Source organism: Melioribacter sulfuriphilus, from assembly GCF_052656625.1.
In genome coordinates this window covers 241845-299515 of record NZ_JBQXXK010000004.1, presented here as the reverse complement: position 1 = coordinate 299515, position 57671 = coordinate 241845, and the positions used below count along the sequence as shown (strand labels likewise).

At 37.2% G+C, this 57671-nt stretch carries 46 protein-coding genes (2 of these 46 cut by a window edge); 36 read left to right on the top strand and 10 right to left on the bottom strand.

Features of this window, described 5'->3' with window-relative positions; all coding sequences use genetic code 11:
• The 13 genes from ACUN8G_RS06900 to miaB form a co-directional block, all read left to right on the top strand.
• On the top strand, nt 1-559 hold the 3' end of the coding sequence (locus tag ACUN8G_RS06900) for a DNA methyltransferase (RefSeq protein ID WP_437347599.1). The gene continues 734 nt to the left of window position 1, outside the view; 559 of the gene's 1293 nt are visible here — the last part of the coding sequence; its start codon lies off the left edge, out of view; it ends in the stop codon at nt 557-559.
• Nucleotides 556-1140 (top strand): MjaI family restriction endonuclease, encoded by a 585-nt coding sequence (locus ACUN8G_RS06895; RefSeq protein WP_437347600.1) that lies wholly within the window; start codon nt 556-558, stop codon nt 1138-1140. Before ACUN8G_RS06900 ends, ACUN8G_RS06895 begins: the two co-directional genes overlap by 4 nt.
• Nucleotides 1141-1289: 149 nt before the next feature.
• A complete protein-coding gene (htpX, locus tag ACUN8G_RS06890) occupies nt 1290-2141 on the top strand; it encodes a zinc metalloprotease HtpX (protein WP_437347601.1) in 852 nt (283 codons plus the stop codon).
• Nucleotides 2141-2719: a hypothetical protein gene (locus ACUN8G_RS06885; RefSeq protein WP_437347602.1), complete on the top strand. Its 579-nt coding sequence runs from the start codon at nt 2141-2143 to the stop codon at nt 2717-2719. The genes htpX and ACUN8G_RS06885 overlap by 1 nt, the downstream gene beginning before the upstream one ends.
• A 58-nt stretch (nt 2720-2777) precedes the next feature.
• Nucleotides 2778-3533, top strand: a complete 756-nt coding sequence (locus ACUN8G_RS06880; RefSeq protein ID WP_437347603.1) for an outer membrane protein assembly factor BamD — start codon at nt 2778-2780, stop codon at nt 3531-3533.
• The gene (locus ACUN8G_RS06875) at nt 3508-3984 is read left to right on the top strand and encodes an acyl-CoA thioesterase (RefSeq protein ID WP_437347604.1); all 477 of its coding nucleotides are present in this window, start codon (nt 3508-3510) and stop codon (nt 3982-3984) included. Before ACUN8G_RS06880 ends, ACUN8G_RS06875 begins: the two co-directional genes overlap by 26 nt.
• On the top strand, nt 3923-6058 hold the full coding sequence (locus tag ACUN8G_RS06870; RefSeq protein ID WP_437347605.1) for an FG-GAP repeat domain-containing protein: 2136 nt from the start codon (nt 3923-3925) through the stop codon (nt 6056-6058). The genes ACUN8G_RS06875 and ACUN8G_RS06870 overlap by 62 nt, the downstream gene beginning before the upstream one ends.
• Nucleotides 6055-7668: an MXAN_6640 family putative metalloprotease gene (locus tag ACUN8G_RS06865; RefSeq protein WP_437347606.1), complete on the top strand. Its 1614-nt coding sequence runs from the start codon at nt 6055-6057 to the stop codon at nt 7666-7668. Before ACUN8G_RS06870 ends, ACUN8G_RS06865 begins: the two co-directional genes overlap by 4 nt.
• A complete protein-coding gene (locus tag ACUN8G_RS06860; RefSeq protein WP_437347607.1) occupies nt 7661-8302 on the top strand; it encodes an ABC transporter ATP-binding protein in 642 nt (213 codons plus the stop codon). Before ACUN8G_RS06865 ends, ACUN8G_RS06860 begins: the two co-directional genes overlap by 8 nt.
• A 1-nt stretch (nt 8303) precedes the next feature.
• Nucleotides 8304-8963 carry a heme exporter protein CcmB gene (locus ACUN8G_RS06855; RefSeq protein WP_437347608.1) on the top strand — a complete coding sequence of 220 codons (660 nt, stop codon included), beginning with the start codon at nt 8304-8306 and terminating at the stop codon, nt 8961-8963.
• A gap of 66 nt (nt 8964-9029) precedes the next feature.
• Nucleotides 9030-10229, top strand: a complete 1200-nt coding sequence (locus tag ACUN8G_RS06850) for a pyridoxal phosphate-dependent aminotransferase (protein ID WP_437347609.1) — start codon at nt 9030-9032, stop codon at nt 10227-10229.
• 88 nt (nt 10230-10317) lie between these two features.
• The gene (gene mfd / locus ACUN8G_RS06845) at nt 10318-13695 is read left to right on the top strand and encodes a transcription-repair coupling factor (RefSeq protein WP_437347610.1); all 3378 of its coding nucleotides are present in this window, start codon (nt 10318-10320) and stop codon (nt 13693-13695) included.
• Nucleotides 13696-13765: 70 nt separating this feature from the next.
• Nucleotides 13766-15091: a tRNA (N6-isopentenyl adenosine(37)-C2)-methylthiotransferase MiaB gene (gene miaB, locus ACUN8G_RS06840; protein WP_437347611.1), complete on the top strand. Its 1326-nt coding sequence runs from the start codon at nt 13766-13768 to the stop codon at nt 15089-15091.
• On the opposite strand, the gene ACUN8G_RS06835 is transcribed toward miaB, so the two are convergent.
• Nucleotides 15065-15751 carry an SPOR domain-containing protein gene (locus tag ACUN8G_RS06835; RefSeq protein WP_437347612.1) on the bottom strand — a complete coding sequence of 229 codons (687 nt, stop codon included), beginning with the start codon at nt 15749-15751 and terminating at the stop codon, nt 15065-15067. The two genes, miaB and ACUN8G_RS06835, sit on opposite strands and share 27 nt — an antisense overlap.
• 56 nt (nt 15752-15807) lie before the next feature.
• Here ACUN8G_RS06835 and ACUN8G_RS06830 point away from each other — a divergent pair, with 56 nt between their 5' ends.
• The 3 genes from ACUN8G_RS06830 to ACUN8G_RS06820 are packed head-to-tail and all read left to right on the top strand — an operon-like array spanning nt 15808 to nt 17928.
• Complete coding sequence (locus ACUN8G_RS06830) at nt 15808-16761, top strand: CPBP family glutamic-type intramembrane protease (RefSeq protein ID WP_437347613.1); 954 nt, start codon at nt 15808-15810, stop codon at nt 16759-16761.
• Nucleotides 16758-17114 (top strand): putative signal transducing protein, encoded by a 357-nt coding sequence (locus tag ACUN8G_RS06825; protein ID WP_437347614.1) that lies wholly within the window; start codon nt 16758-16760, stop codon nt 17112-17114. Before ACUN8G_RS06830 ends, ACUN8G_RS06825 begins: the two co-directional genes overlap by 4 nt.
• Nucleotides 17104-17928, top strand: a complete 825-nt coding sequence (locus tag ACUN8G_RS06820) for a phosphatidate cytidylyltransferase (RefSeq protein ID WP_437347615.1) — start codon at nt 17104-17106, stop codon at nt 17926-17928. Before ACUN8G_RS06825 ends, ACUN8G_RS06820 begins: the two co-directional genes overlap by 11 nt.
• A 24-nt stretch (nt 17929-17952) precedes the next feature.
• Here ACUN8G_RS06820 and ACUN8G_RS06815 read toward each other — a convergent pair whose 3' ends face one another.
• The gene (locus tag ACUN8G_RS06815) at nt 17953-20088 is read right to left on the bottom strand and encodes a DUF5916 domain-containing protein (protein WP_437347616.1); all 2136 of its coding nucleotides are present in this window, start codon (nt 20086-20088) and stop codon (nt 17953-17955) included.
• Nucleotides 20089-20189: 101 nt separating this feature from the next.
• Between ACUN8G_RS06815 and ACUN8G_RS06810 the strand changes: the two genes are divergently transcribed.
• The 14 genes from ACUN8G_RS06810 to ACUN8G_RS06745 all read left to right on the top strand — a co-directional run bounded on the left by ACUN8G_RS06810 (nt 20190) and on the right by ACUN8G_RS06745 (nt 39403).
• Entirely contained in the window at nt 20190-22214 is a 2025-nt protein-coding gene (locus tag ACUN8G_RS06810; protein ID WP_445480918.1) for a GWxTD domain-containing protein, read from the top strand.
• Between the two features lie 90 nt (nt 22215-22304).
• Nucleotides 22305-24530 (top strand): phosphoribosylformylglycinamidine synthase subunit PurL, encoded by a 2226-nt coding sequence (purL, locus tag ACUN8G_RS06805; RefSeq protein ID WP_437347618.1) that lies wholly within the window; start codon nt 22305-22307, stop codon nt 24528-24530.
• 9 nt (nt 24531-24539) lie between these two features.
• Complete coding sequence (locus ACUN8G_RS06800; RefSeq protein WP_437347619.1) at nt 24540-25424, top strand: YihY/virulence factor BrkB family protein; 885 nt, start codon at nt 24540-24542, stop codon at nt 25422-25424.
• The gene (locus ACUN8G_RS06795; protein WP_437347620.1) at nt 25408-25848 is read left to right on the top strand and encodes a hemerythrin domain-containing protein; all 441 of its coding nucleotides are present in this window, start codon (nt 25408-25410) and stop codon (nt 25846-25848) included. Before ACUN8G_RS06800 ends, ACUN8G_RS06795 begins: the two co-directional genes overlap by 17 nt.
• 4 nt (nt 25849-25852) lie before the next feature.
• Entirely contained in the window at nt 25853-26833 is a 981-nt protein-coding gene (locus ACUN8G_RS06790) for an RHS repeat domain-containing protein (RefSeq protein WP_437347621.1), read from the top strand.
• On the top strand, nt 26833-28200 hold the full coding sequence (locus ACUN8G_RS06785) for an MBL fold metallo-hydrolase (protein ID WP_437347622.1): 1368 nt from the start codon (nt 26833-26835) through the stop codon (nt 28198-28200). Before ACUN8G_RS06790 ends, ACUN8G_RS06785 begins: the two co-directional genes overlap by 1 nt.
• 60 nt (nt 28201-28260) lie before the next feature.
• Nucleotides 28261-28656 (top strand): Ser-Thr-rich GPI-anchored membrane family protein, encoded by a 396-nt coding sequence (locus ACUN8G_RS06780; protein ID WP_437347623.1) that lies wholly within the window; start codon nt 28261-28263, stop codon nt 28654-28656.
• A gap of 60 nt (nt 28657-28716) precedes the next feature.
• On the top strand, nt 28717-30531 hold the full coding sequence (locus tag ACUN8G_RS06775; protein WP_437347624.1) for a carbamoyltransferase family protein: 1815 nt from the start codon (nt 28717-28719) through the stop codon (nt 30529-30531).
• A complete protein-coding gene (locus tag ACUN8G_RS06770; protein ID WP_437347625.1) occupies nt 30518-30943 on the top strand; it encodes an SxtJ family membrane protein in 426 nt (141 codons plus the stop codon). The genes ACUN8G_RS06775 and ACUN8G_RS06770 overlap by 14 nt, the downstream gene beginning before the upstream one ends.
• 10 nt (nt 30944-30953) lie before the next feature.
• Entirely contained in the window at nt 30954-31112 is a 159-nt protein-coding gene (locus ACUN8G_RS06765) for a DUF5989 family protein (RefSeq protein ID WP_437347626.1), read from the top strand.
• Nucleotides 31113-31279: 167 nt separating this feature from the next.
• The gene (locus ACUN8G_RS06760) at nt 31280-34099 is read left to right on the top strand and encodes a TIM-barrel domain-containing protein (RefSeq protein ID WP_437347627.1); all 2820 of its coding nucleotides are present in this window, start codon (nt 31280-31282) and stop codon (nt 34097-34099) included.
• 12 nt (nt 34100-34111) lie between these two features.
• Nucleotides 34112-36532: a beta-galactosidase GalB gene (gene galB / locus ACUN8G_RS06755; RefSeq protein ID WP_437347628.1), complete on the top strand. Its 2421-nt coding sequence runs from the start codon at nt 34112-34114 to the stop codon at nt 36530-36532.
• Between the two features lie 12 nt (nt 36533-36544).
• Nucleotides 36545-38482: a T9SS type A sorting domain-containing protein gene (locus tag ACUN8G_RS06750; RefSeq protein ID WP_437347629.1), complete on the top strand. Its 1938-nt coding sequence runs from the start codon at nt 36545-36547 to the stop codon at nt 38480-38482.
• Nucleotides 38483-39109: 627 nt separating this feature from the next.
• Nucleotides 39110-39403, top strand: coding sequence for a hypothetical protein (locus ACUN8G_RS06745; protein WP_437347630.1), 294 nt, complete (start codon nt 39110-39112; stop codon nt 39401-39403).
• Between the two features lie 455 nt (nt 39404-39858).
• Here ACUN8G_RS06745 and ACUN8G_RS06740 read toward each other — a convergent pair whose 3' ends face one another.
• From ACUN8G_RS06740 to ACUN8G_RS06725, 4 genes are all read right to left on the bottom strand, one after another.
• Nucleotides 39859-42987 (bottom strand): T9SS type A sorting domain-containing protein, encoded by a 3129-nt coding sequence (locus ACUN8G_RS06740; protein ID WP_437347631.1) that lies wholly within the window; start codon nt 42985-42987, stop codon nt 39859-39861.
• A 230-nt stretch (nt 42988-43217) separates the two neighbouring features.
• Entirely contained in the window at nt 43218-44786 is a 1569-nt protein-coding gene (locus tag ACUN8G_RS06735) for a 4Fe-4S dicluster domain-containing protein (protein ID WP_437347632.1), read from the bottom strand.
• A 1-nt stretch (nt 44787) separates the two neighbouring features.
• A complete protein-coding gene (locus tag ACUN8G_RS06730) occupies nt 44788-45702 on the bottom strand; it encodes a DUF362 domain-containing protein (protein WP_437347633.1) in 915 nt (304 codons plus the stop codon).
• 67 nt (nt 45703-45769) lie between these two features.
• Nucleotides 45770-46408: a glycosyltransferase family 2 protein gene (locus tag ACUN8G_RS06725; RefSeq protein ID WP_437347634.1), complete on the bottom strand. Its 639-nt coding sequence runs from the start codon at nt 46406-46408 to the stop codon at nt 45770-45772.
• 91 nt (nt 46409-46499) lie between these two features.
• On the opposite strand from ACUN8G_RS06725, the gene ACUN8G_RS06720 reads away from it, so the two are divergent.
• The 3 genes from ACUN8G_RS06720 to ACUN8G_RS06710 all read left to right on the top strand — a co-directional run bounded on the left by ACUN8G_RS06720 (nt 46500) and on the right by ACUN8G_RS06710 (nt 50792).
• Entirely contained in the window at nt 46500-46736 is a 237-nt protein-coding gene (locus ACUN8G_RS06720; protein ID WP_437347635.1) for a hypothetical protein, read from the top strand.
• A gap of 27 nt (nt 46737-46763) precedes the next feature.
• The gene (locus tag ACUN8G_RS06715; protein ID WP_437347636.1) at nt 46764-49646 is read left to right on the top strand and encodes a protein O-mannosyl-transferase family; all 2883 of its coding nucleotides are present in this window, start codon (nt 46764-46766) and stop codon (nt 49644-49646) included.
• A 78-nt stretch (nt 49647-49724) separates the two neighbouring features.
• Nucleotides 49725-50792, top strand: a complete 1068-nt coding sequence (locus ACUN8G_RS06710) for a glycosyltransferase family 9 protein (RefSeq protein WP_437347637.1) — start codon at nt 49725-49727, stop codon at nt 50790-50792.
• Here ACUN8G_RS06710 and ACUN8G_RS06705 read toward each other — a convergent pair.
• The 3 genes from ACUN8G_RS06705 to ACUN8G_RS06695 are packed head-to-tail and all read right to left on the bottom strand — an operon-like array spanning nt 50781 to nt 52559.
• Nucleotides 50781-51311 (bottom strand): LOG family protein, encoded by a 531-nt coding sequence (locus ACUN8G_RS06705; RefSeq protein WP_437347638.1) that lies wholly within the window; start codon nt 51309-51311, stop codon nt 50781-50783. The genes ACUN8G_RS06710 and ACUN8G_RS06705 overlap by 12 nt on opposite strands.
• Nucleotides 51308-52138, bottom strand: a complete 831-nt coding sequence (locus tag ACUN8G_RS06700; RefSeq protein ID WP_437347639.1) for a phospholipase C/P1 nuclease family protein — start codon at nt 52136-52138, stop codon at nt 51308-51310. The genes ACUN8G_RS06705 and ACUN8G_RS06700 overlap by 4 nt, the downstream gene beginning before the upstream one ends.
• Before the next feature lies 1 nt (nt 52139).
• Nucleotides 52140-52559: a secondary thiamine-phosphate synthase enzyme YjbQ gene (locus ACUN8G_RS06695; RefSeq protein ID WP_437347640.1), complete on the bottom strand. Its 420-nt coding sequence runs from the start codon at nt 52557-52559 to the stop codon at nt 52140-52142.
• Nucleotides 52560-52679: 120 nt separating this feature from the next.
• Between ACUN8G_RS06695 and rocD the strand changes: the two genes are divergently transcribed.
• A complete protein-coding gene (rocD, locus tag ACUN8G_RS06690) occupies nt 52680-53882 on the top strand; it encodes an ornithine--oxo-acid transaminase (RefSeq protein ID WP_437347641.1) in 1203 nt (400 codons plus the stop codon).
• Between the two features lie 38 nt (nt 53883-53920).
• Here rocD and ACUN8G_RS06685 read toward each other — a convergent pair whose 3' ends face one another.
• On the bottom strand, nt 53921-56161 hold the full coding sequence (locus ACUN8G_RS06685) for a PAS domain-containing hybrid sensor histidine kinase/response regulator (protein WP_437347642.1): 2241 nt from the start codon (nt 56159-56161) through the stop codon (nt 53921-53923).
• A 149-nt stretch (nt 56162-56310) separates the two neighbouring features.
• Here ACUN8G_RS06685 and ACUN8G_RS06680 point away from each other — a divergent pair, with 149 nt between their 5' ends.
• A complete protein-coding gene (locus tag ACUN8G_RS06680) occupies nt 56311-56874 on the top strand; it encodes a phosphatase PAP2 family protein (protein WP_437347643.1) in 564 nt (187 codons plus the stop codon).
• Between the two features lie 8 nt (nt 56875-56882).
• Nucleotides 56883-57671 carry the 5' portion of an AMP nucleosidase gene (locus tag ACUN8G_RS06675; RefSeq protein ID WP_437347644.1) on the top strand. It continues 3 nt past the right edge of the window, so only the first 789 of its 792 coding nucleotides appear in the window; the start codon lies at nt 56883-56885; its stop codon lies beyond the right edge, outside the window.

The following is a 57671-nucleotide window of genomic DNA, read 5'->3' as shown; positions in this document are numbered from 1 at the left end:
TGAGGATTTTTTACCAATCATAAAAGAAAAAGTTGGATTTCAACAAAGCTCAATTTTTCAAGATGCGGCATTTGAGATTATTAAACAGGAGGAGCTTCAAACTAGCTTTGAAGAAGAAATAAAAAAATTACCCTATATTTTTAAAGACCCAATTAGATTTGATAAGAAAATTGATCCTAAGAAATTAAGATTTGGTTCAAAAATAGATAATTCTCATTCTGAAAGAGAAACTTACTATACCGTTAAGGAAGTAATATCACCAGAATTACTGAGCTTAAGTAATGGATTAAAAATCAGGTTATTGGGTATCAAAGAGAAACCCCAAAAAAATGACGAAGCTGTCAAATTTTTAATAGAAAAAACAAACGGGCAAAAGGTATTTCTAAGATTCGATAACATTAAATACGACGAGAAAAACAATCTGCTCTGTTATCTTTATTTGTGGAATAAAACATTTTTAAATGCTCATTTAATTAAAAATGGTTTGGTTTCTGTTGATACCACTATTGATTATAAATATAAGGCAAAGTTTTTAGGCTTACAAAATGGGGAAAAGTGAAAGTAAGAATCACAGTTGAAGAAATCAGAAAATATCTGGACATAGAGACTCCAGATTTTGAAAAGTATGTAGCACCACTGATCAATTTAGCGAATCAATATGCCCAGGGAACGCGACCCAAAGTAGTGGGTCAGATGAGTGAACTAATTCAGGAATTTGAAGGGAAAACACTTTCTGAATGGGAAAAATGGTACCTGGAGAAAAAACCCGATGCGATCGAGATTGCAACGGAAAAAATATTGCATAAATTAGAAGAACTTAAAAGTACTCTTAATAAAATTGACCGGAATATGGTTGAACAATGGGTAAGGGATTTAGTAATAGTGAAAACTTTTGCTGGGCTCAGGTTTCAGGAGGCAATACTTAAGAAAGGAGCTGAAATGAAAAATGCGGATTACCGTTTAGCCGGGCCTGATGAAGAATCGAGAGGAATCGATGGCTACATTGGAGACATTCCAGTCTCTATAAAACCCAATACCTATGAGGTGAAAACAGCATTACCGGAGCACATAGATGTCAAAATTATCATCTATAGAAAAATTGATGGTGGAATTGAAGTGGATTATGGAGAAATATTGTAATTATCATTTATTTTGTTGCTTAAAACTACAGGCACCCGCTGCGTTTAAAATCAGGAGAAAGACTGTTAGGTTCAACCAAATTTTACTTTCATCGGAACATCTTTTATTTAGAAAATGTTAGATTCAAAAACAAATTGGAAGGTAATAATATGAACGGATTTAAAACTGCTGCTTTAATGGCGGTTATGATGATACTCTTTCTACTCGTTGGCAATCTTCTGGGTGGGCAAACCGGAATGACAATTGCCTTTATTTTTTCGTTGATGCTAAATTTCGGCTCGTATTGGTTTTCGGATAAAATAGTATTGTCGATGTATCATGCAAAAGAAGTTACGCGTGCTGAATTTCCAGTTCTCTACAGGATAGTTGAAAATCTTGCATCGAAAGCAAATTTACCTATGCCCAAGGTCTATGTAATTGACTCGCAGACCCCGAATGCATTTGCTACTGGAAGAAATCCCGAGCACAGTGCAGTGGCAGTTACAACCGGCATAATGAATCTATTGTCAGAAGACGAACTTGAAGGAGTAATTGCTCACGAACTGACGCATATTAAAAACAGGGATATTCTTGTCGGTACAATTGCAGCTACGTTAGTAGGCACAATTACATTGATTGCAAGAATGGCAGGGTGGGCTGCAATGTTTGGAGGAAGCAGAGATGAAGAAAGAGACGGAAATATTTTTTATGAACTTGCTCTGATTATTATTGCCCCTATCGCTGCTATGCTTATTCAGCTGGCAATCTCTCGTTCCCGTGAATTCATGGCTGACGAAGGTGGCGCTTTGATGTCGGGAAACCCAATGGGACTTGCCTCAGCGCTGGATAAATTATCGAGAGCTAATGAAATTATCCCCATGAGGACCGCAAATGAGTCGACAGCACATATGTTTATTGTAAATCCTCTTTCAGGAAAATCGTTTGCTAAATTATTTTCAACGCATCCGCCAATTGAAGAAAGAATTAAACGACTCAGAGAAATTGCCGACGGCAGAAGATAATGTCACACTTTTTCAAAAAAATATTGTTTCTTCTTCTTTTTTGTGGAACTTTCAACATTAGCTTATCGCAGGAAAAAATAATTACTGAATTAATCGATAATTCGTTAAATGAGTATACTCAGCTATTTTCGGTGTCATCTGATTACAATTTAATTATCTCTCTTCCGCGTAAACTTGAAGGATTGAAACCATATTTCATAGATTATTTCAGGAATAAATTTCATTATAAAAACAACAACAGCGAAAATAAAATTATTCTGGTTGTTAATGATGCTTCGGCTTCATATACATTAATCGACGGCGGATTTTTTGGAGACGATTTTATAGAACGCAATTTGATAATGAGTGGGATGCTAATATATCCCGAAAAATCGGGTTTTGTGGATGCCTCATTTTCAGGGACAGTAAAAGACACAATTTTGTACGACGATTATGCCGTTAATCACTTGCTGCAATTGCCAGTAGAACAGGGCGAACTCCCATATAAAACTAAATTTAAGGATTTTTTGCAACCGGTTATAATTGTTGCAACGTTGATTACTTCTGTTATTTTGCTCTTCACCGTAAGAAGTAATTAAATTTCATTAAGTGGTAATCTTTGCATATTTTTGTCATTTAAAAATGGAAATTCATTTTATGTCTTATAAGAGATTATTAGTAATAGCTTTGATTGTTACAGCCTGTTCTGGAACAGTAGATACGTCTAAATTCAACGCCGAGGAATATTTTGCTTACGCAATGAAATTGTATGAAAGTGAAGATTACGAGCAGGCTATTCTTGAATTTAACAGTATTCTGCTCCAATTTCCTGGCAGTGCCGTAAGCGACGACGCTCAATATTATTTGGCTACGACTTATTATAAAAGAGAACAATTTCTTCTGGCAGCATACGAATTTAGCAAGTTGATTCAAAACTATGCCACCAGCCCACTTGTCCCCGACGCACAATTTTTGCTGGCCGATTCATACTATAATCTTTCACCGCCTTTTCAGTTAGACCAATCGTATACTAAAAAAGCAATCGAAGAATTCCAGGCATTCATCGATATTTTCCCGGCAAATCCAAAAGTAGAGGAAGCCGAAAAAAAGATTATTGAGTTGAACAACAAGCTCGCAAGAAAAGAATACGAAAGTGGGGTAATTTATGAGAAGATGGAATACGAAAGAGCTGCAATGAAGTATTACGATTTTGTTGTCGAAACATATCACGATACCAGATACGCCCCACTGGCTCTCTATCGTAAAATTCAAATTGAAGTAAAACGTGGAATGAATAACGATGCATTGAACGATATAGCCATTTTTCTTGAGCGTTACCCCGAGGACGAAAGAGCTGCTGAAATCGAAAAATTACAGGCGGAATTAAATGGACTTACGGCAAAGGCAAACTAAAAAAGTTAAAGACTCTGTTGTAACAATGACTGAATTAGTGCTACCGAACCATGCAAATCAGCTGGGATATTTACTCGGAGGACAGTTGATGCACTGGATTGATATCTGTGCTGCACTTTCCGCCGCTAAACACTCCAACAGAGTTTGCGTTACAGCTTCTGTCGACAGGATTGATTTTCATCACCCTATTAAAATTGGGGAAGTTGTAACTTTGATTGCATCTGTTAACAGGGCTTTTAAAACTTCGATGGAAGTAGGCGTCGAAGTCTACGCAGAATCCTTTATCGAAAAGAAAAAAATACATACAAACTCGGCTTTTTTAACTTTTGTAAGTGTGGACGAAAATGGTAAGCCTGTTGAAACTTGTGAAATACTACCGGAAACCCCCGATGAACAAAAACGCTACGAGGAAGCTCTTCAGCGACGCAAACAAAGACTCGGTTCTGCTTAAACTTCTGCTCGTTTTTCATTTATCCGTCTCCTCCCTTTCTGCTCAAATTCCCATAAACGGATTTTGTAAAGCAGACATCCTCTTTGAGGGTTTTAAAGAAAATTCAGCATTTATTCCCGATATGATTATACCGGCCGACCTCGACCGAAATGGCTCCAATGAATTTATGCTCTTAAAGAATAACAATAATTTATTTGCAATTGTATCGAACAATAAACATCGCTTCTCTAATACTGTTGTAGGTCCACTTAATAATCTCGATATCTATAACTTAACTAAAAATGCAAACATCTATTGCTGGCTTTCCAGAAAAAACAGGGAAGTTGGATTAGTAACTATTTCAAAAAACGGTATTCTTTCAAGAAAGAAAATTAAGAAGTTTGACGATATCCCATCGAACATAACTTGCGTCGACCTCAATAATGATGGGAAAAAGGAAATGGTTGTAAGCGGTTATTCCTTCGAAGGCTTAACTTTGATTAAGAACAAGGCAAACCGTTACACATTTTCTCAAATTACCGACAATAGAGTTTTTCCTCAGATTGCTCATGCAGACTTTGACTACGATGGATTTACTGACATCGTTGCCTACGATATTTTTTCAAATCAACTTGTATTCTTTTATAACAAGCAGGAACTTATTTTTTCCGAATCGAGAAAAATTGCTCTGCCCGATTACCCGCAGATACTGGTAGCTTCGGACGTTAATTCTGACGGATTTACAGATTTATTAATTTCATACAGAAACAAATTCCATATTTTTATCGGCGATACGGTTTCGTCTTTTCATAATACAATTGATTTAGAGCTTAAAGAAAAAGCGGACGATTTGAGTATAGCTGATTTTAATGAAGACGGCATCAACGATATTCTGTTTGCGAATTACTCCGAAGGTAAATTGTATCTGATGTTTAGCAAGTCTGGTTTCGATTTTTATGAACCGTTGCTGATTTATAAGGACAAAGATTTAATAGATGTTGCAGCTTATAAGGAAAATGGCTTTAACAAAATTGCGCTTCTCTTAAGAAATGGTAAAATCGTCGTTTTGTCGACTGTAAAAAAATTTGAGGACTATAATTTAATAAACTTTGGTTCCGGGGTAAGTTCACTGGGAATACTATCTGAAGACAAAATAAATCCAGAAGCGTATTTTTTTATTGATAAAAACACAAATCACCTGATTTTGTTGACTCTTAACAAAAGATCAATTCCCAATACACTTTATCGTTTCCCTCTTCAGAATAGTTACAGCGTAATTAAAAGCATCAAACGGAAAAATAAAATCGATTTTTATTTTTACAATCCCAACACATCATTAATTGAAATTTTGAGACTCGATTCGTTCAAGCCAACACGAAGAATTCTCTATACGAAAGGAAAAATCAAAGACCTCCTTTTATTTAACGACCGATTGAAAGATAGGCAAAGAATTTATACTCTGACGGAAAGTAAATCAAAATTGCTGCTTGAAACTTATGATTACAGGGATTTCAGATTTGTGCATGCTGGGTCGGACAGTGCGGGAAGTAATGTGCTGGCTACTGCGCTTGTGTATGAAACGTATCCTTCTGTCTATTCATTAATTAATAAGAACGATAACCTTTTATTAGTAAAAAAAGAAATAAAAAGATTGGCTGCAAAAGAGGACAGCGTCGAGCTGGGCACTTATAATCTATCCGATTTTAGTAAAATTAGTCTTAAGTGTTATAACGACAGAGAATCAAACGAATTGATTAAGGTTATTATACTTACTGAAAGAAAGAACACTAAATTAATCATTCTCAAGGATGAAAAAATATTCAAGTATGAATTAAAAGAGATACAACCTGAGGAATCCACTTTTCAATTCGTGAAAACCAGAAATCGATTTGAGATAATTTTCATCGATGCATTGACAAAAAAATTGAAAAAAATTGTCTTGAAAGAAAATTACAAATCAGGTAGAACAGATACTGTTTTGGATTCTGAAACAGTTAATAATTATATTTCAAAGCCTTTTAAAAATAATACTGACCTGATACTTTATGCGCCCGGGTCCGACAATAACATAATTAAATTGAGAATTATTAGATGAAGAAGTTATTTATTCTTGCAGTCATTTTTGTAGCATTCGATTCTTATGCACAAAATCTTGATTCTCTGTACAATTTTTTTCTTTATACGCGGGGAGATCGCTCAACTGAATTGAAAACTATTACTTCATTGTCGGGTGACTATGTTAAGTGTGGAACGGGTATTTACAATCAAGTTAAACAGAACTTTTCAAAATTCAGCAAAAAACAGCAGCAGGTATTGTCTTCGTATATGAGTAGACCACAGACGGACTCAAGCATAGTAACAAAATCAGGTTTATTTCGGATCCATTTCAATAAATCGGGTTTACACAAACCTGCCTACGATTTAAGTTTATTATCGGATGCGCTCGATTCTGCATACAATTATGAAGTAAATATTTTGGGTTATCCGCCACCGCCTAAAGACAACGGAGGAGGAGACGACAAATATGACATTTACATTCAGAATATGAGTGGAGGTCTCTATGGAGAAACTCGCACTGAAGATTTAATAGGAGAAGAAACATACACAAGTTACATTCTTATCGATAATGACTTCGATGGTTATTACACCGAGGGAATCGACGGTGCCCGTGTTTCGGTAGCTCACGAATTTCATCATGCTATTCAAGTAGGCAATTATATCTACAGGTCGACTGACCAGTATTATCATGAACTTTCTTCTACTGCGATGGAAGAGTTTGTCTTTGATGATATCAACGACTACTATGCCTACATTTATTCGTATTTTGTCAATACCAATCGTTCGTTTTCTCAAAACAGCGGCTATAACCTTGCTCTCTGGAACATATTTTTAAAAGACAGGTTTGGATTCGACATTCTCAAAAGAACATGGGAATTGATGAAAGAAGAACGGGCTCTTTATGCAATAGCCGATGCAATTAAGGAATACGGTTCCGATTTCAAAAAGGAATTCGCCGAGTTCTCAAACTGGATTTATTTTACGGGATACAGAGCAACGCCTGGTAAATATTTCGAAGAAGCGGAAAACTATCCTGTGATAAAAGCTTTGATGAGTATCGATTTCGACAAACCAATCGTATCGGTAGATGTCAATACCAGACCCGCATCGGTAAATTATATCTCTTTTGTTTCGCTTGTCGACACTCTAACAACAATCCTCACAAACAGTGACGTTACAAATGGGGTGCAAAATCCTTCGTCCGATTTACCGCTGACATATTTTCTTGCAGACCACGACGACGGCGGCTACAGATGGATTACCAATAATTATTATTCCAAGTTGGTTTGCCAGTCTTCCTTCCTGATTACAGAAAATTCTGTGTTGAATAATCGATTGATCGACTCTACAGCTATACTAACTGAAGAAGAATTTCCGTTCCCACAACCGTTTAATTATACTTCGGATGATTTTATTTATTTGCCGGCTCCGCGTTCTATAAGTGGAATGGCAGACCTTTATATTTTTTCAATCGATATGGATCTAATATATTCGGGCGAACACCAGGTGCTGGTATCGGATAAAAATCTCGTTAAGTGGAATGGTCTCGATAAGGGCGGCGGTAGAATTCCTTCGGGTGTCTACTATTACGTTATCAAGACGGACGACGATACAAAAAAAGGTAAATTCGTGGTGATTAATGAATAATTACAGCGTAATTCTCAACAACCTGGTAAAATACTTCGGCAGACGACTTGTTTTTAACAACATCAATCACCGTTTCGAATCGGCCAATATTTACGGTATCGCCGGTCCAAACGGCTCAGGAAAATCGACGATCGTAAAAATTATAGCTAATTTGATCTCTCCAACAAAAGGAAAAGTTGTTCATCTCAATGGTGAAAAAGAAATTAGCTATGAACAACTTCATAATTACATTGGATTCGTCTCACCATATTTATTTCTTTATGATGAATTTACTGCGTATGAAAACCTAATTTGTTTTTCAAAAATTAGAGGAGTTGAATTTAACGAAGAATATGCAAACTTTCTTTTGAGCGAATTTAATTTATACAAGCGCAAAGACGACGTGATAAGAGGTTATTCCTCGGGTATGAAGCAGCGATTGAAATTTATCTTTGCTTTAATTCACAACCCTCAACTGGTGATTCTCGACGAGCCCACTTCCAATCTCGATACTCCGGGAAAAGACAAGGTCTATGAAATTATTGATAAAAACAGAAATGAAAAACTCTTTATTATTGCATCGAATGAAGAGTCCGACCTGGCATTATGCGGTGAAATAATCAATCTGGAAAACTATAAAAATAGCGGCAGTTAGAATGAAAGCTTACCATCTCTTTAAAAAAGACTGGGAATCGGAACTTAGAACTCGTTATGCCCTAAATGCATTGTCGATGTTTATTCTTGTTACGATTAGTGTGATAATGTTTTCGGTAGGGAGCGAAAAGATAAGTGAATATTTGACGGGAGGATTACTCTGGGTGGTCATTTTCTTTTCGGCAATGTCGGGTCTTTCAAGAGCTTTTGTTTCGGAAGAAGAGCGGGGAACAACTCTTACGCTTCATTTAATTGCCTCTCCATCCACAATTTTTTCGGGCAAGTTGCTTTACAATCTCATTCTTGTATTCCTTATGAACTTTGCTATAACTTTTCTCTTTACGGTACTATTCGAATCTTTTATTATTAAAAACATGTTATTGTTTTTAATTGCTTTTCTGCTGGGGAATGTGGGAATTGCCGTTTCTTCTACAATAATTGCGGCAATAATTTCAAAAGCCTCGTCAAAGGGAACACTCTATCCGGTGCTTTCGTTTCCAATTCTTTTACCGCTCATTTTAATTCTTCTCGAACTTACAAAATTTGCAATGGATGGGAATAGCATAGTCGAGTCGATGACCGAGATACTAGTACTTGTATCGTACGACGTAATTATGACAACAGCTTCATACTTGCTTTTTGATTTTATCTGGAAAGAATAAATTACAAATGCAGTAAGACTTTATTTATTATCTTTGTCAACTGAAAAAATTATTTAATTACATATTATGGAATTCAAATTTTCCGACAGAATAAATCGAACCGCTACATCACTCACGATGCAGATTGCTCAAAGAGCAATAGAATTGCGAGCCGAAGGGGAGGATGTTGTTGACTTCAGTGTGGGCGAGCCCGATTTCCCGACACCGGAAAATATAAAGAATGCGGCAATAAAAGCATTAGAACGAAATTTAACCAAGTATACAATTAATACGGGCATTGTTGAGCTGCGTAAAGCAATTGCGGATAAACTCGAAAGAGATAACGGACTTCTGTATTCAACTGATGAAATAATAGTGTCGAATGGAGCAAAGCAATGTGTTTATAACGCAATTCAGGCTCTTGTGGGCGAAGGCGACGAGGTACTGATTCCTGCGCCTTTTTATGTATCTTATCCCGAAATGGTAAAGCTTGCAGGAGGCACTCCAGTTATCATCAATACTTCTTTCGAATCGGGTTTTAAATTAACTCCCGAACTATTGGAATCGTATGTAACACCGTCAACTAAAATGTTGATTTTATGCAATCCGTCGAATCCTACAGGAAGTGTATTTCACGAAAACGAATTGAACGCATTGAAAGATGTGCTTAAAATGGGAAGTTATTTCATTTTAACCGACGAAATTTATGAGAAGATAATATTTGATAACATTCGTTTTGAAAGCGTGGCATCCCTCGGCGATGAAATCAAAAAGAGGACAATTGTAGTAAACGGGCATTCAAAAGCATATTCGATGACGGGCTGGCGTATTGGATATGCGGCAGCTGACCGCAGTATTGTAAAAGCTATGGCTAAAGTACAAAGTCATTCTACTTCCAATGCTTCTACTGTTTCTCAATATGCAGCCCTTGAAGCTTTGACAGGTCCTCAGGATTCCGTAGAAATTATGCGCAGGGAATTTGAAAGAAGGCGAGATTTTCTTTACAAAGAATTAAACTCAATCGAAGGCATAAAAACTACAAAACCCGAAGGTGCGTTTTATATTTTTCCCGATGTATCGAATTATATCGGCAAAAAATTTAACGGCAAAGCAATTAACGACATATTCGAATTTTCTTTCTTTCTTTTGAACGTGGCCCGTGTTGTAGTTGTTCCAGGTATTGCTTTTGGAAATAAAAATTGTATCAGAATTTCATTCTCGACGTCGATGGACCGATTAGAAGAAGGAATTAAAAGAATTAAGAATGCTCTTGAAATGTTAGTTTAAGTTGCTTACGATCTGAAAAATAATATTTGAAAAATCGCTTTCCTTTCAGGAATGAAGGGAAAGGTATGCTTTTTAAAGAAAAATTATTATGCATAAACAAATTATTGAAAAATTAACTCCATTTAAAAAACTATCCGATTTACTCGAACAAAGGCAGAGGAAAGTTTTTGTATCACCTTTGGAAGGTTCGTTTAAAAGCCTTTTCGTTCAATCGTTTTTTAGAAAAGGTAAGCAGATATTATTATTAACATCCTCGCTGACCGAATTAAAGGAATTGAGTGTTGAACTTGCTCTGCTTGGATTGTCCGATGATTTAATTGTACTTGAGGACTTCGAAGGCGACGTCGTCCAGGAAAAATTAACCGATATTTCGAACCGCAAATCGTTTATTCTTGTATCGACTTACGAATTGCTTAAAGAAAAATTTCCTTCCAGAGATGCACTCGGAAAAAGCACAACAAAAGTTGAGATTGGCGGGGAACTTCCTTACGATCAACTCATCGAATATCTCAACCTGATCAATTACGACCAGGATAAATATGTCGATCAACCGGGCGAATATGCGCTGCGAGGTTCGATAATCGATTTCTGGTCCTACAGTGAAAAACTACCTTGCAGGGTTGAATTCGACGGCGATTTTATTGAATCGATCCGATATTTTGACCCGGAATCTCAACGTTCCACACAAAAAGTCGATTCTGTTACACTTGCCTCCTCGTGCGCAAATGGCGAAATGACTGCGGATATTTTCGATTATCTCGAATCGCCGTTTGTTATTGCTTCGGATTATTATTTAGCAAATCTCACGAACATCAACGATTCCAATAAAAATTTGACCGATAAAATGGATGACCTCGACGAGGATTTGAAATACGAACTTTACGAATACGAGTTAGAAAATTACACTTATAAAAAAGATGAAGTGAAAAGAAAAAATGAATTACGGGTAGAATCGTTATTTGATAAAGATGCATTCTGGGTTCTGGAAGACCACATTGGAATTCATGAAGAGAGGATTAACCTTGGTTTGAGCGAAGCTCCATATATCAATTCCAATTATGAACTTTTGTTTTCCTCGTTAAAAAATTATGCTGCGAAAGAATTTGAAATAGTTGTGGCCGTTGAAAACCAGCTCCAGATAAAGCGGTTAAGTGATTTATTTACCGAATACGATGAAGAAATTCAAAAATATTACGAACAGGGATTAATCAAAATAATCGAATTGCCTATCAAGTCGGGCTTTGCAGTTAAAGAAGACCGATTCCTGTTGATGACGGATTATCAAATATTCAATAAACCTTACAGGACGCGCCTATCAGAAGTTCAGAAAAAAGTTAAAAGAGTAACGAAGAAATCCAAGACTCGCGACCTTGCAAATCTAAAAATTGGCGACTATGTAGTGCACGAAAATTTCGGAATCGGTCAGTATGCCGGTTTGCAGACGATTAAAATCGGGAACGTCGAGCAAGAATCGATAAAAATTTTATATGCTGAAGGCGGCGTTGTTTATGTTAACTTGAATTATTTGTCGCTGGTAAAAAAATATTCTTCCAGTGATAATGTCAAACCAAATTTATCCGTGCTCGGCTCTGGCGAATGGAAATCGACAAAGAAAAAGGTAAAGAGTAAAATCAAAGAAGCTGCACGGCAGCTCATTACTCTTTATGCCAAAAGAAAAATGTCAAAAGGTTTTGCATTCAGTCCCGATACAATCTGGCAAAAAGAACTCGAGGCATCTTTTATCTACGAAGACACACCCGATCAGGCTCGTGTTACCGAAGAAATTAAAAATGATATGGAAAATGAAACTCCCATGGACAGGCTTGTTTGTGGCGATGTGGGATTTGGAAAAACCGAAATTGCTGTAAGAGCAGCATTTAAAGCCGTAAACGACAATAAGCAGGTGGCTCTGCTTGTGCCTACCACAATATTAGCAGAACAGCATTACAATACATTCAGGGATCGATTGGTTCAGTTTCCTGTAAGAATTGAAGTCCTTTCGAGGTTTCGCTCTCCGAAAGAACAGAAAGAAATTGTCGAAAAACTTGCGCGCGGAGAAGTCGATATTATCATTGGCACACACAGATTGTTGTCGAAAGACATCAGTTTTCGCGATCTCGGACTTTTAATTATTGACGAGGAGCACCGTTTCGGCGTTATGGCAAAGGAAAAGTTGCGAGCTCTTAAAGCCAATGTAGATACGCTTACACTTACTGCTACACCGATACCGAGAACATTGAATCTTTCTTTACTCGGTGCACGTGACCTCTCGATTATTGCAACTCCTCCCCCAAACAGGCAACCTATCTTCACAAAAGTAGATTCGTTCGACATCCAAAAAATAAGAGAATGGGTGCTGAGTGAAATTAAAAGAGGCGGACAGATTTATTTTATACACGACAGGGTACAATCGATCGAAAAAATTGCTGCTTACATAAAAAAACATATTCCCGAAATAAAAGTAGGCATAGCTCACGGAAAATTGAAGCCAGCGCAACTTGAAAAAGTGATTCACGATTTCGTCGAAAAAAAATACGACATGCTTATTTCTACAAAAATAATCGAGTCTGGAATTGACATTCCAAGTGTAAATACAATCATAGTGAACAGGGCTGATAGATTTGGTCTGGCGGAATTACACCAGCTACGCGGCAGGGTAGGTAGAAGCAATCGTCAAGCTTACGCTTATTTCCTTGTGCCATCTGTCAATACAATTACAAAAAAGGCTTTTCGTCGTCTGCAGGCAATCGAAGAATATACAGAGCTGGGTGAAGGATTTAGCCTGTCGATGAGAGACCTCGAAATCAGAGGAGCCGGCAATTTGCTGGGAACCGAACAGAGTGGATTTATCGATTCGGTGGGCTTCGACCTCTATCTGAAACTTGTAGACGAAGCGGTTGAAGAATTGAAAGAAAGCGAGTTTAAAGAAATTTTCAGGGATTTACCCAAACAGATTGAACGCTCTGAACCAGCTATCGATACATACTTTGAAATTGGTATTCCTGCGGATTACATGCCCGATCAATCCGACCGCCTTGGCTTTTATACCTCTTTGTTCTCTATGGTTAAAATCGACGAGACAGAAGAAATAATTGAAGAACTGGAGGACCGCTTCGGTAAAATTCCCCCCGTAGTTAAGAACTTAATTGACGTCGCACGACTCCGTTTCTATGCTTCGCTTGCTCTGTGGGAAAGAATAATCATTCAACAGGACAAAGTAATTGTGGTTTTACCTAAAGGGAACAGAGAAGAATATTATAAAAATAAGTTTGTTCCAATTCTTGAGTACATTAATTCTAATTTCGGCAAAAGAGTCCGCTTTGTTCAGCAAAAGGAACTTCTTAAACTGGAAATAACAAATGATTTTAAAAATCCCGAAGACATCCTTAAATTCATGATTACATTTACACAGAGGATTTCGGAATTGACAGGAGAATATCATCCGAAAGCCGAAGTGGTTAATTAATACCTCTCATCTTGTTAATCAGTTCGAATCTGTTTAATTTAGTAACTCAAATTCAGACATACAGGTAAATATGAATAAAAACAGTGTATATATCGAAACGTACGGCTGCCAGATGAATTTTGCAGATTCTGAATTGGTAATGGGAATCTTAAAAAACAAAGGATTTGAAATTACGCGTAATATTGACGATGCTAATGTAATACTTCTCAATACCTGCAGTGTAAGAGACAATGCCGAGCAAAAGATATTTAACCGACTCGACCACTTGAAACGTGTAAAAAGAGAAAATCCGCAGGCAATTATTGGAATATTGGGCTGTATGGCCGAACGTCTAAGAAAAAGACTTATTGAGGAAAAAAAGATTGTCGACGTTGTAGTAGGGCCGGATGAATACAGACGCTTACCTGAATATATCGACCATGCCTTTGGAGGTGAGAAAGGAATCGGCGTTAAACTATCGCGTACAGAAACTTACGACGATATAATACCTTACAGAGAAGATGGGATAAGTGCGTGGATATCGGTTATGAGAGGTTGCGACAAGTTTTGCAGTTTCTGTGTTGTACCTTTTACAAGGGGCAGGGAAAGAAGCCGCTCACTCGAATCGATTGTAAACGAAGTTAAATCGTTATCCGAAAGAAATTTCAAAGAAGTCACACTGCTCGGGCAGAATGTAAATTCTTACAACGATAACGGAAGGGACTTTGCAGATTTGCTGGCTGCATGCTCAAATGCGGCCCCGGAAATGAGAATCCGATTTACCACATCGCATCCTCAGGATTTATCCGATAAGCTTCTCTATACAATTGCCGAACACGACAATATCTGCAATTATATTCATCTGCCTGTACAATCGGGTTCGAATAGAATACTGGAACTAATGAATCGCACCTACACTATCGAACACTATCTAAATCTTATCGATAAAGCACGCAGAATTATTCCAGGCGTCAGTTTTTCAACAGACATTATTGCAGGTTTTCCCACCGAAACCGAAGAAGACCATTTAATGACGCTCGAAGTTATGAAAGAAGTTAGATACGATGGTGCTTATATGTTTAAATATTCTCCTCGAGAAGGTACGAAAGCTTACAGTATGAACGACGACGTCCCCGAAGAAACCAAAATCAGAAGATTAAATGAAATAATCGATCTTCAGCAGCAGATTTCTTATGAAATCAATCAATCTTTGATTGGTAAAGAAGAAATAATATTGGTCGAAGGATTTAGTAAAAAATCCGATGAATTCTTGTCGGGCAGAACAGATACGAATAAAGTTGCAGTCTTTCCGAAGCGCGATGATATAAAAGTGGGAGATTATGTGAGAATTGAAATAACACGCGCAACTTCAGCCACTTTGTTTGGTAACTCACCTGTATTGGTCGAGGTCAACTAAACGTCCTTTTATACTGAATTTATTTTCGAGAAGCTCTAGTAAAGGCTTGCTTTCAATCTCATTCTCGAATTTTCCTGCCAGAACAATACTGAATAAGCTTCCTCCAATTTCTCTGCTGATTATTTCACATTCGTATCCTTCCATCTTTAACTGGCTTACAAGGCGCTCTGCATTTTCCTTTTTTAAAAATGCACCAGCCTGTACTGTATATTTGTATTCTTTAAGTTCCTCTACCTCATCTGTTGTATCTGGCAAATTTCTGTCGGTATATTTCAAATAAGGTGACGAAGGATAATTTTTTTTCAGTGTATTGAGATATGATTCAGCTTTTTTATAAGCTCCGATTGAGTAATAATATGTATAAATTCGGTAAAGAGCAGCGTCGGCATAACGGCTTTCCGGAAATTTTTCAAATATGTTTATGTATTTATTCAATGCACTTTTTCCGTCGCTGGTAAGTACGGCATCAAGGAACAATATCGATGGATCCGACTCGGTATAATTTTTTTTAAGAAATTCTACAGCTTTATCGATCTCCCCTTTTTCTATATTAATTAGTGCGTCTTTTATGTCAATTTCCTGAGAAAATGTTGTTATATGTCCACAAAAGAAAATTGAAAGGAATAAAACTTTTATAAAATATTTGGTAATGCAGGTCATTATTTTTCGTATTCTTATTATATTATCATTAGATTATAACAAAAATAGCAAAAAATATGGACGAAGAAAGGAATTCACTTCACAAAGAAAACGACGATAAAGAACAGAAGATTAAAATAAGTATAACGCCGGTTGGAGCTGCTTTGCTGGGACTGGCGTTGGTCTTTGTGCTTTATCAATTCGGCGGTGCTCTTCTTACATTATTGATATTTGGATTTGATGTAGACAAAGCTGACGTCAATGCAGTCAGATTGCTAACGGCAGGTGGACAAATTTTATTAATTCTTTTACCGTCACTTTTATTGGCAAAATTTATTTACACCGACGTCACTTCAATTCTTAAATTCAAATTTCCTGAAAAAAAGGAAGTATTTCTTTTTATAATCGGGATGATAATTATTACTCCTTTGTTGCAAAATTATCTTTATATACAGAATTATTTTATTACGAAAGCAGCCGAAAACTATGGAGCAATTAAATCAATCAAACAAATTGTAGACCAGCTCGACAAATTACTCGAAAGTGCATACGGAAGTTTGCTCGTTTCAAATTCATTTTTCGAGTCATCGTTAATAGTGTTCATCATTGCGGTAATACCGGCTATTTGCGAAGAGGTCTTTTTTAGAGGCTACGTTATATCGAGCTTCCAGCTCAAATATTCACCATTTCTCAGCGCCCTAATAACGGGATTATTTTTCGGAATTTATCATTTCAATCCTTATGGCTTGATTCCACTAATAGTGCTCGGAACATATTTTGGATTTGCTGCATACAAAAGCGAGTCCATTTTTGTGCCGATGGCTCTTCATTTTCTGAATAATTTTTTTGCAGTTACAGCTTACTTAATCCTGGGCGAGCAGGAACTAATAAGTTCAAACGTCGTTCCAGAAAAAGATATTTCAATATATCTTATCAGTTTTGTTGTTTTGGTTATTCTATTTGCAGCATTTGTATTTTACGTAAATAGAATGTATAAATTAAAAGAAGAACAAAAAGAAGGTGAATTATGATTTGTCCGAAATGTGAATACGAATATGTTGAAGGAATAAATGTATGTCCTGATTGCGGTGTTCAATTAGTTAGCAAAGAAGAATTTGAGGGACATCTGGTACACCCTGAAGATTGGGTAGTGGTTTATACCTGCTCTGACAATATTGAAGCCGAGATGTATAAAGCGAATCTGGAAAGCGCAGATGTTGAAACACTGGTATTATCTCAGAAGGACAGGAACTATCCGACTGTTGGCGACCTGGCAATAATTAAAATCCTGGTAAAAAAAGTTGATGCAGAATCCGCTCTTGAAATAATTAAAGATATCAATAGCCGCTCAATAAATTCGGAGGATCAGGGAGATGAAGAGTAATCTTACCAAACGTGTAATTGTTGCTCTCTTCGGTATTCCCATAATCTTATTTCTTGCAATGGCAGGGAAAGGACCGTTTTTATTCCTGGCTTTGTTTATAGGCATCTTATCTTTTATTGAATTTGCAGGTATGTTGAAAAAAAAGAAATTTTATCCGAATGTTATTGCCGGTACAGTTGCGATAATTGCATTGATATTGAATGCATACTTTCATTTCATCGAATTTGAAATCCTATCATTTTTGATCGTTGCAGTAACATTATTCTGGGAAATGTTTAGAAATAAAGAATCTGCAGTAGCCAACATAGGGGCAACACTCACGGGCATATTTTATATTGGACTGTTTACTTCGGCGATGGTTGCTATCAGGGAGTTTTATAGTGATTCATTCTTCCTTTATGATAATGGAGGTTATTTAATAATTGGAGTACTGGTTTCGATATGGGTATGCGACTCTGCAGCATATTTTATTGGAACTGCATTTGGTAAGCATAAAATTTTTCCAAGAATAAGTCCTAATAAAAGTTGGGAAGGCACAATTGCAGGTTTGGTATTTGCAGTAGCCACAATGATTGTATTCGTAACTTTGTTGATTGATGTACTCACAGTGAAAGACGGAATAATTATTGGATTAATTATTGGTGTCTTCGGTCAAGTTGGTGACTTCATAGAAAGTATGCTGAAAAGGGATTGTAATGTGAAGGATTCTTCGTCAATCATACCAGGTCACGGTGGAATTTTCGACCGTTTCGATTCATTGATTTACAGCGCCCCGCTCGTCTATCTTTATCTCTATTACTGGACGACATTTTAGCTTTATCCATAAGCTTATGAAAAATCAGAAATAGTATAGATATTGTATCTTGAAAACACTGACTGTTTCGATTGACGCCATAGTGCGCATGTCGTTTCGTTCATGTAAATCGTTGATTGCCAGATAAATCCAGCTTTTTGGAAGAAATTGATACGAGAAAAGTGCACCTAAAAAAATTCTTTCCAATTTGTCTGAAGATCTGAGAAAAAGATTATCGATGTAGACGTAGAAATTCAAGTCGTTAAGCGGAGTAAACGAAATCCACGGGCGCGTGTTGATAGTGATTTCTTCAATATGATTATCCGGATTGCCTTCAATCCAGAGATTAGCCGACGCACCAATATTTATGAAGTTGGAAATATTCCAGCCGAAGCTCGAGCCTGCCCAGCTGTAGAATGCAAGATATTCTCGTGAAAAATTGTAAGTTCTTGAAAACCCGCCCCAAACATTACCCCACCATGATGGGTCGGGACTAAACCAGCTACTGAGATTGACAGAATAATAATCATATTTAACCGTGTCGTCTTTGACTTTACCGAAATCGGTATTAATTTCATACCCCCAATTGCTTCTGAATTGCATATTAAATCCTATGACCCATGCTCTGTCGGTATAGTCATCTATTTTTTCGTAGTTAACAGCAGGTCCTGTATAAATTAAAATTTGGGATATAGCGCCTTTATCTATGAACCAGACTGGTCCAGCAAGACCGACAGCTTCAAAAGTTCCACGCCAGGGTACATAGCCCACCTGATCGATATCGAAATCGTTTCCCACATAACGAGAACGAAACATTAAAATCCAGTCGTTCGTCATATTTGTATATCCCATTGAAGCGGCATAATCGCCTTTTGAGTTCTGAATTGAACGTGCAACTTGATAAGCCAGCTGCCAGTTCGAATTTCTGAATGCGCCGTCGATATCGAATACACCTTCGGTTCCAGCTGCAGTTTGCTTTCCGACGAATAAAATGCCTACTTCAGAATTTTCCATGATCTGGCGCTTCAGTCTGCCCGACAAAAAAAATGATGAAGGCTCAATTTTCGTTGAGTCGTCTTCGGTATATTCTACTTCGGGCGTTCTTGCAACAAAACCGCCGTATTGCCACATTCCTATCCTTCCAAATGCTTTGGCTCCAAAATTAATTGGCACTTCTTTGCCATCGGGTAGCAACTTGCCGATTCTTCTTGAATAGAAAAGTTCCATCGGTCTGTAAAATCCCCAGTTACGCTGTCTGCCGGCGGGCATGAAAATTTCATTACCTTGAATAAAGAACGGTCTTCTCTCTGAAAAATATGATTCGTATCGAGTGATATTGAAATTGTATGGATCAGCCTCTATTTGAGCAAAATCAGGATTTGCCGTTGCTTGAAAGGTCAGCTGGGACGATGGGTTATAAAAAATGTCGAGTCCGAAATTTGGTTTCATTTTATCGTTCAAAGTTGTGTATTTGCCATAGGTCGTTGGGTAAATTTCAAGGTTTAATCCTTTTACTGAAGGTTTAGATTTGTCGAAGACTAATTTACCAAATTTGGAAATGCGCTGTCCTTCATTTTGCTCGTAGACACACCAGTATAAATCTTCTTTCAAGGTCGGTATCCAGCGGTCGAAATCCAATCCCCAGTAATCGAGATTTTCGTCATACTGGAGAGATTTATATGGAATTTCTATTTCAACGACATAACCCCAATCGTAAATCTGTGCGGCCGAGAACCAGATTCCATCCCAATTATAATCGCGATTGCGTGCGTCATCGAGCAATCTGCAATCGGATCGTACGTTCGCAGCCGAAACGGCGAACTTATATGCCGTCTTTCTATCGCCGAATGTATCGAGCATTATCGAAACAACATCTCCATTTGCATTGTCGTGTTTGCCAGTGTAATGTTGAATGTTTTTTTTATCGTCGTAAGAAATTATTAAACAGAATAAAGAATTGTCCGTACTCAAAATTTTAGCAACTGTTCTTTTACTCGGCGCTTTTGAATAATATGGTGACAATTGAAAAAAGTCGTCTGTCGAATCGGCTCTGCTCCATATATCGTCTATAATTCCATCGATTTTAATGTCTGCATCAACTTTCTTTAATTTCATTACTTTTTCTTCGTTGGCAGCGAAAATTTTTACAAGGATTAACAAAAATAACATCGATTTTTTCATGACTTCTCCGGGTGACGTTTTAAACAACTTTCTTTATGTTTGTTTTGCTTGGTCTTTTAGACGTGACTTCTTGGAAAATGGTTGCATCTGGAAAATTCATATTGAAAATTACGGCGATATTTCTCACTGCTGCTGCAGTTAGCCTCGCTCAGCAGGTAGACAGTAGTATGTATTATGTTAATCTTGCAAGGCAATATCTTTCTACAGGAGATAGTCTAACGGCTGAAAAATTGCTGGAGAAGTTAATTCAAAAATTTGAGATGCCCGAGTTTATCTATTTACTAGGAAAACTGAAAGCTATTAGAACAGATTACGGCGAGAGGAACAAAGCCTACCAATTGCTCAAAAAAGCCGCCCTTTTGGAGCCACGGAATATTAAATACAGACTTGCTTATGCAACAATATTGAAAGACTTCGCGCGTGTTTCTGCTTACAAGGAATTTAAAGAAATTCTTAAGCTCGATTCGACTTCAATTGAAGCTTACCTGAATCTTGCCGAAATAAAAGACGAGGACTTTACGAATTATAATAATTCTTATCGAAAACTTGGCGATGAGTTTTTAGCAAGTTTACAGGAGTATGCGAATGAAGATTTTAAAGAAGCAGAGAAGTACTATCGAGCTGTTTTATCTATAGACTCGATAAATTATGAAGCTAATTATAAGTTAGCTCTGCTCTATATGAAAGCAGGTAATTTTGAAAAAGCTGCCGGCCTTTTGCACCGTCTTTATCAGATAGAAAAGAAAGATACTAAAATAAATCTCGCTCTTGGATTCTGTTATTATAAATTGCGGAATTTTACAGAAAGCAACCGCTTTTATAAACTCGCTTTCAGATACATGACTTACGAAGAAAGAAAAGAATACGATTATGAATCGGCGGTTAAAATGCTACAGCCCGCCTACGATGAGATAATGGGCGACAATGAATATAAAAGAAGTCATTTCATCAAATTTTACTGGCAGGTAAACGACCCTTTGTATTTAACTGATTACAACGAAAGATTGCTCGAACATTATTCCAGGTTGACATTTGCAAATCTTTTTTTGAGTAACAACCAAAAGAAAGGATGGCAAACAGACAGGGGAGAAGTGATTCTACGGTACGGTGAACCATTGAATATAATGAGAATTAGACCATCGATGGGCGAAGCAGGGTACGAAATGAAGACGGACGTATGGAATTACGAAGAAATGAATTTTGGATTCACGGATATGGCGTTGAACAATAATTTTATTTTCAGTGCCCCGCCTGTCGAAAAAGAAAAGGTTGTTTCTCAATATCCACTAAACTCTCACGAGCTTATACAATATTTAAGAAAATCATATCATTCAAAGTACGTGCCCGTCTACGAGGGCAGTCAATTCTCGGTATCTTCTAAGGAGTACTATTTTAAATCGGCTCTTTATCCGTCGAAAACTGAGATGCATATTGTTTTTCATATTCCTGACAGTATAAAAACAGATGGAGACAGTTTGAATATCAATACGGGCTTTTTCTTGTTCGATAGATACCATAATCAGCTTGAAAAGATTGTTGAGAATAAATATTTCGAAACAAACTCGGGATTAAACGAATTTGTTGCAGTGTTAGAGCCCGACAGCGGTTTTTATTCTTTTGAACTGATAGAAAAATCGAGCAGAAAGACTTCTGTAAAAAGAGGAACATTGAACATTCCGGACTACAGAAAGTTATTATCACTCAGTTCACTCATTTTGGCCGATACTGTGTATTCAGCCAGTAAAGGAATTTTGCAGCGCAGACAGTATTCTTTTAATCCATATATTAAAGATACTGTTATCGGTAAGGTTTATCTTTATTATGAAGTTTACAATCTTAATAAAAATGGGAAAGGTTTTGCCGAATTTAGACAAAATATTAAAATAAAACGTAACGAAGGCAAAGAAGGCTTCTTATCCGCTATTAAAAATCTTTTTTCAAAAAGAAAAGCACTTACTTTGACAAACAAGTACAGAGCCGATAGAAGTGACGTGCCGCTTTTTATACGGTTGGATTTAAGTGGCTTGAAAGCGGGGGATTATGATATCGAAGTCGAAATTGAGGATTTAAATTCTAAAATGAATGTAAAATCAAAATTGCAGTTGTACTTAATACCGGTAAATTGAAATAGATAAAATTTCTTTCCGAAAAATCAAGGGAGTGAAAAAGTTGAAATGTTGTTATATTCGTAATTATAAATTCTAAAGAGAATGAAAATGAAAGAACCGGAAGTAAATTTAGAATTAGCACTTGAACACGGATTGACAGAAGAAGAATATAATATAATTTGCGAGCGTCTTGGCAGGACGCCCACGTTTACGGAACTCGGAATTTTCAGTGTAATGTGGAGTGAACATTGCAGTTATAAAAATTCGATTGCTCTACTAAAAACGCTTCCGAGGTCGGGTGGTCGACTGCTTGTAGGAGCCGGCGAAGAAAATGCGGGACTGGTTGATATTGGCGACGGTCTTGCAATTGCATTTAAAATTGAAAGTCACAATCATCCCTCAGCTGTGGAACCGTATCAGGGCGCAGCTACTGGGGTCGGGGGTATTTTAAGAGATATTTTTACAATGGGTGCTCGACCGATAGCCTGTTTGAATTCGCTCCGTTTCGGGACACTCGACGATCCGCGAACCCGCTACCTTTTCGAAGGAGTAGTAAAAGGAATTGCCGATTACGGGAATTGTTTTGGAGTTCCAACTGTCGGTGGCGAAGTCTATTTCGACGATTCGTATAAATACAATCCTCTTGTAAATGCAATGGCAATTGGTATAGTCGATACAAACCGTACTGCTTCGGCAATTGCCAGAGGGGAAGGCAATCCAGTTATGATTGTTGGCTCGTCGACTGGTAGAGATGGCATTCACGGTGCTACATTCGCTTCCGAAGAAATATCCGAAAAGTCTGAGTCGAAAAGACCATCAGTACAGGTAGGCGATCCGTTTACCGAAAAGCTCCTGCTTGAAGCTACTCTCGAAATTATTAAAGAAGACCTGATCGTGGGTATTCAGGACATGGGTGCTGCTGGAATTTCGTGCTCGACATCCGAAATGAGCGCCAAAGGTAAATCGGGAATGGATATTAATCTCGATATGGTTCCGCTACGCGAAGAAAAAATGACGGCCTACGAAATTATGCTCTCAGAAAGTCAGGAGCGTATGCTGGTGGTTGTAAAAAAGGGGAAAGAAGATCGTGTAAAAGAAATTTTCGACAAGTGGGATTTGAATTGTGAAATTATCGGATATGTCACCGACGAACCACTTCTGAAAATCAGGCATCACAACGAGCTGAAAGCAGTAATTCCTCCTTACGATCTTGTCCTCGGCGGAGGAGCTCCTGTTTATTATCGAGATGCTAAAGAACCGGAATATTTGAAAGAAATTACCAAACTCGATCATAACGAAATACCGGAACCAGAATGTATTTCCGAAGTGTTTGAAAAGATTTTTTCATCTCCTAATATTGCATCGAAAAGTTGGGTTTATGAACAGTACGATTCAATGGTTAGAACAAATACTGTCGTTGGTCCCGGTTCTGATGCAGCAGTGATAAGAATTAAAGGCACTCAAAAAGCAATCGCAGCAACAACTGATTGCAATGGTAGATATGTTTATCTGAATCCTAAGGAAGGAACAAAGATTGCAGTTGCTGAATCAGCACGCAATGTTGTCTGTTCGGGTGCAATTCCTCTGGCTATTACGAATTGTCTGAATTTTGGAAATCCATACAAACCTGAAATGTACTGGACTTTCAAAAAAGCGATTGAAGGAATGGGAGAGGCTTGCCGTTTCTTTAATACACCTGTTACAGGTGGCAATGTCAGCTTTTATAATGAAAGTCCGGACAGAGCTGTTTACCCCACTCCGGTAATTGGAATGGTAGGTATTATCGAAAACATTGATAATGTAACAACTGCAGAATTCAAGGATGCCGGAGATCTCATTTATCTGCTCGGCGAGGACTACGAAGAAATCGGCGGCAGCGAATATTTAAAAATTCAACATAACCTGGTTAAAGGCAAAATTCCTAAAATTGACTTGCAAACCGAAAAGGACCTTCATAATCTATTACTCGAATTGATCAAACGGAAAATTATTAAATCGGCACACGACATTTCCGAAGGGGGAATTTTAATTGCACTGGCGGAATGTTGCATTATAAACAAAGAAAAACCAATCGGAGCAAAAGTTCATATACCCGTTAAATCCAGAGAAGATTTTTCATTCTTTTCAGAAAGTCAATCAAGAGTGATTGTTTCCGTAAGTCGCGAAAATAAAGATTCTTTTGAACAAATTGCCTCCAGGAGTTTTACTCCATACACTTATCTTGGCGAAACGATTGACGATATTCTATCGGTTAACGATCAATACCAGTTTAAGCTGGAGCGTTTGATTAAGCTCTATTATTCTTCTATTTCAGAAAAAATGAATATTGTCTGAACTGAAATAATGAAAAAATCTATTCAAAGAGCCTATAACGTTCTGAAAATATTGAAATATTACCTGTTGGGATTATACCAGAGGATTGAAGAACACAACCTTTTCCTTTCAGGAGCTGGTATTGCTTATTCGTTGTTGCTGAGCATGATACCTCTTATTCTATTGATATTTTCTTTGCTAGGCAATGTATTCGAAGCAGCACGTCTCGAAAGAATAATCAATCAGATTATCGAATTGCTTCTTCCATACAAGCAATATGCAGATTATGCTAAAGAAGTAATCAGCAGAAGACTTCCACAGGTTATCGAGTACAAAACACTTGCCGGGTATCTTGGATTGTTTGGCTTAATAGTTACATCAACCTGGATATTCAGTAGTCTACGAACAATTCTTAATCAGATTTTTCATACAAAAATTGAGAAACACGCACTGATTGGATTTTTACGCGATATCGGGATGGTGTTACTCGTTGTAATCTTTATTTCACTTTCAACACTTATATTTCCCATACTAAATATTATTGTGGAGAATGCGCAAAGTTCGCCTGTTATTTCATATGTGGAAATTGCTAATGTATGGAATATTGCTGTCTGGATTATATCTCTGATAGTAATGCTTATATTATTTTTTCTGCTCTACTATCTTATACCTTATGAACGTCTTCCAAAGAAAGTAGCACTAACAAGCGCTATATCAACTACTTTATTATGGGAAACTGCCAGGAGCCTGTTCGGATATTACATCAGACATTTTCTCAACACTAATCCATTCTATGGCGCCTTTGTCCTTTTTGTTGTTATATTATTATGGATCTTTTATTCGTCATGTATTTTTATTGCTGGCGCAGAGATAGGACAACTGTATCGAGAGAGGTTAAATGAAAAGACATCCTAGTTTGATCGATTTATCCAAAGAGCATCATAACGGATTGATACTTGCTCAGATATTAAAAAAGGACACTCCTGCTTATCGCGATTTGCCTGCTGACGTAGAAGGGAAAAGAAATTATGCTCTACGGTTTTATAGTGCAGAATTGATAAAACATTTTCGTAAAGAGGAAGATATTTTGCTGCCTTTTTGTTCGGGTATTACGCCTGAGCTCGATAACCTGTTTCAAAGAATGCTCAATGAACATGATAAATTAGAGGAACTGTTCAATAAACTAAAAATCGAAAAAGATTATGAAAATACAATGCACGAAATTGGAATGATGCTGGACGAGCATATTAGAATGGAAGAACGAGAATTATTTGAATTGATACAAAACCAACTGGACGAAGAAAAATTATCCTTGTTGTACTCAAAGTTAAAGGGATGAATGTATGAAAAAATTATTCAAAGCGTTGATTATGATTGTTTTTATCCTGATGCCGTTAATAACCATGTCATTGGTAGTACAGTGCGGCAATACTCAGGAGAATAATAACGAAAAAGTAAAAGGTGTCAATGCAAAAACAGAAAACAAACCGGAAAAAAGTAGAGAAATTAAGGATCAACCTGCTAAAGAACTTGAAAAAGCAGTAAAATTAAAGGTTAAAGTGCGCAGAAAAAAAGCGGGCTTCTTTTTGCGGAACGGTCAAAAGCCCGATAGACTTACTTTAATTGAAGAACTTTTTTTTAATGAGAAGGGGCAGAGAACTAAACTGATCAGATATACAGCTCTTGGGGGCATCGACCTTGTTTATCAATTTGCCTATGATAATAAAGGCAAGCTAATCGCTACCGAGATTTATGACAGCTTCGGAAATCTTACTACCCGCAAAGAATCCGAGTATGACGATAAAGGAAATGAAATTAACAGAAGAATACTCACGAGCAGAAATGTACAGGAAGAGAGGATCACGTTTCAGTATGATTCATTGAACCATCTCATAAGCGAGCGCGAATACTATGGAGAAAATTTAAATGCAGAGAAAAAATATTACTATGACGGTAATCTACTCACTAAAGTAAGTGGATATAATGCTAAAGGTCAATTAGTAGCCGAGATAGAATATGTTTATGACGACAAAGGATTCCTGATAAAAGAAATTCAAAAGTCGGGTTCTACTACAAATGAAGTTGTCTATAACTACGACGAACGAGGTAACCTGATAACTACGAAGAACAAACAAACTTTTCGTCAAATGAATTATGACGAAAATAATAATCTCATCGAGGATAAACTTTTCCTTTCAGATGGTTCGCGTCAGTATAGAGTGACTTTTTCATATTACAAAAACGGACTTCAACACGAGGAAATTCGTTATGCAAATAACGAACGCCCTGCATATCTCGCAGTCTACGAATACGAATTCTATTGATGATTAAATTTCTACCTATAGGAGGCGCGCGTGAAATAGGCGCTAATTCTTTTTTCCTTCAAATCGATGGAACGGGAATACTACTTGACTGCGGCATTCATCCGCGAAAGAAAGGAATTGAGTCTTTACCTTTATTTCAATTACTGGAAAACTACCCTCTTGATTTTGTAATAATTTCACATGCTCATCAAGACCATATTGGCGCTCTGCCGTTCTTGATAAAAAAGTATCCGCATGTAATAATTTATACAACTCCCTATACAAAAGAATTAATGTCCATAACGCTTCATAATGCGGTGAACATTCTAAAGAAAGAAACAACTGAAGAGGAAAACATACCGTTTTACACGCATGAAGAAATCGATCTTCTCGTAAGGAGTATACGCGACTACGATTACAACGAAGAATTTGACCTGACTGGCTTGAACTCAGCATTCGGAAAAGTAAAAGGATGCTTTTACGATGCAGGGCATATACTCGGTTCGGCAATGGTAATGATTAAAACGGAAGACGTAAAAATTCTTTACACGGGTGATTTGAACTTATCCGAACAATCTATTGAAATACGTGCAGACGTAAACTCAGTGGACAAAGTCGATCTTTTGATTATGGAATCGACTTACGGCGATACCGACACGAAGTTGATCGGGAGTTGGGAAACGGAATTAAATAGATTCGTAACTGAATTGAATAAAATTATTGTGAAAGGAGGATCGGTTCTGATTCCAGTATTTGCACTCGGAAAAATGCAGGAAATGCTGATGTTGATTGATGAAGCTATTAGAAGCGGCAGATTAACCGAAGCAGAAATATATACAGGAGGGATCGGCAGGGAAATATCGAACATCTATGACCGATACAGGTATGTTGTCAGAAGAAAAGGTCCTGATAATGAATTAAAGCAAATTCGCCAATCCAACTTGAATGAAATTAGCGACAATAATTATTACAAAAAAAATCCGGGTTACGTATTAGCATCCAGCGGAATGATGCTCGAAGGAACTTCTTCATATCAACTTGCTCAATTCTGGTTGCGACAGAAAGATTTCGGAATATTTGGAGTCGGTTACATGGATCCTTCCACGCCGGGCTATAAAATTATTAATGCAAAAAAGAATGACACACTGATATTTAACGGCGACAGGCAAATTAATGTCGAATGCGATATAAAACGCTTCTATTTTTCGGCACACGCTAATCGTGACAGCCTCATTAACTTTGCACAAAAACTTGATCCTGAAACTGTAATACTTGTTCACGGAGAAGAATCTGCTCAGAATTGGTTAGGATATAACTTACTTACTTCTATCCCTGATGTTAAACTTTACTCAGCCGAACTGGGAAAGGAAATTATTCTCGGGGATTAAGTTTATCATTTCAATTTTATCCAAATTAATATAACTTATAGATGTAATTGAAGAATTGATATGAAAACAATTCTTCATATACTATCTTTAGTTTTAATTTTGTATGCTTGCCGAGAGGAACTCCCCGTCGAAGAAGAAGAGGTTTACCCTTCCGTATTTATCAAATCAAAAATCTTTTCACCTGCCGAAGGAGATCTTTACTACACAGGAAGCATAATGAAAATTAAATGGGAAATGCCCGCCAATATAAAAAAGGTCTACATTCGTTTACTCAGAAAGTCCGTAGTCAAAGAGATAATATCTGCCGAGACGGAGAACGATGGCGAATTCGAGTGGAATATTGATGTAAATATAAAACCTTCAATTCATTACAGAATTGAAATAACTAATCACGACTCTCATTTCCCCTCAATACTTAGCGATTATTTTATTATAAAATCGAGCCTTGTGCCGTAATAATCAGATTGTAAAATTTAACAAAAAGTCCTAAGTTCAAATTCACAAAAAAATCGGTTCATGTATATACTTGGAATTTCGGCATATTATCACGATAGCGCAGCGGCATTAATTAAAGACGGTAGAATTGTAGCAGCGGCGCAGGAAGAGAGGTTTACTCGTAAGAAGCACGACTATCGATTCCCCGGCCACGCCGTTAATTTTTGTCTCGAATATGAAGGAATTAAAATTTCCGACGTCGATTTAGTTGCTTTTTACGACAAGCCTTTTTTGAAATTTGAACGCCTCCTCGAAACATATCTTACTTTTGCTCCCAAAGGTATTACTTCTTTTCTAAGTGCCATGCCCGTCTGGATAAAAGAAAAATTGTGGATCAAAGAACAGATAAAAGAGCGACTGAATTACGACGGAAAAATTCTTTTTCCTGAACATCATCAGTCCCATGCAGCCTCGGCTTTTTTCCCCTCACCATTTAAAGAAGCTGCTTTTTTAACCATCGACGGTGTTGGCGAATGGACTACCACAAGCTACGGTATCGGAAAGGAGAATAAAATTACTATTCTTGCCGACATAAAATTCCCCCATTCAATCGGAATGCTCTATTCGGCATTCACTTATTATACAGGTTTTAAAGTTAATTCTGGTGAGTACAAAGTAATGGGTCTTGCACCCTACGGTACGCCCAAATATGTAGATTTGATTTATGACAATCTTATTGATTTGAAAGATGACGGTTCATTTCGTCTCAATATGGATTATTTTAACTACTGTACCGGCTTGACGATGACGAATTCAAAGTTCGACAAATTATTTGGCGGAAAACCCAGAAAGCCGGAATCTAAATTGACGCAGAGGGAAATGGACTTAGCCGCTTCGGTACAGGTGGTAATAGAAGAAGTCATCTTAAGAATGGCAAGACACATTAAAAACGAAACGAATATGAAAAATTTGTGTCTGGCAGGCGGAGTTGCTTTGAATTGTGTGGCGAATGGTAAATTGCTGAGAGAAAATATTTTTGATGATATCTGGATTCAGCCCGCTGCAGGAGATGCCGGAGGAGCACTCGGTGCCGCTCTCTTTGGCTGGTATCAGTACCTGAACAACGACCGAAACGTCGACGAAGTTAACGATTCTCAAAACGGGTCGTTGCTCGGACCTCGATTCGATAACGAATATATTGAAGATTATCTTAAAAAAAATAATATCCCTTTCCAGAAATTATCCGACGAGGAAATTATTGATAAAACGGCTGAATTGATTTCTCAGGGCAATGTTGTTGGTTGGTTCAGAGGGAGAATGGAATACGGACCCAGAGCGCTCGGTGCGAGGTCGATTCTGGGCGACGCACGAGATCCTTCAATGCAGAAAAATATGAATCTTAAAATTAAATTCAGGGAAAGCTTCAGACCTTTTGCACCTTCTGTACTGGAAGAAAAAGCAACCGAGTTTTTTAATATCGACCGCCCCAGTCCTTATATGTTACTTGTTGCTGACGTAAAAGAGGAAAAAAGAGTGAATCACACAGCCGACGGGAATCTTTTCGGAATCGATAAGTTAAATGTGATTCGTTCGGTTATTCCTGCAGTTACACATGTCGATTATTCAGCTCGGATACAAACCGTCGACAAAAAACGAAATCCAGATTATTACAAATTAATCTCCAAATTTGAAGAGTTGACCGGATGCCCGGTAATAGTAAATACTTCTTTCAACGTCAGAGGCGAGCCAATAGTCAGAACTCCTGAAGAAGCATACAGATGTTTCATGCGTACAAATATCGACTTCTTGGTGCTGGAAAATTTTTTGCTCGACAAGAAAGATCAACCCGAATTCAAAGAGCAAAACGACTGGAGAAAAGAATTTGAACTGGATTAAAAATATTACTGAAGAAATTTCTAATCTGAAACCGAATAAAAATGCAATTAAAAAATTTCCACTTATCATTGGAAGCATTTTTTTATTGATATACATCTATTTTTATTTCTTTACCGATGTCAGTTATTATTTATTTTTATTTGCAGGTATACTTGCCAGTTTGGGATATTTTTTGCCGGTAAAAGTCATTTATCCTTTTTACAAAGGATGGATGTCAATTGCCGTTTTCCTCAGTTATTTTATGTCGCGACTTACTCTCATCATTTTATTTTATTTGATTATAACTCCACTCGGTTTAATATTAAGATTGTCTGGAAAAAATTTTCTTGAGCTGGAAATCGAAAAAGAAAGAAGATCGTACTGGAATAAAAAAGAAAAGGAAAATATTAGCGATCCTGAGAAACAATTTTAGGAGAAAATTTATGAGTAAAATATCGATAATGAAAGAATTATGGCAATTCATGAAAGAACGCAAAAAATGGTGGTTAATGCCAATAGTTGTTTTCCTGGTGCTTTTAGGAGCTCTAATTATTGCAACGCAAGGTTCAGCGCTGGCGCCTTTTATTTATGCGCTGTTTTGATGACTCATTTAATTATTCGGAATTCCCTGTTTTCCCGATAAATTAGTAATCGTGGGCAATTATTTTTTTTATTACCTTTGTAGTTATTAAAGCAACTTTAGAATTCATAATCGAAATTGTTCTTGTTCGATTAACAAAAAACAAACAGTTTAATTTAGAGGGGTAATATGAAATTTAACATTATTACGGTATTTATTTTTTTCTTTGTCGTTTTTAGTGCAACTCAAACTCAGAGTGATAATTCATTCCAGATGAAAACTGGCAGTGGTTCCAATACAAAGCTTTTGAAGGTCGAATTCATCAATGATAAGATTGTCCACGTAATTGCTTCACCCTCTGACGAATTTTCATTCAAAAAAAGTTTGATTATCGACGAAAGCGTGAAGCCATCAGGCAATTTTAGAACTGAAGACAAGGGTGACTATATTTTGCTTTCTTCAGAGACATTAATAGTAAGAATTGATAAATCGACAGAGAGGATTTCTTTTTATGACAGGGAAGGGAATATTATTTTGCAAGAGCCCGAAAACGTTTGCAGAATTTTCGTAGATACCAATATCATGGGCGAGAATGTCTATAATATTCGTCAGATCTTCAAAGCTTCGCCAGACGAAGCTATCTACGGACTGGGCGCTCACCAGAATGGAATTATGAACTACAAAAACGAAGACGTCGATTTATTACAATATAATATCGTCGACATTATCCCTTTCATGGTTTCTTCCAAAAACTATGGCATTTTATGGGATAACTATTCTCATACAAAATTCGGTGATTACAGGGATTATGTCTCCCTCGATAAAACATTTAAATTGTTTTCCAGGGACGGTAAACAAGAAGGTTTGTCTGCAGAATATTTTGTTGATGAAAAATTTGATCAAAAGGCTATCGAAAGGTTAGAAAATAAAATTGAACACGAATACATCGACAAAAACGACCTTTTCCCGGATGGTTTTGAAAAAATTAAATCCATAAGATGGGAAGGCTATATAGAAAGTAATAAGGAGGGACTTCATAAACTGAGACTTTATTGCTCCGGTTATACAAAAATGTGGATTGATGACTCACTTGTGGTCGATTCGTGGAGGCAAAACTGGCTCCCCTGGGCTCACATTATAAAATTGAATTTGAAAAAAGGAGATAGAAAAAAAATCAAAATCGAATGGGTTCATTCGGGAGGATATATCGGATTGAAATCGCTTCCTCCGTCGGACGAAAATTATGACGGATTAATCTCTTTCTATTCGGAAGTTGCCGACCAGATCGACTATTATTTTGTTTACGGCAATAACATTGATGAGGTTATTAAAGGTTATAGATATTTAACGGGAAGAGCTCCTGTTATGCCCAGATGGGCACTGGGTTTCTGGCAATGTAGAGAAAGATACAAAACTCAAGATGAATTACTTAATGTGGTCAGAGAATACAGGAAAAGAAATATTCCACTCGACAATATTGTGCAGGATTGGTTTTATTGGAAAGAAGACGATTGGGGAAGTCACGACTTTGATCCGTTACGCTTTCCTGATCCTGATGGGATGATTAAAAAATTGCACGATAGTCTTAATACTCACATCATGATTTCCGTATGGCCTAAATTTTATGTGGGTACGGATCATTACGAAGAGTTTAAAAAGAATGGTTGGCTCTATATGAGAAATGTTGATGTCGGCGAAAAAGACTGGGTAGGTAGAGGATATGTATCAACATTTTATGACCCGTACAGCGAGGGCGCACGTAAATTGTACTGGAAACAAATTGAAAATAAATTATTCTCAAAAGGCGTCGACGCATGGTGGCTCGATGCAACCGAACCTGATATCCATTCAAATCTTTCGCCCGAAGAAACCACGAGACGAATGGGACCGACAGCTTTAGGCACGTCGGCTCGTTACAGAAACACTTATTCTCTTCTGAACTCGAAAGCCGTTTATGAAGGACAACGATTTTCAGATCCCGACAGGAGAGTGTTTATACTTACCAGATCTGCTTTTGCAGGTCAACAAAAATATAGCGCAGCTACCTGGAGTGGCGATGTTGCAGCCAGATGGTACGACTTGAAGGTTCAAATTCCCGCTGGTCTCAATTTTAGTTTGTCGGGCATTCCATACTGGACTACCGATATAGGCGGTTTCGCTGTTGAACCGAGATATGAAAATCCATCAGAAAAAGATCTTGACGAATGGCGGGAATTAAATACTCGTTGGTTCCAGTTCGGTGCATTTTGCCCCCTCTTTCGTTCTCACGGTCAATTTCCTTACAGGGAAATATTCAATGTTTCTCCCGAAGGTCACCCGGCTTACGAGTCGATGGTCTATTACGACAAATTGCGTTACCGATTAATGCCTTATATCTATTCTCTTGCAGGGATGGTAACTTTTGAAGATTATACGATCATGCGCTCGTTAATCTTCGATTTCCCAAACGATAAAAATGTGCTGAATATCTCTGACCAGTATATGTTCGGACCTGCATTCATGGTTAATCCTGTTACTGAATACAAAGCACGTACCAGGAATGTTTATCTACCAGCCGGTTCTGATTGGTACGATTTCTATACAGGTAAAAAATATTCCGGTGGGAATACAATCTCCACTTCTGCACCTTATGAACGCATCCCTCTATTTGTAATGGCGGGTTCCATTGTACCTTTTGGACCCGACATTCAATACTCAGGTCAAAAACAAGCCGACACTCTTACTCTTTTTGTTTATTCAGGAAAAGACGGCTCCTTCAAGCTATATGAAGACGAAGGTACGAATTACAATTATGAAAAAGGACTTTATTCAACAATAGAATTCAAATACAATGATAGCAACAAGGAATTAACCATTGGCGAAAGAAAAGGCAAATTCCCCGGTATGCTTTCAGAGAGAATAATCAATATCATCTATGTAAGTCCCGATTCTCCCAGGCCTTTTGAATTTGATCCCGAACCTGATCACAGTATTAAATATTACGGCAAAGAAGTTAAAATCAGATTTTAAACGAGGGAAAAAATGAAAGTAAAAATTGCCAACTTAATTATGATTCTCTGTCTTATTGCGGAAATGGCTTTATCGCAGACGCTGGAAATAAGAAGAGTAGAAAATTTTAATGAAGATTGGAAATTTCATTTAGGTGACATTACTAACGGAAACGACCCCGCGTTAAACGATTCTCAATGGCGACAATTAAATCTCCCGCATGATTGGAGTATTGAAGGTAAGTTCGATGAGAACAATCCAGCTACAGTTGGTGGTGGCGCTTTACCAGGAGGCATCGGTTGGTACAGAAAAGAATTCTTAGTTCCTGATTCGTATGCTGGTAAACGAATCTTCATCGAATTTGATGGAGTTTATATGAACAGCCAGGTGTGGATTAACGGTGCTTATTTGGGCAACAGACCAAATGGATATATTTCTTTCAGATATGAACTTACCGACTACATTAAATACGGCGATAAAAATCTTATTGCGATAAAAGTTGATAATTCAAAACAACCAAATTCAAGATGGTACAGCGGGTCGGGTATTTATCGCAATGTACGTCTGGTAGTTACTAATCCAATCTATGTCGATCAATGGGGCACATTCGTAACCACGCCATTTGTTTCCGATTCATTATCCAAAGTAAATATCGAAATTACAATCAGGAACGATAACGATAAACCTGCTTCAGTTAATATTAAAACCGTAATTTATGACGCTGAGATGCGACAAATTGCAGTAGCTGAATCAGAAACAAAGACAATTGCTTCCGGCGTAACAAAATTTGCACAAAATTTCCATCTGCATAATCCTCAACTCTGGTCTCTTAGAAATCCCTATTTATACATGGCACATACAACAATTTACGAAAACGGTAGAACAGTGGACGATTACATAACTCCATTTGGAATAAGAACAATTAGTTTTGATGCAGCGAGAGGATTTTATCTGAATGGTGAAAAAATTAAAATAAAAGGTGTATGCAATCATCACGATTTAGGAGCTCTTGGTGCGGCGGTTAATAAGAGTGCAATCGAAAGACAGCTCGAAATACTAAAAAGAATGGGTGTTAACGCAATTAGAACATCTCATAATCCACCTGCTCAAGAATTACTCGATTTATGCGATAGCATGGGATTCTTGGTAATGGACGAAGCTTTTGATATTTGGAAAAAAAAGAAAACTGAATACGATTATGCTCTCTACTGGGATGAATGGCATAAAAAAGACATCGAAGATATGATAATGAGGGACAGAAATCATCCGAGCATAATTTTGTGGAGTATTGGCAACGAAGTTATCGAACAATGGGATAAAGATGATTCACTTGGCGTTAAAATAACAAAAGAACTTACCTCGATTGTAAAAAGTATTGATTCCACACGTCCGGTTACAGCAGCGTGCAATAACACTTCTCCCGATAATCCATTATTTGAGAGTGGTGCTCTCGATTTAATTGGATTTAATTATCATCACGAAGAATATCCTGACTTTCCGAAAAAATTTCCTGGTAAAAAATTTATTGCCACCGAAACTAATTCTGCGCTTGCTACACGCGGGCATTACGATATGCCTTCGGACAGCATCAGAATATGGCCCGAAAGGTGGGATAAACCTTTTTACGATGGCAACCCTGACAATACATGTTCTTCGTACGACAATTGTAGAGCCCCGTGGGGTTCAACGCATCTCGATACATGGAAAACCGTCAAGAAATATGATTTCATTTCGGGAATGTTTATATGGACTGGTTTCGATTATCTTGGAGAACCGACGCCTTATGGCTGGCCGTCGAGAAGTTCCTATTTCGGTTTAATCGACCTGGCGGGCTTTCCTAAAGATTCATATTACTTTTACCAGAGTCAGTGGACTGAAAATAAAATGCTGCATCTCTTTCCTCACTGGAATTGGAAAGAAGGTGACAACGTGGATGTACTGTCATATACGAACCTGTCTGAAGTCGAACTCTTTTTGAATGGACATTCAATCGGGAAAAAGTTTATTTCTGATGAAAACTTGAGATTAATCTGGTCGATAAAATTTAAGCAAGGTACGTTAAAAGCTATCGGAGCATCTGAGGGAACTGTAGTAGTGAAAAAAAATTACACTGCCGATAAACCTTATAAATTGAGATTGGAAGCAGACCGGAATGTAATTCGAGCTGATGGCACGGATCTCTCTTTTATAACTGTGAAAGTTTTGAATATAAATGGAAATTTAGTGCCGAACGCCGATTGTCTTATTCAATTTGAAATTGATGGGCCAGGTAGAATAGTAGGAGTGGACAACGGCCTGCAAACGAGTCACGAACCATTTAAAGCAAACTACAGAAAAACATTTAATGGTCTTTGTCTGGTTATAATTCAATCTGATAAAAACTACGGCGAAATTAAACTAAAGGCGGAAGCGGAAAATTTAATTCCTTCAGAAATTATTATTTATACAAAATAAGTGGAGGAGTAGATGAAAAAATTTTTAGTATTAATGGCAGTGATTAATTTTACTGCTCCACACTTATTATCACAAACGGGTACGAACTGTTTTTTGATCGACTTTGAGCCAAAGGAAGCAACTATTCCCGACTTTGTTGATGTAGTTAAAACCGACAAGCCCGCAGATGTAATTGTTACAATAGCAACGACAGATATAATCGGGAAAATATCGAAATATATCTTCGGTAATGCATTGGCTGCCTGGATTGGTAACGATCCTATTTACGATACTATTTTCGTAAAGCAGGTAAAACAATTGGCTCCCGCTTTAATACGTTATCCTGGCGGAAGCTGGTCGGATATTTTTTTCTGGAATGGCAATGCAAAGAATGTCCCTCCAACTGTATGGGATGGTACTAAAAATTCGTGGGTTAAATTCGAACCTCAATTAGGAAAAAATAGCTGGCCTACGACTGTCGATAATTATTATCGGTTAAGAGAAGAAGTATCTACACAGGGATTGATTACCGTCAACTACGGTTATGCACGTTACGGAACAGGAGACGATCCAGTTGCCGAAGCTGCTCATCTTGCTGCTGATTGGGTGCGTTATGACGCTGGACGTACTAAATTCTGGGAAATAGGAAACGAAAATGCAGGACCTTGGGAAGCGGGCTGGAAAATCGATACAGCGCTTAATAAAGATGAACAGCCTGAAATTATTTCTGGTGAGTTGTATGGGAAACATTTTAAAATATTTGTCGATTCAATGAAAGCCGCGGCCAATCAAATAGGAGCTAAAATTTATATCGGGGGACAAATACTTCATTATGACGGTACAAACAGCTGGAACGCAGTTGACAGAAGATGGAATGCTGGCTTTTTCAAAGAAGGTGCCGAGGTAGCGGATTTTTATGTGATCCACAATTATTTTGGGCAGACGAAAAATGCAAAATCATTGCTCGACGTAGCATCCAGCGAAGTGAAGAAAAACATTGAATTTATTTTGAAAGATATTTCTGATAAAAATGCTCCTCTGAAACCCGTCGCTTTAACTGAGTATAACATGAACAATACTGGAGGAGATCCAGATTTACCAAAAACATCGATTATTAACGGTATGCAATCCGTAATACTTTTTAATGAGTTAATTAAATATAATTTTGGAATGTCCGCACGCTGGCTACTGGCAAATTGGGAAAGCGATGGGATGTTTTATCGAGGCAATGACCAAAGTATTCCGCCATGGAATCCCCGTCCCGATTTTTATTACATTTATTTTTTACAAAAATTTGTAGGAGACCACTCGGTCAAAACTGAAGTAAAAGGCAATTCTCAGGTTTTAGCATACGCTTCTACTTTTACGTCGGGGCATATTGGAGTGGTAATAGTGAACAAGTCGACTGCTACACAAATAGTTAAGATATACCCAGCGGAGTATGGTGTCGGTGAAAAGTATTATGTCTATTCATTGACTGGCGGCTGCGACAATTGTGAATTTTCACAATTTGTGTATGTCAACAATGAATATGGACCTACAGACAGAACACAGGGTCCTCTTGCAACACTTGATAAAATACCTGCTATGGCCTATGATATAGGAGATGAAATTAAATTAGAATCGCCAGCGCTTTCTGTGCAATATATTTTAATTGAACCCGGTAATAATATAGTTTCGGTTGATAATAATTTCCCAGTCGAGCATGAATTTCAACTTTATCAAAATTACCCGAATCCGTTTAATCCCACAACTCATATTTCATTCAGGTTGTCGAGTAGGGAAACTGTTTCATTAAAAGTATTTGATATTCTCGGAAGGGAAATTGCTTCAATTCTACATCGACAAAATTTAAGTGCAGGTTATTACGAATATGATTTTGACGCTCAAAGTTTAGCAGCTGGTGTTTATTTCTATAGTCTTCAGGCTGGTGACAAAATTCTGAATAGAAAAATGGTACTTGTTAAATAGCTATTATTAATTCCATAAAGAATCATATTGAACTAAATAGCGTGGTATGATGCACTTGGAAAAGATGAAACAAGAAGATCTATAATAGTAACATTAATAATGATGCATGAAGCTTAGCAAAAGTGCCTCTGCCTCAGGCGAAAAGGGGGTCAATTAACCAAGAATAAATCAGAATTGCTCCATTATGAAAGATTTTCAGAAATTACAACAAGCAAAAAACTCGCAATCATTCACGAAGAACTAAATCCGAGCAGTGGTTTGTAGCTGTGAAGGTAGAAGTAGATATAGAACAAACCGATAGATGCCGTCAATAATATTTAATGTTATCAACAAAGGAAATCAATCAGTATTAAATCAATGCTCCACCTTTTGTAATTTAAGCCCTGATGATCTTAACAAAAACAGAACCATAAAAGCGACTTAAATTGTCCTTACATTTTTTATCCAAATCAGAGTTGAATTTTTGAATTCATTACTTTGCTTCGTATAGCTTAGTTTTGTCCTTTAACCATTTCACCATACAGCTGACGCCACATTATGGAGTGGACACATTTAAAATATTTTTTTAATTTTCTTTTGTCCCCAGAAGTGCTGTGCTGAAGTGTTTATATAAGAGGAGGGATGATTATGATTGGAATGGATTTTATAAGCTTTCTGATTTTACTTATTATAAGTGTTGTTGTCTCGGCTATCCTTCATTATGCGCTCAAATATTATATTCGGCCTGGCTTCAATTCATTTCTTTCGAAAGTAATTTTTGGATGGATTGGTGCCTGGCTCGGTACACCAGTCTTCGGGAAGTGGTTTGAAGGCGTTAACTACAAGGAGGTTTATATTATTCCAGCAATCCTCGGCTCGTTTGCCATTCTCATAATTTTAATTGATTGGGTAAAATCAACTACTAAATCAACGGGGACATAGGCTAAAAGCTTTTTTCGGCACAGCACTTCTTTTTTCGTGATCGCAAGAAACTAATAGTGGATATCTTTAAATAATTTTTGTGATTATTACTGTTTTGCTGTTTCTAAATTATTTAATGTTATTGCCTTCTTTACAAAATATTTTCCTTAATAAAGTACTGGGTGTAGCTAAGAAAGCTCAGGAAATAGGTGAGCAAAATCTTTCCTTTCTTTCACGATACTACAGTTTATGTATCGCAAGTCAACTACTTTTTTGATTTTTATACCAAGCAAACACTTCTAAGTCGAGAAGACCATATTTTTGAATTATTTATAGAAGCAAGAAATCGGCTGCATTATTTTTATCTTGTTACCATAAGAAAGCTTATTTCGTGTAAGCAAATGTTATAACATAATTATAAATAGTCTGCCTGGTAATTTGTTTATTAACAGGCAGACTTTTAGTTTTTTAGAGACTTATTTAACAATAATTAGTTTCTTGGTTGCAAAATAATTTCCTGCTTCTAATCTGTAGAAATAAATTCCACTGGCTAAATTTGAGCCATCGAATTCAACTTCATAGTAACCTGCATTTTGAGATTCACTTACTAATTTTTTGACTTCGTTACCGAGCACATCATAAATGCGTAGGGTTACATAAGCATTATGCGGAATAGCATATTTTATTTTTGTTATTGGATTGAAAGGATTTGGATAATTTTGAGAGAGGATATAACCCTGTGGTAATTCATTGGTAATTACTTTTATCTCGGTAGTTGTACTTAAAACTGCAGCTATCCAGAGATCTATGTCAAGGTTTTGCCATGCAGAATTTATATCATGATATGTGCCATCAGACCATTTTTCCCATGCACGTTTTGCATTCGCACCTTCATTAGCTGAATCAGTAACCAATCCAAACTGATCGTCCACGCCCGAGAGCCATTCAATACCTATAAAGAAAGGTCCAGTGAGAGAAACATCTGTATCAATCGGAAAAGCGTTGTAGACAACGCCGGGATTTGAGATGTCTATTGAATCAACAGAATATGATTTCGAATAAAGAGTGGAACCAGGTGCTCCGTCTATCTGAGCTGATTTAACAACTAAATTAAAATTGTCGGCAGTTCCAGCAATTTGTTTGACTGCAAAATACAAATTGGCTTGAATTAAATGACTGTTTACCGTTATATCAAATCTTTGATATTTTCCTAAATCATTATAAATATTTGTACCGGACACATAGCCGCTGTCGGCTGGTGGAGTTGTTCCAACAGTCCAGATCTGTGGTGTATCGCCATAAAACAATGTTTGGGTAGTTGTTTCTCCAGATATAGAAATCTGAACAGTGTTAGTTAATGAACTTAAATTATTTGACGAGTCAAAAGCTTTTAATGCAAAATAATAGATGCCTGCTTTTAAACCGCACACTTCGAAATTATTTTGACCGATTATAAGTATTGGTGAATCGCCTTGATTTGCACCTGTTCCGTTCCAATTTATACCGTCGGTCCCATAATATAAATAGTAACCAGCTAAGTCCGATTCGCTATTTCTGTTCCAGGTGAACAAGGCACATCCTTCACCAGAAACTTGTCCGTCAAAATTTATAGGCACAGATGGAGGAGTAGCGTCGGGCACATTGATAGCTCGGTTTATAGTTTTTGTTTCCGAATTGGAAGACGTAATAGTGATTCTGTACCTATTGAAACCTGAAATATTTTTATTGGCATTAATAGAGTAAGTTATCGAAGTAGACGAGTTTGCTGTTATATTGCCGACATTTTGTACTAAATTACCAGTTGCCAAGTTCAATCCATCTAATAACTCAAGAGTGGCAGTAACATCTCCGGCAGAAACAGTTCCTGTATTAAAAATATCAAGTTGAACAGTAAATGGATTGGGCGATAAAACATCGTTTTGCAAAATTAGACTTGACGGTGCAGTGACAGTTACAGCAAGCGGTGGTAAAAGTTCCTCGTTCGGTTTTATACTTCTAAATGCTTTATTGTTAGATTCGTTTGATTCGGTAATATTGTTTAATGGATCAACTTTTACAACAATCGTTCGGTATTCTGGAGCTAAGGGTACTGTATAATTATATGTGAAAATTTCTGTGGTGCCTGCTGGAATGCTTACTATTGAACCGCTACCGATTGGAGGTGCACTGCCTCCAGCATCTGGATCGCCATCAAACGCTGTAATAACTACATTGTTAGCAGGTACGCTTCCATAGTTATGTACAGTTACAGTAATTGTAATCTTGTCTCCTGCATTGATCTCTTCATCGGACTTACTTAATTCAATATCCGATGTGGAAATTGCAAGGTCAGGATAATCAAGCGAATAGGCAAGTGGCATAAAATCCGCGCCTGCTCCACCATTACTTTGAAGAACCGAAACATACCCGGAACTTTCTATTTTATAGACATAATTACCATAAGCAGAATTAAAATAGTAAAATTCACCTTCATTAAGGGTTCCACTCCAGATAGTCGATGGATTTGTATAAGGGAATAGATCATATTCCCCGAGCTGAGTGATAGTTATATTATTATTATTTTCGAATGAAAAAACGTGTATATTGCTGGCAATAGTTGGGACGTAAAAAAGTTTGCCAAATCCTTTTCCTGTTTCATCTATTGCACGGGTCATATAATAATATGAGTCTTTCCATCCGGCATAAGGAATATTAGCTGCGGAAACCGGTTGTGAAGACGTGACTGTCCAAAAAACAGCAGAAGTTATTCCGTCGGAATGTACCTGACCCTTTTGTAATGTATATTCACTTATCGTTTCTCCAGTTATGGTATTTTTAACTATTATGTTATTGTTATCGGAATAGGAGGTAACTGTAATACTATTTTGCCAGTAACCATTATAGCCAGAAAAACCGTAGAACAAAGTTCCAACAAAGCTTCCATTGCTTGATGGTACATAATAATCCTGATCCTCGTAAGATAAAACTGAAACAGGTTTTGTTGCAGAGACCTGTAATGGAAGACCGTATGGGATATTGCCTGCATTTTTAAAGGAATAATTCTCTCCTTCATTAAGTGTTCCAGCAGCAATTAATGTACCTGTTTGAAGATTTTTAACTGTGAATCCCGTATTATCTTGATAGCCGAATATTATAAAATCATCTTGGTTGAAACTACTATTTGACATCCAGGTATTAAATTTAGTAGAGACCGCTCGCCCGGATTCGTCAACAGCATAAAAGCCATTAACTGTAGATGTAATTGCATCGCCAACTAAAACCGTGTATGTCTTATTCCCGACAATTCTAAAAATTCCGCTACCGTAATTAAATGTATGATATGAATCCATATTAAGTGTTTCACTGCTAATAAAATTATTTGAAGCATCGTAAATAGAAACGACGGTATTATCGAAGTACGAGAATACGGTTATATCTCCAAAAGTATAAACGGTTGTATTAAATGTTCCGTTTGTTTCCAGTGCGACAAAAAAATTGCGCTGGGTATTAATCTCATTTTGAATTTTCTCTGGTTTAAAATTTGCTTTTTTTTGAGCAAAGAAATTGCTCGTAAAAAAGAAGGATAAAACTAAAAAATGGATAATCACCTTTTTGCTTTTACTCATAAAACCTCCTTTTAGTAAATCTTTTTTATTGTTGATAATTATATTAGTACGTAAAGAACATATAGCGTGTTAATTAACGAAGCTTTTTACTAAAAGAAGATCTGAGTTATATTAGCAAAAAGGGTATGAATAAAATCAATATCAAACTATTAAATAAATACAGGTAAGTCAAATTGAAAAGAGTGATCTGCAACAAGTTTATGATGTCAGGGAAAAGATATGAGAAGAAATTAAAAGGGAAAATCTGTACTGGTATCGATTTCTTGATGATTCTCTTTGTATTCAGGATTTATCTTGGCTGTTTTGTGAATTGGATTACCTTCCACATAAATTGCTTTATAAGGTTTAACAGGACAGGCGTGTTCGCACGCTCCGCAACCGATACAGTATTCTTCTCGTACTTCCGGTATAAATAGATTATTTTTATAAGGAATCATGTGGACTGCTTTTGTTGGGCAATGTTCCGCGCAGGCTCCGCAATCAGTATTTTGTGTCTTGACTACACAATTATCTTCTACAAATTTTGCAATTCCCAACTGAGTGAGTTTTTTTTCTTCGACAGCTAAAGGCAGTATCGCGCCTGTTGGACATACTTCACTGCAGATAATACAATCAAAATTGCAGTATCCTGATGCATTGTCAAGATGCGGTTGTAACATCCCTTTTAGTCCGTATTCCAAAAAAGAAGGTTGTAATACCTGCGTTGGGCAGGCACTTATGCAGAGATGACACGCCGTGCATGAATTGTTGAAGTGCTCCAGACTTATTGAACCTGGAGGAGACACTGTGTATTTTCTGAAAATGGGAATAGTACTTGGTTTTGTAACCACTATTTTATTCTGAAGTTTTTGTCCAACGAATGTGAGAGAGGATAAATATACCACACTCTTAATGATAAAATTTCTTTTGTTACTATCCGTTTCGATTGTATTTTTCTTAAAATAATTTCCAGCCGAATAAACTATACCTTTTGTTGGACATGCTGTAATGCAGTTGAAGCACATCACACAGTTTTCAGATTCTACTTTCTTATTTTTGCTGTCGATGCAATTGCCTTTACAATCCCTTTCGCATAAACCACATGAAAGACAATCCTCGTTATTAATTTTTATCTTAAAAAGAGAATATCGCGAAATTAATCCCAGTAACGTCCCTACTGGACAAATTAAATTACAGTAATGTCTCCCTTTTGTTATGGTTAAATAGGTAATCAATATTAAGTAGAAGAAAGCAACAATGAAAGGCACGGTGTTGAAAGCATTTATTTCTGCAGGATAGACAGAATAAATGTCGAAATAAGACAGAACAGAAGAGACAATATTGTTGGTGAAAATTATCGCAGGTCGCAAGAAGTTACCAGCCAATCTGCCGTAAATGCTGTATGGGTCGAAAATAAGAAATCCTGTGGCAAGACCAACTATGAGGAGCAGAAAGGGAATTGCCATCAAAGTGAGTTTAACGGTTTTATTTGGAGTGATAAAACTTAGTCTTCTTTTCCGTTTTTTTATTTTTTTTACAATATAATTAATAACATCCTGAAAAATGCCAAGTGGGCAAATGGTTGAGCAATATATCCTTCCAAACAAGGTCGTTAATAATAGTACTAATATAAATCCCGCTGTTGTAAACGAAAACAAAATTAAACTTTTTAATAAAGAAGGCACAAATTGAAAAAAGAGAATTTTGTCAATAAGGCTTGTCGAAACGCTATTTGTAAAGTCGATTAAAATATATGTGACAGGAATAAAAAATACGAGAGCAAGAACTACACGAATTTTTTTCAACAGGCCAGTATTCATGTCACATTACGATTCTTTCGATGTTGAGTGATTTTAGATCTTTTACGCCCAGACCCATTGAATCGGCGATAGTTATGTAAGGAACATCATCAGGTTTAATACCAAACAGCATGGCTGCTGCCGAATCCGCTGCAACAGGATCGGTCGAAATTATTTGAGATTTCATAACAACAACATCTGACATTGATACACCTCGCGGACCGTTTTTCGTCATTACATAATAAGCATCGACAATATTTAAATCGGGTTTACGAAATGTTCCGAAATCTGCAATACATTGATGCAAACCCGTTCTATGCCAGTATCCTCTGTCCCAGACAATCCCCATTAAATTTTTGAGAGAAACTGTAATGCGTGCCGAACCATGGTGTTTTAATATTGGAAGGTTGATAAATACATCCGATTCGAGTATTAGTTCGTGAACTTTGGCTTGCTTTAGTAATTTTCCCTTTTTAATGTCTACTTCATGATAATAACTCTCGCTGTTGCCCGGAACAATGGTACCACCAGCATCTTTTACGGCTTTTTCAATTCCACTGTTGGAATAAGCTCGGCGCCAGTCGTCGCACGTATGATCGAAAACATAGACTTCCTTTGCTCCAGCTTCAAAACAGCTTTTTACGACACGGGAGACGAGTTCTGGATTAGTATCGGCGGCTCTTTCAGGAGAAGTATCCCACCCGATATTTGGTTTAATTACAACTTTTGAATTTGGTTTAACAAATTTCTTCATACCTCCCATTGCTCCAATACCTCTGTCGAACATATCGCCTGGTGTACCACCTTTTATAGCTACTAAGTCGTAATTACCACGCTTTTCTGCAAATATGTTGTTCGTAAAAGCCGGGAGCGATACACTTGCGGTAATTAGTATGCTACTCTGTAATCCTTTTTTTATAAAGTCTCGCCGCTTCATTTTACACCTCGTAATGGTTGGTACAAAATATTAAAAAGTGTAAACATATTAAAGTATATTAAGTATTCTATTCTATAGTTGAACAAATACTATCCGGCGTATCTCTGTAATATATGTAAGTGGGGTAATCTACTTTGAGGATATTAAATCGTTTAAAGGCTCTTTCATAAAAGTCGGAATCGTCGCTATATCTTAGGTTTCTAAAGCCTTGAAGTTCTAGAAAAACTTCTTTTTTACCGATAAATGTACAGCCGACTATACAATCTGAAATATGAATTAATTTAGTTAGATCATTTTTGTCTTTTACGAATGGGGTTCCAATTATTTCCAAACCTCCGTGGATTAAATCTATTTCAGCGTTCTCTGAAAGTAACTTCATCCTCAATTTCAAATGTTCGGGTTTATATTCGTCGTCGCTGCCGAGGAATGTTATATATTTTCCAACTGCTGCAAGTATACCGGCATTCATCGATAATGGCGGTTTTCTGTTCGAATGCCTCATATAACGGATGTTTTCATAATTGACCAAATACGGCTCGATAATTTCAAGCGAATTGTCCGTACTTCCATCGTCTACAATAATCAATTCCCATTTATCATAAGTCTGGTTTATAACGGAATTTATTGCTCTCGGCAACAAATTTTTTCTGTTGTATGTAGGTAGAATTATTGAAACATCGGGTGTATAGTTCTTGTAAACTTGCATAAGAACCTACGCTTTTTGTCCAAATATAGTTTTTTATTGTATGAATTTTTAATTAATTTGGAATACTATTTTCAGATAATCACACTAAAAAATGAGCTATCAGGAACAGAAAAAATACTTTGAAATATTGAAAAAATATGAACGTAAGTTCGACCCTAAAGAAAAAGAAGTATATAAGATACTCCTTCAAAGACACAAAGACGACGAAGACCTCGACAAACTTTCCTTTGAGAAGCTCAAAAATCTTTATATAAAGTATCACGTTAACAGGGAAAGGAAAAATCTGGATAATCTTTTTAAAAAACCGGAAGATAGAACGGACGAATAATTCAGGAAAAATTAATAGCGGTGGGATATGAATCATAAATTACTTAACAGAATTATTGCAGGAATAGTATTTGCTATCAGCTTATTTGTTTTTCTAATAACGGTTCAGCCATCGGTTTCTTTCTGGGATTGTGGCGAATTTATTGCATCGTCGTATGCACTGCAGGTGCCACATCCACCTGGAACACCTTTCTTCCTAATCGTTGGCAGACTTTTTTCTATGATCCCTTTTGCTGAAAACATCGGTTTAAGAGTCAATTTAATTTCAGTTGTTACGAGTGCCTTTACGGTGATGTTCCTATATTTAATCGCCGTAATGCTTATAAAAAATTATAGGAAAAAAGAACCTGGAAGTTTATTCGAAGCATTAACTGTTTATATACCCGCTGCCATTGGAGCCCTTTCGTTAAGTTTTAGCGATACATTTTGGTTTAATGCTGTCGAAGCTGAAGTGTATGCATCTTCGACTTTCTTTATTGCTTTTGTAGTCTGGTTAATGATGAAATGGAATGAAAAAGCCGACCAGCCGGACAACGAAAAATATATTCTCTTGATTGCTTATTTAATAGGGCTCTCTACAGGCGTGCATTTGATGGCTGTTCTTGCGATTGTGCCAATTGTTATGATTGTTGTATTCAGAAAATATATTGACGATGAAGAAACACTTAAAAAGACCGCAATAATATTTCTTATTCATGCTGCCGTTGTGCTTGTGGTAGCGGCTTTAATGTGGGCTTCGCAAACTTCGTCCAATCCACCAACCCCTGATGAATATAAAGACGTTGACAAACGATTTATGATAGTGCTGGGCGCCATTTCGGCTTTGATTATGGCGGCTTTGTATAAAAAGATCTTTACGAGAAATTCATTTTATATTCCAATGATTCTCGGAGGTATTACACTTGTTGTAGTTTATCCAGGTCTAGTCAAATATGTACCCAGACTTATATCATTAATATCGGGTAATGACTACACACTAAATCTCATAACCTCGATATTATTATTTGCCATTACGGCTTTTGCTATCCACTGGACTGCAAAGAATAATAAACCAACTCTCAATCTTGTATCGAAAGCTTTTTTATTGGGGCTTGTTGGAATCACCACTTATGCTATGATAATAATACGTGCCAATGAAGAGCCGCCGATTAATATGAATTCTCCCAAAACCTTTACCGAATTGGAGTCTTACCTGAATCGTGAGCAATACGGTGATTTCCCAACGTTTAAGAGAAGATTTTCCAACGAACCGCATCAAATGGGTATATACACAAATTATTCGAGCGATCTCGATTTCCTGTGGCGCTATCAGATGGATCACATGTTCAATAGATATTTATTCTGGAATTATATCGGACGAGTTTCTACTTATCAAGATAGTGGCGTCGATTGGTCGGATATGTATGGCATCCCGTTTTTTATTGGTCTGTTTGGTTTGTTTTTCCATTTTAGGCGCGATTGGAAGATGGCTTCGGTCTTTTTGGTTATGTTTATATTCCTCGGCTATTTAACGGCATTCTATCAAAATCAACAACAACCACAGCCGCGTGAACGCGATTATTTCTATGTCGGTGCCTTTTTTGTTTATTCAATCTGGATTGCACTCGGCATGAGAGGCATAATTGAATTGATTATCGAAAAATTTGATAAGATTAATAATCTTAAACCATTTTTAAGTCTTATAATGGTTGCGGGAATTATTGTAGTTCCTGTAAATATGTTCCATGCAAACTACTTCGAACACAACCGCTCGCGTAATTACGTTCCATGGGACTACGCTTATAATCTATTGCAAAGTGCCGCTCCCAATGCAATTTTATTTACTAACGGAGATAACGATACATTCCCGTTGTGGTATTTGCAGGATGTCGAAGGTGTCCGTAGAGATGTTCGAATTGCGAATCTTAGTCTTCTGAACACTCCTTGGTATATCAAACAACTTAAAAATACCGAACCTTATGGCGCACCCAAGGTTCAGATGAGCCTTTCCGATAGAGACATCGATAATCTTACAGTACAAAGGTGGGAACCCACTGAAATGTCTATTCCCGTTCCGCCCGAGGTAATTAAAAAATTCCACGTTAAAGATAGTACAATTATAAAAACAGGAAAACTTACATGGCTCATGAAAAATCCAGTACAATATGGGAATATTAAAGCCATTCGAACTCAAGACCTTGTAGTACTCGATATAATCATGCAAAGCAAATGGGAAAGACCAATTTATTTTGCAATAACTTGTTCGGACGATAGTAAGCTTGGACTTGATGACTATCTGCGTATGGAGGGTATGGCGCTTCGACTTGTGCCGGATAAGTCGAACACAGGCTCAATCGAATTTATAAACGAGCCGATTATGCGCAAACAATTATTCGACGAACCAAAAGGATTTTCGAAAGATTATCGTCCCGGATTTAAATTTAGAGGCTTGAACGACTCGACAATCTTTTTCGATGAAAACCACGAGCGATTAATACAGAACTATCGCAATACTTTCATGAGGCTTGCCGTTCATTATCTCTATAGCTTAAAAGATAGTACACGTACAGTTGAAACTCTCGATTTAATGGAAAAGAAAATTCCACGCAATATCGTAAAAGTTGACAACAGAATTCTGCATGATGTTGCTCGTCTTTATTATGCTGCGGGCGCATACGACAAGTATAAAGAAATTGCAAAAGAGGTAATTGAAACGGCAAAGTTGCAATTAAAGAACAATCCGCGAGATTATTCGAGCTGGAATAATCCGTATGATATATTATTGACCCATTATGAAAATATGAAAATGTACAAAGAAGCCGTCGAAGTTCTTAATCAATTGTCAATTTATTTGCCTTACGACGAATCTGTCAAACAATTGCTCAATAGATACAGACGGCTTGCGGGCGTTGACACGCTCGAAGTTAAATAAGCTTCGATAAATTTTAATTTTCCTAAGAAAGAGTCCGCTTGAAGGCGGACTCTTCATTTTAATAATGACTGTACAGGTATGAGAATATTAGTCTTAGCTTTATCAGGTATCGGGGATGCATTGATGTTTACGCCGGCACTATCGGTGCTAAAGAAGATTTACTCCGATTCAAGGATCGATTCCCTTGTAATGTACAAAGGAGTGGCGGAAATATATAATAGTTTACCCGAGATTTCTGAAGTTTTGTACTGGGACTTTCTCAATAAGCCAAAATTAAAATCGCTCTCGTATGTTATAAGTCTAAGAGGTAAATACGACATTTCGATTAATGTGTATCCATCAAACAGAAAGGAATATAATATTATTAACTTTTTAATCGGAGCAGAAAAACGAGCTGCTGTAAAGTATCTCCGCATGGATTTTATGAATCTTGGATTTTTGAATAATGTTAGAATTGAAGAGAATGATAAACTTCACAATGTAGAAGAAAATATCAAATTAATCGAAAAGATAACTGGCTCTTTAGTAGATTCTATTCCAGGCTTGAGCTTGAATTTTTCTTCTGATGATGAAGAATATATGCGTAACTTTTTAAGTAGATATAAAATAAGTGAAGATGAAACTGTAATTGGATTCCATCCTGGATGCTCTACATTAAAGAATCATGCTAATAGAAGGTGGAGTACTGAAAAATTTGCCGAGTTAGCTGTTCGTTTTATCAATCAACATAAAGCACGTGTGTTGATTTTCGGAGGACCTGAAGAGCATCGATTAAAAGAAGAGATAATAAAGTACGGAGGCAATTCTAATATTATTTCTGTTGATACAGATTCGTTAATTCATACTGCAGCGGTTATGAAAAGATGTAATTTGTTTGTCACAAACGATTCGAGTCTTATGCATGTGGCGTCGGCTTTAAAGTTGAAAGTGGTTGCCTTAATAGGGCCAACGAATCCCGATTATATTCATCCCTGGCGAACAGAGTATAGAATTGCTTCGCTTAATCTCGACTGCGCTCCATGCTTTTATTATTCACCCAGACCATTGACCTGTAAAAGGGGAGACGTTAAGTTTAAATGTATCAAAGAATTGCCGGTCGACCTGGTGTATAAACTTTCGGAAGAATTACTTAATTCAGGAAAGTGAGTCAATTATATAATTAGCGCAGATCTTAATATCGCTAAAACATTTTATCAAACCGATTTCACGTTTTTCTTTCTCTATCTGAGTATCCATAAGCTTTACAATATCGGACCACATTTTCCCGTGACATGCTATAGGTTTCTTGGGCATCATTTTTTTGTTGATAAATTCCCACACAATGGCAAGCTCCACCAGCGTGCCGGTGCCACCTTGAAGGACTATATATGCATCTCCAATTTTCATTAGATTTTCGAGTCTTTCAAAAAGGGATTTGCATTTAATTTCTTTGCTCAGATATTTACTCGGTACGGAATTATAAATGTCGATAGTAACTCCAATGGCTTCGGCTCCGGCTAAACGAGCACCTTTCGAAACAGCATCCATAATGCCCTGATATCCTCCAGTACAAACATTTAAACCCGCTTCTGCAAGAAGTTTCCCCAGCAGATATGCCGTTTCGTATTCTTCGTCGCCCGGTTTAGGTACAGAACTGCCGAATACGGTTACAAATTTATTTTTCATAATGAACTCAAAACAGGTTTCTCGGCTTTGAGCCAGGCAGTATAAATCATCGATGCCAACATTATAGACGCTTGATTTATTTTATCAATTGTCAAATGACGGGTTCTAAACCAGAGCAATTCGTAATATTTGTTTTCATCATTATTACTGTATTGTGTTGCTTTTTTGTCGGCGTTTAAAATTATATCCACTTCGAAATTTGATTCGTAGATATAGTCAAAAATTACATCTAAAAGAGGAGCTTTTAGTTCAACTACCTGACCATTCTTCAGGTTTGCTTCAATCTCATTCAGATAGCGGTTGAACATCTCAATTTCATATCGGAAGTGTATTCCTTTCTGACCTGTGAGTTGCCCGTTATAATTTATTGTTGCGTGAAGCGGCTGATGGCCGTCCCCAACGTAATGAGCCAGGTCGGAAGAGTATAGCAATATTTTAGCACGATCTTTTTCCTTGAATGCATTTACAAGTTTATCAAATGTTTCTGAAGTAGCCCATGGTAGCAGTCCCATTTTTTTTACAGTGCTATCGCCGTAAATAGCTTTTAATGTTTCTTTCGAATTTATCATGCTTCCATTTAAAAATTCGCTGTAGAAATCGATGTCGATAAAATGCCTTTGAGGTTCATCGGGATCGTCTTTTTTTCTGTAATCCGGGTCTACGGAGTGTTCTATAATGTAATTGATTGCATCTTGTGATAAGCCAATCTCTGAGGAGATTAAGTTTAATGCATGTTTGGCTATAAGCTGATGACCTTCATTTCCCCACGCAAAGTTCAACAGGAAAGGAAAAAGGAAGCAGGTCAGAAAAAACTTGAATTTTGTCATTTTATTGTCCTATAAATTGTGTAATAATATTTCTTCGGCGGGGTCTATTATCGAAGTCGATAAGTACTATCTGTTGCCAGGTGCCCAGAAGTAAATTTGAATTTGTAAATGGAACCGTTACAGAATTGCCCTGCAACGAAGCTCGCACGTGTGCATATCCATTGGCATCGTGCCAGGTCTCGTCGTGATGATAATGTTTATTTGATGGAGCTATTTTTTCGAAAAATTCGGGATAATCTTTTAGTAATCCAGGCTCAAATTCTATTGTTGTAATTCCTGCAGTGGAGCCTGGAGCAAAAACCAGTACACTTCCCTCTTTAAATCCAGTTTCATTTAATTTCTCTTTTACTTCAGCAGTAATGTCTATTATGTCGCTGTTACCCCTGGTATTTACAGTAAAACTATACGTTTTGATCTCCATTTCGTCACCTTACTCTCAAGTTGATAACCAAAATTATAAATTTTTGTATTAATCATCATTCGGAATAGAAAAACAATTTTAATAATTTAGAGCTACAATTTAAATAAAAAGAGGATTTATATGACAACAAAGGAATTTATTGAACTGGAAGAAAGATATGGGGCGCACAATTATCATCCGCTGGATGTAGTAATTGAAAGAGCGGAGGGTTGTTGGGTGTATGACGTCGAGGGAAATAAATATCTGGATTGTCTTGCGGCATATTCTGCTGTTAATCAGGGGCATTGTCATCCACGTATTATAAATGCTCTCAAGAAACAGGCAGAAAAAGTTACATTGACTTCACGTGCATTTCGTAACGATCAACTCCCTTTACTTTATAAAGAATTGAGTGAGCAGACTGGATACGAAATTTCATTACCAATGAATTCAGGAGCTGAAGCTGTCGAAACAGCCTTGAAAGCTGCAAGAAAATGGGGATACAAAGTTAAAGGAGTTCCCGAAAATAAAGCCGAGATAATAGCATGCAAAAATAATTTTGCCGGCAGAACAATTACAATCATCAGTTTCTCTACTGAAAAACAGTACCGCGATGGCTTCGGTCCACTTACTCCTGGATTTAAAATTGTCGAGTACGGGAATGCAGAAGATTTAGAAAATTCAGTAACAGAAAATACAGTTGCTTTTATTGTCGAGCCTGTTCAAGGAGAAGGTGGTATAATTGTGCCTCCGGAGGGCTATTTGAAAAAGGCTTATGAAATTTGTAAAAGGAATAATGTTTTATTAATTACAGACGAGATCCAATCTGGATTGGGAAGGACTGGTAAATTATTTGCATTCGAGCATGAAGGGATTCGACCCGACGTTGTGATAATTGGCAAAGCTTTGTCGGGTGGTTGTTATCCAGTATCTGCAGTCTTGTCTGATCGAGAAGTACTCGGCGTTTTCAAGCCAGGTGACCACGGTTCGACTTTCGGAGGAAATCCACTCGGTGCTGCTGTAGCAAGAGAATCACTCAAAGTACTGATCGAAGAAAAATTGATTGAAAACTCAGCTGAAGTAGGTAAATATTTCATCGAAAAATTAAAAGGCATCGAATCCCCGCATGTCAAAGAAGTACGAGGTAAGGGATTGTTCATCGGAGTAGAATTAATACCGGAAGCGGGAGGAGCGCGCCGCTTCTGTGAAGCTCTTATGAAAAAAGGAATTCTTTGCAAAGAAACTCACGAAAATGTAATTCGTTTTGCTCCCCCGTTGATTATTAAAAAAGAGGAAATTGACTGGGCTTTAACGCGTATTGAAGAGGTTCTTAAAATGGCATAATTTGTTGAAGGCTGTGCTCCATATGGTGCAGCCTTCTTTTAATCGATTTGTCTCTTTAGCCACTGGTCGATCGTAAGTTTTAAGAACTGAATGTTAATAGGCTTGGCGATATAATCGTTCATCCCTGCTGCTAAACATTTTTCACGGTCTTTCATACTTGAGTGCGCAGTGACAGCAATAATCGGAATTTTACCTACATCGCCGGGTAAATTTCTAATCTGTTTTGTGGCGGTAATGCCGTCCATATCTGTCATCTCGATATCCATTAAAACAAGATTATATCTGCCTGTTTTAACTGCATCAATAGCTTCGCTTCCGCTCGATACTGCTTCCACTGTGTAACCGACTTCGCGGAGGATTTTTAACTCCAGGTCCTGACTTATCGGATTGTCTTCAACCAGTAGTAAACGTTTTTCAGACTTCGATTCTTGAATGGATGGTTTTAGTGCTTCTTGTTTTTCTATCTCTTTTTGATTGTAAATTGAAGCTGCTGCAACTCCGGATTCTTCGCTTTCCGATGGAGTGAGCCTGAACCTGGCTGTAAAGTAAAATTTACTTCCTTGACCGGGTTTACTTTCGACATTAATATCGCCACCCATCAGTTTAATGAATTCTTTCGCAATAACCAATCCTAGTCCCGTGCCTTCCTTTTTGTCCTTTTTGTCTTTTACCTGCACGTAAGGTTCAAAAAGAAGGGGAATTTTATCATTAGGAATTCCCGTACCAGTATCAATTACAGAGGTAAGGATTTCGATTGTACTTGTAGTTCTATTTTCTACTTTTACAGAAATCGTAACGCTTCCTTTGTCGGTGTATTTAACAGCATTGCCAGCCAGATTTAATACGACCTGTCGGTAGCGTGTGGCGTCTCCGTAAATTTTATCGGGCAGACCTGGATCGATCTCTTCGATAATTTCAATTCCCTTTTGTCGAGCTGCTTGACCAATTATCGACGATACTTTATGAATTTCTTCACTCAGGTCGAACTCGTTTTCTTCGAGTTCCATCTTACCTGCTTCGATTTTAGATATATCGAGAATATTGTTGATTATGTCCAGTAACGATTCAGCTGCAAGACGGGCATCCCGCGCGAATTTTTTTAGTTCCTCCTCACTTTCAAAAAGGTCATTTTCAATCAATGTAAGAAAACCCATAACCGAGTTCATTGGAGTACGAACTTCGTGACTCATATTAGCCAGGAATTTAGTTTTATAGCTACTTTCTTGTCGAGCTTTCTGCGCAGCTATGTCAGATTTAATTTTTTCCTGTCGCAATGCTTCCAGTGCTTTCTGGCGTTCGTGTTCTGCCAGCACCTGTTGAGTTATGTCCTGAAGGCTGCCATCGAAAAATGTTGCGTCTTCCTCCTCGTCGTAACTCAGCCTTACATTCATTTTAACTGCAATTTCACTGCCGTCTTTTTTAAGAAACTGTACTCTGTAATTTTTTACCTTACCCTGTTTTTCGAGCAATTTATTCAACAAATCTGCGTCCGATTTCCTTTTGAAGAGGTCGTTGAAAAAATTCAATTTATTAATTTCTTCCTCCGATGAATATCCCAGCATTCTGATAAGAGCGGGATTTACAGCGGTGAATTTGCCTGCTGGAGTAATTTGAAATACTCCCTCAACCGAATTTTCAAAAATATTTCTGAATTTTTTTTCTGAAAGGACGACTTCGTAGCTCTTCAGTAAAGCCTCGCGACGGAGTCTGTAATTAATATAACTTGCGACCACCGCCATAACGCTTATGATCATTACCAGTACAATCGATTCGAGCATGTGCTGAATATTTTGAGCCTGATTGGCTATTGCCGAAGCAACAAACACGAGGTTATAATAAACTGCAACTAAAACCTGATGGCGTACCTCCCAGCTGAGAAATAATGCGGCAGTAAATATTATTAGACTTATTATGTGCGAATTGAATACTAAGGTTTGTGGTTCCAGATAAATCATCACTCCGAAAGACGCCACGATCGACATTAAAAGAATGTGTACCAGCAAGGCGGGATGTTCTTTGCCATGTCGTGAATTAGATAATACAAGTAGTACAAAGGCGATGAAAACGGAAAATAAACGCGATACATAAAGTTGAATGCTATGCTCACTGAAATAGAGCACTTCGAAAATTAGAGCTATCCCGCCAGATGCAGCAGAAAAAATGGCCAACGATCTGAATGGAGATAAAAGCTCCTTTTGTGTTTCTTGCTTTATATATTCATTAACTTTATGCTCTAATGTTCGGGAATATTTTTTAGCTGTATTTCCTGCTGTTACCACTTGTTACCCGTTATTTTCAAAGTTAGGGAAATATTTTATGTTCTGATAATAATCATGCTTCGGGAGTATATCAATAATTATCGATACTAAATTAATAAATAAATAATTAATATATTATCGACATAATTAAAATTTCTTTAGGATGAATTGTGGACTTTTTACTGAACATCGACATTTCTCTTTTCTATTTTATTAATCATACTTTGTCCAATCCACTATTCGATAAGTTTTTTCCATTTATAACAGATCCTCGAAATTGGTTTATTGCTTATACTATTCTTTATTTAACTTTGATAATTAAGGGGGGAAGAAGAGGAAGAATTGCAGCTGTTGTTTTGATATTTCTTGTAGCCATCTCCGACCAATTGAGCAGTAACTTATTGAAAGATTTATTCGAAAGGCTCAGACCCTGCAATGCATTGTCAGATGTAAGATTGCTTGTTGGTTGTACTGGGTCATACTCGTTTCCATCGTCTCACGCAGTCAATAATTTCTCCGTGGCAATTTTTTTCTCGAGAATTTATCCAAACTATAAAATAGCTTTTTTCACAGTGGCTTTTATTGTGGCATTTTCAAGACCGTATGTTGGCGTTCATTACCCCTCTGATGTAATAGGAGGAGCAATCATTGGCTCGGTTGTAGGATATCTCTTTTCGTGGGTCGTCTTTCAAATTGATGAAAAATTCAACAAACGTTTTGTCCGAATCAAATAGGATTAAATATGGCAAAGAAAAAAGAACTTAAGACTAAACTCGAAATTGCAAAAAACTGGTTGCCCCGTTATACTGATACTAAAATTGACGAATTTGGCGACTACCTTCTATTGACAAATTTTTATAATTACGTAACTCGATTTGCAGAACGATTTAACTGCGACATTAAAGGAATCGGGAAACCGATGCAAACGGCTACCAACAATCAGGGATTGACAATAATTAATTTCGGTATCGGTTCGGCCAATGCAGCTACTATTATGGACTTACTGACTGCCAGAAATCCTAAGGGAGTACTTTTCCTTGGTAAATGCGGTGGATTAAAACATTCGACTGAAATTGGTCATTTCATTCTACCGATTGCTGCTATAAGAGGCGAAGGTACAAGCAACGACTATTTTCCGCCAGAAGTACCAGCTTTGCCCTCATTTAAACTTCACAAATTTGTTTCCGATAAAATTATTGAACGTAAAATGGAATACAGAACAGGTGTTGTTTACACTACTAACAGAAGGCTATGGGAATGGGACGAGTCATTCAAAGCATATTTGAAAAAACTCGGTGTTATTGCCATTGATATGGAAACGGCTACATTATTTATTGTAGGGTATGCAAATCAAATTGCACGCGGAGCTCTATTACTGGTGTCAGATTTGCCAATGTTTCCTGAAGGCATAAAAACTGATAAGTCAGATCGATATGTGACGAAAAAGTATACCGATATTCATCTTGATATTGGTATCGAGGCTATGACAGAAATTGGTGCTAAGGGTGAACCAATAAAACATTTTACTTTT

What these genes read in the sequence shown, in the direction of transcription:
- ACUN8G_RS06765 (WP_437347626.1), top strand. Translation starts at nt 30,954, where the DNA reads ATGAGTAAAATATCGATAATGAAAGAATTATGGCAATTCATGAAAGAA.
- ACUN8G_RS06780 (WP_437347623.1), top strand. Translation starts at nt 28,261, where the DNA reads ATGAAAACAATTCTTCATATACTATCTTTAGTTTTAATTTTGTATGCT.
- ACUN8G_RS06785 (WP_437347622.1), top strand. Translation starts at nt 26,833, where the DNA reads ATGATTAAATTTCTACCTATAGGAGGCGCGCGTGAAATAGGCGCTAAT.
- rocD (WP_437347641.1), top strand. Translation starts at nt 52,680, where the DNA reads ATGACAACAAAGGAATTTATTGAACTGGAAGAAAGATATGGGGCGCAC.
- htpX (WP_437347601.1), top strand. Translation starts at nt 1,290, where the DNA reads ATGAACGGATTTAAAACTGCTGCTTTAATGGCGGTTATGATGATACTC.
- ACUN8G_RS06750 (WP_437347629.1), top strand. Translation starts at nt 36,545, where the DNA reads ATGAAAAAATTTTTAGTATTAATGGCAGTGATTAATTTTACTGCTCCA.
- ACUN8G_RS06870 (WP_437347605.1), top strand. Translation starts at nt 3,923, where the DNA reads ATGAACAAAAACGCTACGAGGAAGCTCTTCAGCGACGCAAACAAAGAC.
- ACUN8G_RS06715 (WP_437347636.1), top strand. Translation starts at nt 46,764, where the DNA reads ATGAATCATAAATTACTTAACAGAATTATTGCAGGAATAGTATTTGCT.
- ACUN8G_RS06760 (WP_437347627.1), top strand. Translation starts at nt 31,280, where the DNA reads ATGAAATTTAACATTATTACGGTATTTATTTTTTTCTTTGTCGTTTTT.
- ACUN8G_RS06835 (WP_437347612.1), bottom strand. Translation starts at nt 15,751, where the DNA reads ATGACCTGCATTACCAAATATTTTATAAAAGTTTTATTCCTTTCAATT.
- ACUN8G_RS06730 (WP_437347633.1), bottom strand. Translation starts at nt 45,702, where the DNA reads ATGAAGCGGCGAGACTTTATAAAAAAAGGATTACAGAGTAGCATACTA.
- ACUN8G_RS06885 (WP_437347602.1), top strand. Translation starts at nt 2,141, where the DNA reads ATGTCACACTTTTTCAAAAAAATATTGTTTCTTCTTCTTTTTTGTGGA.
- ACUN8G_RS06815 (WP_437347616.1), bottom strand. Translation starts at nt 20,088, where the DNA reads ATGAAAAAATCGATGTTATTTTTGTTAATCCTTGTAAAAATTTTCGCT.
- ACUN8G_RS06795 (WP_437347620.1), top strand. Translation starts at nt 25,408, where the DNA reads ATGAAAAGACATCCTAGTTTGATCGATTTATCCAAAGAGCATCATAAC.
- miaB (WP_437347611.1), top strand. Translation starts at nt 13,766, where the DNA reads ATGAATAAAAACAGTGTATATATCGAAACGTACGGCTGCCAGATGAAT.
- ACUN8G_RS06865 (WP_437347606.1), top strand. Translation starts at nt 6,055, where the DNA reads ATGAAGAAGTTATTTATTCTTGCAGTCATTTTTGTAGCATTCGATTCT.
- ACUN8G_RS06735 (WP_437347632.1), bottom strand. Translation starts at nt 44,786, where the DNA reads ATGAATACTGGCCTGTTGAAAAAAATTCGTGTAGTTCTTGCTCTCGTA.
- ACUN8G_RS06705 (WP_437347638.1), bottom strand. Translation starts at nt 51,311, where the DNA reads ATGAAAAATAAATTTGTAACCGTATTCGGCAGTTCTGTACCTAAACCG.
- ACUN8G_RS06825 (WP_437347614.1), top strand. Translation starts at nt 16,758, where the DNA reads ATGATTTGTCCGAAATGTGAATACGAATATGTTGAAGGAATAAATGTA.
- ACUN8G_RS06875 (WP_437347604.1), top strand. Translation starts at nt 3,508, where the DNA reads ATGGACTTACGGCAAAGGCAAACTAAAAAAGTTAAAGACTCTGTTGTA.
- ACUN8G_RS06790 (WP_437347621.1), top strand. Translation starts at nt 25,853, where the DNA reads ATGAAAAAATTATTCAAAGCGTTGATTATGATTGTTTTTATCCTGATG.
- ACUN8G_RS06695 (WP_437347640.1), bottom strand. Translation starts at nt 52,559, where the DNA reads ATGGAGATCAAAACGTATAGTTTTACTGTAAATACCAGGGGTAACAGC.
- ACUN8G_RS06800 (WP_437347619.1), top strand. Translation starts at nt 24,540, where the DNA reads ATGAAAAAATCTATTCAAAGAGCCTATAACGTTCTGAAAATATTGAAA.
- galB (WP_437347628.1), top strand. Translation starts at nt 34,112, where the DNA reads ATGAAAGTAAAAATTGCCAACTTAATTATGATTCTCTGTCTTATTGCG.
- ACUN8G_RS06820 (WP_437347615.1), top strand. Translation starts at nt 17,104, where the DNA reads ATGAAGAGTAATCTTACCAAACGTGTAATTGTTGCTCTCTTCGGTATT.
- purL (WP_437347618.1), top strand. Translation starts at nt 22,305, where the DNA reads ATGAAAGAACCGGAAGTAAATTTAGAATTAGCACTTGAACACGGATTG.
- ACUN8G_RS06725 (WP_437347634.1), bottom strand. Translation starts at nt 46,408, where the DNA reads ATGCAAGTTTACAAGAACTATACACCCGATGTTTCAATAATTCTACCT.
- ACUN8G_RS06855 (WP_437347608.1), top strand. Translation starts at nt 8,304, where the DNA reads ATGAAAGCTTACCATCTCTTTAAAAAAGACTGGGAATCGGAACTTAGA.
- ACUN8G_RS06775 (WP_437347624.1), top strand. Translation starts at nt 28,717, where the DNA reads ATGTATATACTTGGAATTTCGGCATATTATCACGATAGCGCAGCGGCA.
- ACUN8G_RS06700 (WP_437347639.1), bottom strand. Translation starts at nt 52,138, where the DNA reads ATGACAAAATTCAAGTTTTTTCTGACCTGCTTCCTTTTTCCTTTCCTG.
- ACUN8G_RS06710 (WP_437347637.1), top strand. Translation starts at nt 49,725, where the DNA reads ATGAGAATATTAGTCTTAGCTTTATCAGGTATCGGGGATGCATTGATG.
- ACUN8G_RS06745 (WP_437347630.1), top strand. Translation starts at nt 39,110, where the DNA reads ATGATTGGAATGGATTTTATAAGCTTTCTGATTTTACTTATTATAAGT.
- ACUN8G_RS06850 (WP_437347609.1), top strand. Translation starts at nt 9,030, where the DNA reads ATGGAATTCAAATTTTCCGACAGAATAAATCGAACCGCTACATCACTC.
- ACUN8G_RS06720 (WP_437347635.1), top strand. Translation starts at nt 46,500, where the DNA reads ATGAGCTATCAGGAACAGAAAAAATACTTTGAAATATTGAAAAAATAT.
- ACUN8G_RS06880 (WP_437347603.1), top strand. Translation starts at nt 2,778, where the DNA reads ATGTCTTATAAGAGATTATTAGTAATAGCTTTGATTGTTACAGCCTGT.
- ACUN8G_RS06830 (WP_437347613.1), top strand. Translation starts at nt 15,808, where the DNA reads ATGGACGAAGAAAGGAATTCACTTCACAAAGAAAACGACGATAAAGAA.
- ACUN8G_RS06860 (WP_437347607.1), top strand. Translation starts at nt 7,661, where the DNA reads ATGAATAATTACAGCGTAATTCTCAACAACCTGGTAAAATACTTCGGC.
- ACUN8G_RS06740 (WP_437347631.1), bottom strand. Translation starts at nt 42,987, where the DNA reads ATGAGTAAAAGCAAAAAGGTGATTATCCATTTTTTAGTTTTATCCTTC.
- mfd (WP_437347610.1), top strand. Translation starts at nt 10,318, where the DNA reads ATGCATAAACAAATTATTGAAAAATTAACTCCATTTAAAAAACTATCC.